The organism is Tateyamaria omphalii (assembly GCF_014651375.1).
In the GTDB taxonomy this organism is placed as follows: domain Bacteria; phylum Pseudomonadota; class Alphaproteobacteria; order Rhodobacterales; family Rhodobacteraceae; genus Tateyamaria; species Tateyamaria omphalii.
In genome coordinates, this window is sequence record NZ_BMWT01000010.1 from 1 (window position 1) to 57671 (window position 57671).

45 protein-coding genes are annotated in these 57671 nt (G+C 58.0%); 19 read left to right on the plus strand and 26 right to left on the minus strand.

Going from position 1 to position 57671, the window contains the following annotated elements; translation table 11 throughout:
• The 5 genes from IE087_RS21905 to IE087_RS21925 all read right to left on the minus strand — a co-directional run.
• The coding region (locus tag IE087_RS21905; RefSeq protein WP_229801530.1) for a M10 family metallopeptidase C-terminal domain-containing protein at positions 1-1935 on the minus strand (1935 nt) is incomplete at its 3' end.
• 30 nt (positions 1936-1965) lie between these two features.
• Positions 1966-2346 carry a hypothetical protein gene (locus IE087_RS21910; protein WP_189371707.1) on the minus strand — a complete coding sequence of 127 codons (381 nt, stop codon included), beginning with the start codon at positions 2344-2346 and terminating at the stop codon, positions 1966-1968.
• Positions 2347-2493: 147 nt separating this feature from the next.
• Entirely contained in the window at positions 2494-3918 is a 1425-nt protein-coding gene (locus tag IE087_RS21915; RefSeq protein ID WP_189371709.1) for a mannose-1-phosphate guanylyltransferase/mannose-6-phosphate isomerase, read from the minus strand.
• Between the two features lie 293 nt (positions 3919-4211).
• Complete coding sequence (locus tag IE087_RS21920) at positions 4212-5294, minus strand: ParB/RepB/Spo0J family partition protein (protein WP_189371710.1); 1083 nt, start codon at positions 5292-5294, stop codon at positions 4212-4214.
• A complete protein-coding gene (locus IE087_RS21925; RefSeq protein WP_189371713.1) occupies positions 5287-6687 on the minus strand; it encodes an AAA family ATPase in 1401 nt (466 codons plus the stop codon). Before IE087_RS21925 ends, IE087_RS21920 begins: the two co-directional genes overlap by 8 nt.
• A gap of 577 nt (positions 6688-7264) precedes the next feature.
• Between IE087_RS21925 and IE087_RS21930 the strand changes: the two genes are divergently transcribed.
• The gene (locus tag IE087_RS21930; protein ID WP_189371715.1) at positions 7265-8545 is read left to right on the plus strand and encodes a replication initiation protein; all 1281 of its coding nucleotides are present in this window, start codon (positions 7265-7267) and stop codon (positions 8543-8545) included.
• Positions 8546-8601: 56 nt separating this feature from the next.
• Here the strand turns inward: IE087_RS21930 and rfbA are convergent, their stop codons facing one another.
• The 7 genes from rfbA to IE087_RS21965 form a co-directional block, all read right to left on the minus strand.
• Positions 8602-9474 (minus strand): glucose-1-phosphate thymidylyltransferase RfbA, encoded by an 873-nt coding sequence (rfbA, locus tag IE087_RS21935; RefSeq protein ID WP_189371717.1) that lies wholly within the window; start codon positions 9472-9474, stop codon positions 8602-8604.
• Positions 9471-10328 (minus strand): dTDP-4-dehydrorhamnose reductase, encoded by an 858-nt coding sequence (rfbD, locus tag IE087_RS21940; protein WP_189371719.1) that lies wholly within the window; start codon positions 10326-10328, stop codon positions 9471-9473. Before rfbD ends, rfbA begins: the two co-directional genes overlap by 4 nt.
• Entirely contained in the window at positions 10319-10990 is a 672-nt protein-coding gene (locus IE087_RS21945; RefSeq protein WP_189371721.1) for a sulfotransferase family 2 domain-containing protein, read from the minus strand. Before IE087_RS21945 ends, rfbD begins: the two co-directional genes overlap by 10 nt.
• A gap of 43 nt (positions 10991-11033) precedes the next feature.
• A complete protein-coding gene (gene rfbB / locus IE087_RS21950) occupies positions 11034-12077 on the minus strand; it encodes a dTDP-glucose 4,6-dehydratase (protein ID WP_189371723.1) in 1044 nt (347 codons plus the stop codon).
• The gene (gene rfbC / locus IE087_RS21955) at positions 12074-12634 is read right to left on the minus strand and encodes a dTDP-4-dehydrorhamnose 3,5-epimerase (RefSeq protein WP_189371724.1); all 561 of its coding nucleotides are present in this window, start codon (positions 12632-12634) and stop codon (positions 12074-12076) included. The genes rfbB and rfbC overlap by 4 nt, the downstream gene beginning before the upstream one ends.
• An 80-nt stretch (positions 12635-12714) precedes the next feature.
• Positions 12715-12885: a hypothetical protein gene (locus IE087_RS21960; RefSeq protein WP_229801531.1), complete on the minus strand. Its 171-nt coding sequence runs from the start codon at positions 12883-12885 to the stop codon at positions 12715-12717.
• Positions 12882-13871, minus strand: coding sequence for a DUF2793 domain-containing protein (locus IE087_RS21965; protein ID WP_189371726.1), 990 nt, complete (start codon positions 13869-13871; stop codon positions 12882-12884). The genes IE087_RS21960 and IE087_RS21965 overlap by 4 nt, the downstream gene beginning before the upstream one ends.
• Before the next feature lie 244 nt (positions 13872-14115).
• On the opposite strand from IE087_RS21965, the gene IE087_RS23740 reads away from it, so the two are divergent.
• Positions 14116-16848 carry a calcium-binding protein gene (locus IE087_RS23740; protein WP_189371727.1) on the plus strand — a complete coding sequence of 911 codons (2733 nt, stop codon included), beginning with the start codon at positions 14116-14118 and terminating at the stop codon, positions 16846-16848.
• A gap of 32 nt (positions 16849-16880) precedes the next feature.
• Here IE087_RS23740 and IE087_RS21975 read toward each other — a convergent pair whose 3' ends face one another.
• The gene (locus tag IE087_RS21975) at positions 16881-26420 is read right to left on the minus strand and encodes an autotransporter outer membrane beta-barrel domain-containing protein (RefSeq protein WP_189371728.1); all 9540 of its coding nucleotides are present in this window, start codon (positions 26418-26420) and stop codon (positions 16881-16883) included.
• Here IE087_RS21975 and IE087_RS21980 point away from each other — a divergent pair.
• Positions 26419-26622 carry a hypothetical protein gene (locus IE087_RS21980; RefSeq protein ID WP_189371729.1) on the plus strand — a complete coding sequence of 68 codons (204 nt, stop codon included), beginning with the start codon at positions 26419-26421 and terminating at the stop codon, positions 26620-26622. The two genes, IE087_RS21975 and IE087_RS21980, sit on opposite strands and share 2 nt — an antisense overlap.
• A gap of 59 nt (positions 26623-26681) precedes the next feature.
• Here the strand turns inward: IE087_RS21980 and IE087_RS21985 are convergent, their stop codons facing one another.
• Positions 26682-29738: an FG-GAP-like repeat-containing protein gene (locus IE087_RS21985; protein WP_189371730.1), complete on the minus strand. Its 3057-nt coding sequence runs from the start codon at positions 29736-29738 to the stop codon at positions 26682-26684.
• 473 nt (positions 29739-30211) lie between these two features.
• Here IE087_RS21985 and IE087_RS23640 point away from each other — a divergent pair, with 473 nt between their 5' ends.
• Together IE087_RS23640 and IE087_RS21995 are read left to right on the plus strand one after the other, a co-directional pair.
• Positions 30212-30571, plus strand: coding sequence for a hypothetical protein (locus tag IE087_RS23640; RefSeq protein WP_229801532.1), 360 nt, complete (start codon positions 30212-30214; stop codon positions 30569-30571).
• Between the two features lies 1 nt (position 30572).
• Entirely contained in the window at positions 30573-31316 is a 744-nt protein-coding gene (locus tag IE087_RS21995) for a sulfotransferase family protein (RefSeq protein WP_189371732.1), read from the plus strand.
• A 70-nt stretch (positions 31317-31386) separates the two neighbouring features.
• Here the strand turns inward: IE087_RS21995 and IE087_RS22000 are convergent, their stop codons facing one another.
• From IE087_RS22000 to IE087_RS22020, 5 genes are all read right to left on the minus strand, one after another.
• On the minus strand, positions 31387-32610 hold the full coding sequence (locus IE087_RS22000; RefSeq protein ID WP_189371733.1) for a tail fiber domain-containing protein: 1224 nt from the start codon (positions 32608-32610) through the stop codon (positions 31387-31389).
• A 51-nt stretch (positions 32611-32661) separates the two neighbouring features.
• On the minus strand, positions 32662-33084 hold the full coding sequence (locus tag IE087_RS22005) for a hypothetical protein (protein ID WP_189371734.1): 423 nt from the start codon (positions 33082-33084) through the stop codon (positions 32662-32664).
• Positions 33085-33223: 139 nt separating this feature from the next.
• Complete coding sequence (locus IE087_RS22010; RefSeq protein ID WP_229801533.1) at positions 33224-34348, minus strand: tetratricopeptide repeat protein; 1125 nt, start codon at positions 34346-34348, stop codon at positions 33224-33226.
• Positions 34345-35880 (minus strand): tetratricopeptide repeat protein, encoded by a 1536-nt coding sequence (locus IE087_RS22015; RefSeq protein WP_189371736.1) that lies wholly within the window; start codon positions 35878-35880, stop codon positions 34345-34347. The genes IE087_RS22010 and IE087_RS22015 overlap by 4 nt, the downstream gene beginning before the upstream one ends.
• Positions 35881-35920: 40 nt before the next feature.
• Positions 35921-36742 (minus strand): prepilin peptidase, encoded by an 822-nt coding sequence (locus tag IE087_RS22020; protein ID WP_189371737.1) that lies wholly within the window; start codon positions 36740-36742, stop codon positions 35921-35923.
• Positions 36743-36773: 31 nt separating this feature from the next.
• Here IE087_RS22020 and gspG point away from each other — a divergent pair, with 31 nt between their 5' ends.
• The 7 genes from gspG to IE087_RS22055 all read left to right on the plus strand — a co-directional run bounded on the left by gspG (position 36774) and on the right by IE087_RS22055 (position 41378).
• On the plus strand, positions 36774-37235 hold the full coding sequence (gspG, locus tag IE087_RS22025; protein WP_373296546.1) for a type II secretion system major pseudopilin GspG: 462 nt from the start codon (positions 36774-36776) through the stop codon (positions 37233-37235).
• Positions 37204-37683, plus strand: a complete 480-nt coding sequence (locus tag IE087_RS22030) for a prepilin-type N-terminal cleavage/methylation domain-containing protein (RefSeq protein ID WP_189371738.1) — start codon at positions 37204-37206, stop codon at positions 37681-37683. Before gspG ends, IE087_RS22030 begins: the two co-directional genes overlap by 32 nt.
• Positions 37674-38039, plus strand: a complete 366-nt coding sequence (locus tag IE087_RS22035) for a type IV pilus modification PilV family protein (protein WP_189371739.1) — start codon at positions 37674-37676, stop codon at positions 38037-38039. The genes IE087_RS22030 and IE087_RS22035 overlap by 10 nt, the downstream gene beginning before the upstream one ends.
• Complete coding sequence (locus IE087_RS22040) at positions 38036-38692, plus strand: type II secretion system protein GspJ (protein WP_189371740.1); 657 nt, start codon at positions 38036-38038, stop codon at positions 38690-38692. The genes IE087_RS22035 and IE087_RS22040 overlap by 4 nt, the downstream gene beginning before the upstream one ends.
• Positions 38689-39597, plus strand: coding sequence for a type II secretion system minor pseudopilin GspK (gene gspK / locus IE087_RS22045; protein WP_189371741.1), 909 nt, complete (start codon positions 38689-38691; stop codon positions 39595-39597). Before IE087_RS22040 ends, gspK begins: the two co-directional genes overlap by 4 nt.
• 87 nt (positions 39598-39684) lie before the next feature.
• Positions 39685-40890 carry a type II secretion system protein GspL gene (gene gspL / locus IE087_RS22050; protein ID WP_189371742.1) on the plus strand — a complete coding sequence of 402 codons (1206 nt, stop codon included), beginning with the start codon at positions 39685-39687 and terminating at the stop codon, positions 40888-40890.
• The gene (locus IE087_RS22055; protein WP_189371743.1) at positions 40890-41378 is read left to right on the plus strand and encodes a type II secretion system protein M; all 489 of its coding nucleotides are present in this window, start codon (positions 40890-40892) and stop codon (positions 41376-41378) included. Before gspL ends, IE087_RS22055 begins: the two co-directional genes overlap by 1 nt.
• Here the strand turns inward: IE087_RS22055 and IE087_RS22060 are convergent.
• On the minus strand, positions 41375-41875 hold the full coding sequence (locus IE087_RS22060) for a tetratricopeptide repeat protein (RefSeq protein ID WP_229801534.1): 501 nt from the start codon (positions 41873-41875) through the stop codon (positions 41375-41377). The genes IE087_RS22055 and IE087_RS22060 overlap by 4 nt on opposite strands.
• A gap of 134 nt (positions 41876-42009) precedes the next feature.
• Between IE087_RS22060 and IE087_RS22065 the strand changes: the two genes are divergently transcribed.
• The 4 genes from IE087_RS22065 (at position 42010) to IE087_RS22080 (ending at position 47264) form a co-directional block, all read left to right on the plus strand.
• Positions 42010-42486 carry a hypothetical protein gene (locus IE087_RS22065; protein WP_189371745.1) on the plus strand — a complete coding sequence of 159 codons (477 nt, stop codon included), beginning with the start codon at positions 42010-42012 and terminating at the stop codon, positions 42484-42486.
• 137 nt (positions 42487-42623) lie between these two features.
• The gene (locus IE087_RS22070) at positions 42624-44585 is read left to right on the plus strand and encodes a secretin GspD/PilQ domain-containing protein (RefSeq protein ID WP_189371746.1); all 1962 of its coding nucleotides are present in this window, start codon (positions 42624-42626) and stop codon (positions 44583-44585) included.
• The gene (locus IE087_RS22075) at positions 44524-46050 is read left to right on the plus strand and encodes a GspE/PulE family protein (RefSeq protein WP_189371747.1); all 1527 of its coding nucleotides are present in this window, start codon (positions 44524-44526) and stop codon (positions 46048-46050) included. The genes IE087_RS22070 and IE087_RS22075 overlap by 62 nt, the downstream gene beginning before the upstream one ends.
• Positions 46047-47264, plus strand: coding sequence for a type II secretion system F family protein (locus tag IE087_RS22080; protein ID WP_189371748.1), 1218 nt, complete (start codon positions 46047-46049; stop codon positions 47262-47264). Before IE087_RS22075 ends, IE087_RS22080 begins: the two co-directional genes overlap by 4 nt.
• Before the next feature lie 3 nt (positions 47265-47267).
• On the opposite strand, the gene IE087_RS22085 is transcribed toward IE087_RS22080, so the two are convergent.
• Together IE087_RS22085 and IE087_RS22090 are read right to left on the minus strand one after the other, a co-directional pair.
• Entirely contained in the window at positions 47268-49103 is a 1836-nt protein-coding gene (locus tag IE087_RS22085; RefSeq protein ID WP_189371749.1) for a tetratricopeptide repeat-containing sulfotransferase family protein, read from the minus strand.
• Positions 49104-49228: 125 nt separating this feature from the next.
• Positions 49229-50284 carry a Hint domain-containing protein gene (locus IE087_RS22090; RefSeq protein ID WP_189371750.1) on the minus strand — a complete coding sequence of 352 codons (1056 nt, stop codon included), beginning with the start codon at positions 50282-50284 and terminating at the stop codon, positions 49229-49231.
• A 164-nt stretch (positions 50285-50448) separates the two neighbouring features.
• Between IE087_RS22090 and IE087_RS22095 the strand changes: the two genes are divergently transcribed.
• The gene (locus IE087_RS22095; RefSeq protein WP_189371751.1) at positions 50449-50769 is read left to right on the plus strand and encodes a DUF6916 family protein; all 321 of its coding nucleotides are present in this window, start codon (positions 50449-50451) and stop codon (positions 50767-50769) included.
• Here the strand turns inward: IE087_RS22095 and IE087_RS22100 are convergent.
• The 3 genes from IE087_RS22100 to IE087_RS22110 are packed head-to-tail and all read right to left on the minus strand — an operon-like array spanning position 50766 to position 52394.
• Positions 50766-51260: a GNAT family N-acetyltransferase gene (locus IE087_RS22100; protein ID WP_189371752.1), complete on the minus strand. Its 495-nt coding sequence runs from the start codon at positions 51258-51260 to the stop codon at positions 50766-50768. The two genes, IE087_RS22095 and IE087_RS22100, sit on opposite strands and share 4 nt — an antisense overlap.
• A 52-nt stretch (positions 51261-51312) precedes the next feature.
• Positions 51313-51777, minus strand: a complete 465-nt coding sequence (locus IE087_RS22105) for a DUF6916 family protein (protein ID WP_189371753.1) — start codon at positions 51775-51777, stop codon at positions 51313-51315.
• 26 nt (positions 51778-51803) lie between these two features.
• Entirely contained in the window at positions 51804-52394 is a 591-nt protein-coding gene (locus tag IE087_RS22110; RefSeq protein WP_189371754.1) for a phage tail protein, read from the minus strand.
• A 200-nt stretch (positions 52395-52594) separates the two neighbouring features.
• On the opposite strand from IE087_RS22110, the gene IE087_RS22115 reads away from it, so the two are divergent.
• Positions 52595-55432: a tetratricopeptide repeat protein gene (locus IE087_RS22115; protein ID WP_189371755.1), complete on the plus strand. Its 2838-nt coding sequence runs from the start codon at positions 52595-52597 to the stop codon at positions 55430-55432.
• A gap of 225 nt (positions 55433-55657) precedes the next feature.
• Entirely contained in the window at positions 55658-56890 is a 1233-nt protein-coding gene (locus IE087_RS22120) for an ATP-binding protein (protein ID WP_189371756.1), read from the plus strand.
• 222 nt (positions 56891-57112) lie between these two features.
• On the opposite strand, the gene IE087_RS22125 is transcribed toward IE087_RS22120, so the two are convergent.
• Positions 57113-57508 (minus strand): hypothetical protein, encoded by a 396-nt coding sequence (locus tag IE087_RS22125; RefSeq protein ID WP_229801535.1) that lies wholly within the window; start codon positions 57506-57508, stop codon positions 57113-57115.
• Positions 57509-57671: the final 163 nt, after the last annotated feature.

Below are 57671 nucleotides of genomic sequence, written 5' to 3' on the forward strand. Positions count from 1 at the left end.
CGTCCCTCCGTTCAGATCGTCGTTGCCCTGCTGGCCGAACAACCCGTCCGTGCCCTGGCCCCCGATCAGCACATCGTTCTCGGCACCGCCAAACAGCCGGTCAAAGCCCTGGCCCCCGATCAGCGTATCCTCGCCCCCGCGACCAAACAGGTTGTCGGCCTGGTTGCCACCGTCCAGGCTGTCATTGCCGTCGCCGCCGTCCAGCAGGTCAAAGCCACCGTCGCCAAAGATCGTGTCATCACCGGCCTCGCCGAACAGGCCATCCACCGTAATGCCCACGTTGGACCCGCCCCGGATCACGTCATTGCCATCGCCGCCAAAAACACGGTCCGCCGTTGCACCTGAGGACAACGTGTCATTCCCGGCGCCGCCGAACAGCTGGTCAAAGCCCACATCGCCAATGATCAGATCGTTGCCATCATCGCCAAACAGCGAATCCGCCCCGTCACCGCCCAGGATCGTGTCGTTGTCAGCACCACCTCGGATCGTGTCAAAACCGATACCACCGTCAATGCTGTCATCTCCGGCACCGCCCTCAGCGCTATCGTTCCCGATCCCCAGGCTCAGCACGTTGTTGGCGGAATTGCCTGTCACCGTGTCGTTGCCGCCCCCCAGGATCGCATTCTCGATCACAGTGCCGCGTGCGATGGCCAGAACGTCGTTGGCCGCGCCGATGTCCGAGAATTGCTCGGCCCTCAAATCCAGCCGCACCGGTGCGTCGGTATAGGTCCCGTCGAACGTATCCGTGCCGCTCACATCATAGATCGTAAAGACCATCGCACTGCCGGTGACATTGGCCGAAGTCTGCCCGGTCGACAGCCACGTGAACAGCTGGTCCATGTAATTGCCCAGGCTCGAATTGACGCCATAGGTCGTGTCGCCTGCAGTGGCCGTGCTGGCACCCGGTGCGCCGTACAGGTTCTGGATCGCGACAATGTCAGCCATCATAGGTCCAGCCGTAAAGGCATAGCCGGCATCGACAGTCGTGTTTTCGTTCTGGTTGAAATACGACATCACCGACATCTGCCAACTGTCATTGGTGAAATAGGTGTCGTTGGGGTAGCTGGCACTGCCGTTGTAGCCCCCTTGGTGCCCCAACCCGATCGCGTGTCCAATCTCGTGCACATAAGTCTGGAAGGAATAGCTATCGATGCTGGTGCCGTAGCTGTTCAGCCAACCGGTGCCCACATTCAGTTCGACGCCGCTGCTTGATCCACCATTCGGACGATAGGCAAATGCACCGCTTTCGTTGTCGTCAAAGGTGATCATTTCGCTGCCGAACGCCACCTCCTGAAAATCAAGGTTGGCCACCATCTCCCAGGCTTCCATTGCCCATCGTGCCAACTGCTGACCAGCTGCGGTCAAGCCCGACAGGTTGACCGTGATGACATTTGATGAGCTGGTGTCGAATGTGTATTGCTGCCCACCCCAATAACCGTTGGTCAGATAACCCGCCAACTCATCCAGCGTTCCTTCAATGCCAGACGGCGGATAAGTGTACGCTTCTGTAACACTGAGCCGGTAATCTCCGAAATTTGTGTTCCAGGCATCTGCGACCAGATAATAGGTTCCACCTGTCGTCACATTAAAGTTGATGAACGAATCCCGTGTTCCGCCGCTGTCATCGTTGGATGTAACAAGCGTGCCATTGGCATCGTAGATATACAGGTAAGGATCCGGGTTTTCCGTTGCCGTACCCGTTCCCGCCAGCGAAATGTCATAGCTTTCGCCAGCAGTCAGGGTAATGCTGACCCAATCCTCGTCGCCACTTCCATTGATTGTGCCCAGAAAACTGTCGCCTACTGCCATCGAATTAGTGGTCGAAATTCCATCCGGCGCGTTTACATCCTCGAAAATGTTTTGCAGCAGCGGATCAGGTCCATTGCCATGACGCATGGGGTCAAAGGTCTGGGTGGCAAAGCAAACTGTACACATTCGTTCGGGTCCGTTCCTAATTGAATAAAACTATTTGGACGCAGCCAAAATAGACTGCAATTCTGGCGATTTTGAGACAAGAGCCTGCGCAAATTCCTGCGCCGCAATGGACGACGTAACGACATTGCCACCCGCAAGCTGGTGCACAGGCCCCTGCCCCATTGCCCCGCCAGGCACGCGCCAGCTCAGGTATCCGGAAAAGAGATCAACGTCCTGCGCGACATGAAAGGTGACGCGCAGGAACTTTGCGCCTGCAGGGGCTGGGTCAAGCCGGATAACGTGATGTGGCACATGCACCGCAATTGAGCGCACAAGCGCCTGACACAGCGCTCCTGTCTCGGTTGGGCACTCGACAAACAAAACAGGCCGTTCAACCTGACGCGCCTCTACACGATCCGTTGTTTGCACCATGATACCTCCCAGCAGCACTGCGCCAAGGGCGCAGATACCTGCAAGGACAGTATTTCGCCAACCACGAACCACTAACTCACGCACCTTCCCCCCGGGTCCAGCGCGTGCAGATTACACGTAAAACAAGTGTACAGACAAGGTCAGGTCTCAGCCCTTGGCGCCCTGCCCTCGTGCATACACGTCCTCGTACCGGATGATGTCATCCTCGCCCAGATACGTGCCCGTCTGAACTTCGATCAGAACCATTGGTACCTGGCCGGGGTTTTCCATCCGGTGCTTGGCACCCAGCGGGATGTAAACGGATTCGTTTTCGGTCACGAGCGTGACACTGTCGTCCACGGTGACACGCGCGGTGCCTTCGACAACGATCCAATGTTCAGCGCGGTGGTGATGCGACTGAAGGCTCAGCGACGCGCCGGGATGCACCACGATCCGCTTGACTTGGAACCGATCGCCAATCACCAGACTCTCGAACCAGCCCCAAGGGCGGTGGTCCTTTGGGAAATGCTCCGCCTGCCCTGCCCCGCGCGCCTTCAGCTTGGCAACAGCGCCCTTTACGTCCTGTGCCCGGCTGGCATCCGCAACCAGAACCGCGTCAGGCATAGCGACGGCAATGACGTTCTCCAGACCAATTCCGACCAGCTCCAAACCGTCGTGCTCGGATCGCAGCAAGGTTTCTGAACAATCAATGGCCGTGGCATTGCCCGAGGTCGCAGTCCCGTCCGAATCCCGGTTACTTGCGCGCAGGACCGCGTCCCAACCGCCCAGGTCGGACCACGCTCCGCTATAGGGCACAACCGACAGGTTGCTGGCACGTTCCATCACAGCATAGTCGACCGAGATGTCCTCGACCTTGCTCCACGGCTCAACTGCCAAACGCAGAAAGCCCAGGTCTGGGATCGCGTTGGCAACCGCGTCGGTCACTGGGGCCACAAGGTTCGGCGCATGTGCCTTGAAGGCATCGATAATATCAGATGCGCGGAACAGGAAAATCCCGGCATTCCACATGTGTCGGCCTGATGCGACCAACTCGGCGGCTGTTTCCGCGTTTGGTTTTTCTACAAAACGCACAAGCGCGGCAGGCGCATCTGTGGCCGGGGCTTCAAGCTCAAGGTACCCGTATCCGGTTTCAGGATAGCTTGGCTGAATGCCGAACGTGACCAGTTGACCGGATTCAGCGGCAGGCACGCCAGCCTCTACAGCAGCACAAAACTCGGCGTCCCCCGGAATCATATGATCCGATGGGCACACCAACATCATCGCATCCGGGTCTTCGGCATGCAGATGCAGGGCTGCCGCCAAAACGGCAGGCGCGGTGTTGCGCCCCTCAGGCTCAATCAGCACCGTTGCCGGATCAATTCCCACGGCTGCCAACTGCTCGACCACAATAAATCTAAAATCGGAAGCGGTGATAATGACAGGCGATTCAAAACCGCCAAGACGACGTGCCGATGCCTGGAAAAGGGTCTCTCCTCCAAGGATAGACGCAAATTGCTTGGGATAACTCTTGCGCGAAAGCGGCCACAACCGCGTGCCGGAACCACCGCACAGCAATACAGGCGTTATGGGCATGGATGGGTCTCCAAATAGAACAATTCAAGAACATTTTTCAATGCTGCGCCGCAACACGCCTGCGGGATACACCGCCCCACAGAATGGGTCGACCCAAGATCGACGCGCGCTCCATCAGCAGCGGAAAACAGTGCGGAACCGCCACAGAACGGATGTTCAAATTAGACTCGATTTTGCTGCCAAAAGCAGTCTCTACATAGCGATTTAGTGCCGGAATCAGTCGGTATTTTTGATCGGCGGCATTTTGCACACGCCCAGGTTTCGCGCGCGAAACCGGCCAGCTTGCCCTTAGTTCAAATCTCTTCCAGCAGGTACTTGATTCGATCCATCACCTGTTCAATCAGCTCTTCGTTGACATGTGGGCCACGCAAGCGAATGGCGTATCCATCCTCGGTCTGGACCCGTTCCATGGTGACTTTGTTGGCAAGCTGCACCGGCGCCGAGCGCTCCACAACTTTGCGCGGCCGGCCGCCCCGACTTGGGTCCGGGGCAATGCCTTCGATGACCTCGATCAAGGGTTCCAGAACAGCCCACTCATCGGCGGCATTGGCGATGGCATGGCTCTCCAAAGCCTGCCGCATGTTTTCGCTCTGCCCTGCCCTCAAACCAGCCGCAACACGCAGGCACTGGCGTTCGCTCAGATCGGGTCCAAAGCGCAGCATATCTCCAAGCTCTTCATGAACGAGGGCAAAAGACCGAATCTTGGATCGTTTGGCCTTTGACGCAGACGAGAACAGCACCCCAACCGCCTCATCCACAGAAGCAAACACCCCTTCATGCACGGCCACCGCAGCCGCCCTGCCCCTCTCATACTGGCTCAATCCAGATCGGATTTCATTCTCTTCGATCATCGCTACGACCGCCGCCGCTAGGCTATCAGGCGACCGGACAAAGGCTGGGATCGTCTGGTGATTTTCACCTCCAGACAGCGCATTCAGTTCCCGCACAGCAGCCAAGCGGCGGAACCCCGAGATCAGCGCATATCTGCCCGCAGCTTCAGGGTTCGAAGGCTCGAACACCTCGATAGGCAAACGCAGCCCGTGATCCGCGATGGACCGTCTCAATTCGGCCATCTCTTCTTCACCCAGCGCCACGCGATCACGGCTCAAGGCGTCTGCGCTAATCTCTCCGATCGGCAACTCAACAGCGACAAGACCTCGCGCCTTGGCATCCTTAAACGCCTCGACTTCGGCAGCGGTGCGCGCCTGCTCTTCGCGGTCGGCAAGGGAGCGTGGATCGGCGTGCAGAGCCGCGTCGGCAGCGACATCCGCTATCGGCGCACGCCGGGCCGGGGGCGGGGTTTCGCGCGCGAAACCCTCCTCGATTTCCTTTAACGCTTCGGCGGATGGAACCTCTAGCTGTCTGCGCTTAGCCATTGGCCACCTCCTGCTCCGTGTGCGTCCGCTCCTGATCATCACGCCACCACGAACCTAGGAGAATCTCTTTGAATTCTGCGTAAGTCCGGTCGAATGTCTCGCGCCCACGGACATAGGTGGCGCGGTTGAAATCGCGGTAATCGGCCTCGTAAATCCCGCTCACGCTCTCGCCTGCCTGCCCAACCATGGACGTGTACTCCTGCCGATAGGCGTTGGTCATATCCCCGAAATATGCCTGGATCACGTTGGCCAGATCGGTCTGCTGGCTAGCGTCAAAACGGGTAATGATAGCCCGAACCACATCCCATTCGAATTTCATCTCCGGCAGCCCGGCCCGTCGTCGCGCAGCATTCTCCCCATCCTCGATCGAAGAGAATGTGGAATAGAGCATATCGAAGAAACGACCGGTGGAATCGAATTCCAGGAACGAGGCACCAAGGGGCACCAGGATGATATCGGCGGCCGCCAGCGCGTTGATCGTCAAGTAACCGAGGGCAGGGGGCGTATCCAGCAGGATGATGTCATACTCATCCAGCGCACCCCCATCGTCGAGCGCATTGGTAAGCGCATCCCAAAGCTGCCAGTTGCGCAGGTTCATACGCCAGACGGGGATCTGGAACTCGGCCCAGTAGAGGTTCAACTGCGCCCCGATCAGGTCGATATTTGGCCAGTGGGTTTTCTGGACCACGTTTCGCAGCGAAACCCCCAGGGCTTCGGTGAGCGTCTCATCTAGCGGAAATTCAGGATCACCCCCCGCAGCGCGGACCCGGTTTTCGGCCTGCAATTGGGTCGCATAATCGCGGGCGAGGAGAGGGAAAACCGTTTGCCATTCATCCTCGACCGTTCCGCCCATGATCGAGGTCATGGAGCCCTGACTGTCGAGATCGACCACCAGCACCTTGTATCCATCAAGGGCTGCCGACATGGCCAGATGCGCGGCGCTACTGGTTTTGCCCACGCCGCCTTTGAAATTGGCGACAGCGACGACCTTGGCTGGCAGACCTTCGGGGCGGTAGGGGCGGTATTCCTTGGTGCTGACCCCTTCGGTTGCGAAGTGATCGCGGAGGGTCAGGATTTCTTCGAGGCTGAACCACTTGGCGCTGCCTTGACCTTCGCCCTGGGGCAGGTCGGGATTCTTGTTCAGTACCCGCCGCAGGTGGGCTGGGGCCACGGGGATCAGATAACGGCACACCTCCCAAGTCGAAAACTTGCGCAGCTTCTTGCGCCCATCGGGGGCATAGCCACGCTTGGCCAGATCATCCCGTCCGCGCCCGGCAAAAGCGGCGGCCTTCGCGAATCGGGCCGTATCAACAGGGTCACTCAGCTTGCCTGCCGCGGTCTGCGGATCGAGATTGAAGTATGGGGGGAGGGGGGTGTCAGACTTGCGGTCCATGTGCTGCTGCCTTGCCTAGATCATCTTTTTTCGATGTTATCGGGCAAATCATCGCACATCTTGCGCAACAAGTGAATCGCAAAGAAGGAGCGTATCTTTTTGAGTGGAGCTGAGGTTTCGCAAGCGAAACCATGTCTTTCATCACTCTATCATACAAGAAAAAGGACAACATATACTTGTTGACCTTTGATCAGGTTTAGAATCTTTGCGACATGAATAGTTATTTTTAACAAACACTTATTGGTGTGTAGGTACCTTAATGCGGTCTAAAAGGAACCCGTATGCAGGATCATAGGCACCCATGTACGGGACAAGAGGGTCCGATTCGCAGGGGGAGAGGAACCCAAACGCGGTGCCCCTTGATTAGAGATGCTTTTTCCGGGGTGTTTGCGACTCACTGCGCGAGGTTATCCCCAGACTTGCCCACCGTTTCGGCTTTGGGTACCCGTTTGCGGGATAGCCTGATCCCGTATTTGGGTCCCCAAAGAAATGTTGGGCGCGGGCACCTTTATATGTCATACTGCACGGCAACACCGCCACAAGAGCGGAAGATGAGGCAGTGACAGCAGAGGCCCCTATGGATGCTTCCATTCCCCATGACACCCTGACCGGTGCACTGCGCCGTCAGTCTGTCAAAAAGAACGTGGCGGCGATCCACGTGTCAGGCAAGCTGACGCTGTTGCAGCGTAAGCTGAGCAACGTCCTGTTGCTTAACGCCTATGACGGGTTGGTGACAAAGACGAAGCACCAGATTGATGCGCGCACCTTGTGTATGATGGTGGGGTACAATTCCAATGACATGGATACGCTGAAACAGTCTCTGCGCAGCCTTGCAGAGACGACGGCCGAGTGGGACATGCTGGATGCCAACGGACGGCAGGAGTGGGGTGTGTCGGCGCTGTTGTCTTATGCCAAGCTGTCGGGTGGTGTTTGCGAATATGCTTATTCACCGGCCTTGGCCGAGAAGCTGCACGACCCCAAGGTCTTTGCCCTGATCAATCTGAACATTCAGCGGCGGTTCACATCGGGTCATGCCCTAGCCTTGTATGAAAACTGCTATCGTTTCGTGCGCACGGGGTCGACGGGTTGGTGGCCGCTGGACCTCTTTCGTCGTTTGATGGGGGTGGATGGCAGTGCCTATTACGAGAGTTTCAAGCATCTGAACGCCAAGATCATCAAGCCGGCGGTGGCCGAGGTGAACAAGACGTCGAACATCCTGATTACGCCTGAGCTGCACAAGATGGGACGGCAAGTGTCCGAGATCAGGTTCCTGATCAAGGAAAACCCGCAGCTTGCCATGTTGGACATTGATGATGGGGCAGGGGTGCGGCAGGGGGCGGTCTATGCCGCGTTGATTGATCTGGGTGTGAGTGACCGTCTGGCCCGTCAGTGGATTTCTGAACATGGCGAAGACTATGTATCGGAGAAGATCGTCTATCTGAAGGGCAGGGGGAGTGTTGAAAGCCCCGTGCGCTATCTGAGCGCCGCTTTGCGCGACGATTATTCTGCGCCCAAAGCCCCGGAACCCAGTGCGGAAGCTGTGGCGGCTGCCGAGGCACGCAATGCGGCCCAGTCGGTGCAATCAGAAGCCGATGCAAAGCGGGAGGCAGCAGTGGCGCAGGAGCGTCGAGCCCGCGCCGCCACGATGGCCCGTGTGCAGGAGCTGGTCGAGGCCCGGACCCCGACCCAGCGGGATGCGGACCGCCGGTTGTTCCTGAATTGGCTGGATGATGAATTGATGCGCAGCGAATTTGCGCGTCTTGGCTGGGCGTCCGCCCTATGCGCGCCGCGTATGGTGGAGTTTTGGGAAGATCTAGTGCCCGGCGCCTTTCACGAAGTCACCGAGGCAAGCGCTTAGATCACCCAACGCCGCTCAAATATAGGCTCTGAAAAGGGCGTTGGGTGTGTTTTGGCTTAGCCCAGCAGCCCCTTGAGGTATGCTCCGTAGCCGTTCTTGGAGAACATGCGCGCCCGTTCAAGCAGCTGTTCGTCGGTGATCCAGCCGTGTTCGTGTGCGATTTCTTCGAGGCAGCCTGTTTGCAACCCTTGCCGGTTGGTGAGCGTCCGCACGAAATTCCCTGCATCCAGAAGGCTGCCATGGGTGCCGGTATCAAGCCATGCATAGCCGCGCCCCATCCGGTTCACTCGCAGGGCACCGTCGTGCAGGTACATTTCCAGCAGCGAGGTGATTTCAAGTTCGCCCCGATCAGACGGTTTCACGTCCGCGGCCCGGTTCGGCGCGTCGCCATCTAGGAAATACAGGCCCGTCACTGCGTAGTTGGAGGGCGGGTTGGTTGGTTTTTCGATGATCTCGCGCGCTATTCCGTCCGCGTCGAAACCCACCACACCGTAGCGTTCGGGATCGGCTACGTGGTAGCCAAAGACCGTGCCGCCGCTGGTCTGCTTGTCCGCCTCGGCCAGCAGGTCGGGCAGGCCGTGCCCGAAGAAGATGTTGTCGCCCAGCACCATGGCCGAGGGCGCCCCATTCAGGAAATCCTTGGCCAGCAGATACGCCTGTGCCAGCCCGTCCGGTGACGGCTGTGTGATGTATGTCAGCGAGATGCCCCATTGGCTGCCGTCTCCCAGTGTGCGCTGAAACTGGTCCTGGTCCTGCGGTGTGGTGATCATGGCGATGTCGCGGATGCCTGCCAGCATCAGCACCGAGATCGGGTAGTAGATCATCGGCTTGTCGTAGATCGGCAGGAGCTGTTTCGAGACGCCCATGGTGATCGGGTAGAGCCGTGTGCCGGAGCCGCCGGCGAGGATAATGCCCTTGCGCTGTGTCATGTGGTTTTTTCCAAATTGTTAAGTATGTCTTTGAGGCCTTGGCCCCAATCGGGCCGGGCGATGCCGAACGTGTCGGTCAGGGTGGAGCAGTCGAGCCGGGAATTGGCAGGACGTGCGGCCGGGGTTGGGTAATCGCTGGAGGGGATGTCGGTAACGGCGCAGCTGATCCCTGCCGCGTCGAAGATCCCGCGTGCGAAATCCGCCCAAGAGCAGTCGGGGGCACCGGAGAAGTGGTAGGTGCCGGACTTGTCCGGGTCCTTGATCAGCTGCAGCGCCATGGCGTGGCAGGCGGCGGCGATGGCGCGTGCCGGTGTGGGGCCGCCGATCTGGTCAGCGACGATGGTCAGTGCATCGCGTTCTTTCCCGAGCCGCAGCATGGTTTTGACAAAGTTGTTGCCGTGCGCTGACACCACCCAAGATGTGCGCAGGATCGCGTGGGTGGCACCACTGGACCTCACAGCCTCTTCCCCGACCAGTTTGGACCGCCCGTAGGCGCCTAGAGGGCCTGTAGGGGCTTCTGTGGGCCATGGAGCGGTCCCGGAGCCATCAAACACGTAATCGGTCGAAATGTGCACCAGGGGGACGCTGAGGGCCGCGCAGGCCTGTGCCATGGCGCCGGGGGCGTGCCCATTGATGGTGGTCGCCAGCACCTCTTCCTCTTCCGCCTTGTCGACAGCCGTATAGGCCGCTGCGTTGATGACTGCGGTTGGTGCATGTTTGCGAATCGCGTCGGCGCAGGCCTGTGGATCGCCCAGATCGGCTTCGGCCCGGCCCAGACACAGGGTGTCAGGCAAAGCGGCCAGTTCGGTGGCGACCTGCCCTGATTGTCCAAAGACGAGAATCTTCAATTGCATGTCTCCGTTTGTGGTTCCGGCACTGTGCCATAGCCGAAGCGCCTGTAGTCGTTGCCGTAGAGCTGAGCGATGCGGTCAAAATCCTGTGGTGTGAGCGTCAGTGACACCGGAGGTTTTTTCATCCGGATCAGCCGGTTTGCAAGCACGTTGATCGCCTTGATCTGGCGCGGTCCGTCGGTATCTTCCGACAGCTCATCCAGCCAAGCGATCAGCGGATCAAGTCCGTCTTCAAGGTGAAAGACCGTCGCGTCTTTGGGCACCGTGTCTGTCATCGGGCGCAGGTGCCCGTCATAGGCAAAGGGGTCGTTCATGTCGTCGGTCACCTGATCCAACCACGGTGCAAAGTCGGTCTCCGGGTCGATCCGCCCCTCGATGTCGCGCTGAAACAGGAAAACGCTGCGCAAGCGCAGGGCAGGGTGGCGCACCACGGAAAAGGAGGCGTCCACAAAGCCATCGGGGACATAGTCCTGCCGGATTGCTTCTGGCATGTGTTGCGGCGATGTGCGCGACCAGCGTTCTGGTTCAGGCGATTGCCCATACTTATTGTGCAGCAAGGCCAGAGGCCCGAAACGGCCCGCCAGATAGTTCTCGATCGACATGCCAGCGCATTTCGGAACATGGGCAAAATACACAAGCTTGGACCCGACACGTGCCAGTGGCATCACGCACCCTTTCGGTTGCGCCGCAAAGGGGCAACCAGGCGTGTCACGCCTTGGTGCCCAGACGTTGGCCCACGCCGCTGCGATCCTGCAGCGGGCGCCACCACGCCTCGTTGTTAAGATACCATTCGACGGTGCGCCGCAGACCTTCCTCGACGGTGACGGATGGGCGCCAGCCCAGTTCATCCCGAATGCGGGCCGGATCGATGGCGTAGCGCGCGTCGTGACCGGGACGATCCGTCACGAATGTGATCTGATCCGCGTAAGACCCAGAGGATTTTGGCCGCATTTCATCCAGGATTCCGCACAGGGTCTGCACCAGCTCAAGGTTCGTCCGCTCGTTTTCGCCGCCGATGTTGTAAGAACGGCCAACTTCGCCCTTCTGAACCACCAGAAGCAGCGCGTCCGCGTGATCCTCGACATAGAGCCAGTCGCGCACGTTCGATCCGTCGCCATAGATTGGCAAATCCTTGCCCGCCAACGCGTTCAGAATGATCACGGGGATCAGTTTTTCGGGGAAGTGATAAGGGCCGTAATTGTTCGAGCAGTTGGTCAGGACAACCGGGAGACCGTAGGTTTCGGCCCAGGCCCGGACCAGGTGGTCGGACGATGCCTTGGAGGCCGAATAGGGGCTACGCGGGTCGTAAGGTGTTGTTTCCGTGAACATTCCTGTTTCGCCAAGCGAGCCGAAGACTTCGTCCGTCGAGATATGGTGGAAACGGAAACTGTCGGGGCGGCCCTCCCGGTCCCAATGCGCGCGCGCCGCTTCCAGCATCTGGAACGTGCCCATGACATTGGTTTCGATGAAGTCGCCGGGACCGTCGATGGACCGGTCCACATGGCTTTCAGCCGCGAGGTGCATGACCGCGTCCGGGGCGTGTTCCTTGAAGATCTCATCCAGGGCCGCGCGATCACGTATGTCGGCCTGCACAAAGGTGTAGTTTGGGGCGTTTGCCACCGGTGTCAGATTTTCAAGGCAGGCTGCATAGGTCAGAGCGTCGAGGTTGATTACCTCGTGACCGTCCCGCACGGCCTGTCGCACGACGGCGGACCCGATAAAACCGGCACCGCCGGTTACAAGCAATTTCATTCTTTGGCCTCGTAAACAAATGGACTGTCAAAATCATCGAGTGCAGGCGCGGCTTCGTCCTTGGTGGACAGCACCGGCGTACCTTCAAAATTCCAATCGATACCGCAGCTGTTCCATGCTACTGCGCCATCCGCTTCGGAGTCGTAATAGTCCGAGCATTTGTAAATGATTTCGGTGTCGGGCGTGCGGGTGACAAACCCGTGCAGGAACCCTTCGGGGATCAAAAGCTGGAGACCGTTTTCAAAGGTCAGATCGTATCCAACCCACTGTCCGTAGGTGGGCGAGCCGCGGCGGATGTCCACGGCCACGTCAAAAAGGGCGCCACGTCCGCAACGGACGAGTTTTGCCTGTGCAGAAGGGGGGGCTTGGAAATGCAGGCCACGCAGTGTGCCTGTGGCGCTGGACATCGAATGGTTGTCCTGCACGAATTCAGTGTCGATCCCATGCTGCGACAGGGTCCGACGGTTCCAGCTTTCGCTGAAGAATCCCCGATCATCGCCAAAGCGCCGCGGCTCGAGCAGTAAAACACCGGGAAGGGCAGTTTTGGTAACGTTCACGAGGTACCCCTTTGCTATACAGGGATCGCATAGCAAAGGGACTGACGGGTGTCACGGGTGCAAGCAGGGTCCGGTGGGGATTACCGCTTATCGTTTTGGGCCTTGCCTGTCTCGCCGTCATCATCGGTGTGCAGTTCTGCCAACAACTGTTCTTCTGTCATATGGGCTGGTGCGGTTACACGCCCGAGGCCAGGCAGTTCAAAGGTGCGATATTCGGTTGGTGGCTTTTGTATCATGGTCTGTCCAATCATTTTCCGAGGGTTGCGAGCGTGAAAAAGCGGTTCGAGCCAAGGCGGTTTTCAATATACATGCGTCTGGTGCTGCTGCTGTTGTCGATGGACACGTTGATTGTGCCATCCGGGCCGGTGGTGCCGTCGAGCGCGCCGGACAGGAAATTCAATGTGCCAGGTGGGTTGATGAACAATCCCCCGAAATTCGACGCGCCGGACAGGGATCCGGTGATGGAGAACAGGTAGTAGCGCCCTGCGATGTTGACAGACATCCACATCAGGATGCGGGCCGGGTTCGAGAACGGAATATCGAAACCGTAGGCGTCATCATTTGTGATGAACACGTCTTCGAAATAGGTTTTGCCCTGGGGAAATTGCACGGCCCCATTGCCTGCATCCGCAACAAGCGCGGTTTTGAAGGCTGTGCCATCAGCAGACACCTTGATTGCGAAATCATCATTGCCTGCCGTGCCCATTTCCGCGCGACCCTCAAATCCCGTTTGAAACAGCAGGCTGGCTGTGTCGTTCGGGTTGGCCTTGTTCAGCTTAAGCTGGTGTCCGCCGCCAGCATGGTTGAGCAGCGTGGCGTCGGATGAAACGCTGAGGCGGTTCGTGGTGTCGGCGGTGGTATTGATGCCTGCAAAGGGCGCGTTTTGCAGTGGCTCGGCCGCTGGTGTCACCCACGTGGTGCCGTCAAAACGCACCGTTCCGCCCGTTGCCAAAACATCGGCGCGCCACCCGCTGTTGGGCGCGTGAAAAATCCATGCGGCATCCGTCCAAACCGCGACGTTGTGATCGCGGCCTGCCCAGGCACCTGATCCACCGGGTGCCACGATATAGCGCGCGCCTTCGCCTGGTTGCGGGGGAGGTGCGTTCAGGTCAGTTGAGATCACGGCCAATTGCACGATGGCATCGAGCTGCCTTAGCGCCTCGTTGTGGGTCACGTGTTTTTGCGCCTGTGAAGGCTGGATATAGGGCATGGACAAGATCGACGAGCGGTCTGGCATGGGGGTGGTCCTTTCGAAAGGTTATAGCGCGGTTAACGCGCGCAACCCTGTGACCGGCGCGGTTAACATGCCGAAAAAAGGCCGTTCGAGAAGGTGTATGCTGACGCAACACCTTGGTTAGCGAAGACTTGCCAGGACCACTAAAATCAAGCGCATAGGTCGCGCCTGTGCCGCATTCGTGCCCGCAAGCCAACCGATAGGCGCACCATGTTTGCCCCGTGGTGAGTAATCCTTGGGGTGTGATATGTCGGTGACGTTCACGACATACGGGGCGGTAACGGTATCGAATGGTGAGGCGCTGGTCGGCGTCATGGACCTTGAGTTGGTTGAGACCGCGCAAGGCGCATTTTTGTTTACGGCCACCCGTGGGGATGGCTGGCTAACGGCTTTTGATCTTGGGACAAACGCCGGAGACACGCGGGAGACCGGCAGCTGGTCGATCCCGGCGCAGTATTTGCAACTTGAGAGCACCGATATCGAGGTGCGCGCAACGGGCGGAAACGGGTATGATCTGTTTCTGGCTGGCCTCGACAGTACTGCGTTGCGCGGCGTGGATGTCACGGTCGGCCAGGGCAACACACAGTTGCGCGGAGGCTTCGATTCATCATCGTCCGGTTTCGATGCAGGCAACATCGCCGAAATGGCCCTTTTGGGAGGTGGCGGCAGTGCATTTGCCGCGCTGCGGTCTGGCGGGTTGGCTCAGATCACCTTCACACCGGACGGAGACATGCAAACCCGCAGCATCGCGCAAGGTGGTCCGATGTCGAGAGAGACAGCCACCGACATTGTGACCACGACCCACAACGGGCAGACCTTTGCCGTTGTGTCTTACGGGTCCGAAGACACCCTGTCGCTGTTTCGAACGTCCGGAACGGGCACGATGCAGCATGTCGTAGACATCGACGCCTCGGATGGTTTCTGGGGGGACCGGCCTGGTGAGATGGTTGTCGTTCAGGGCACTGACGGTGGTTTGTACATTGTGGTGACGTCTTCGGGCAGCAGCACGCTGACCGTTCTGGCCATCGATCCCGATGGCGGTGGAATGGAGGTCGTGGATCATATTATCGACAGTCAGAACACGCGGTTTGACGATGCCTCTTATATCACGTCCGTCATGGTCAACGGCCAGACATTCGTGTTGGCGGCAGGTACGGATTCCGGGTTGAGCTTGTTTGCCTTGATGGCGGGTGGGCGTTTGCAACATGTTGAAACGGTGGCGGGTACCGTTGACGCGCCGCTGCGCGGTATTTCGGGCCTGACGGCAACCGCCACTGACACCGGTGCGCGCATCTTTGTCACGACGCAGGCAGCTCCTTACCTTGTCGAGTTTTCGTTTCATTTGGACAATCCCGGCTTGACCCGCCATGTCGCCGACACAGGCGGCGGGGTGGCTGGTGGCCACGGCGATGACTACCTAAATGGTGGCACCGGTGACGATGTTCTGACCGGCAACGCTGGTGACGATGTGCTGTTTGACGGGGCAGGGGCCGACACGCTGAGCGGCGGGGCAGGGGCTGACCTGTTCATCCTGGCGGATGACGCAGATACGGATGTGATCCTTGATTTTCAAAGGGGTGTCGACCGTATCGACATTTCTGCAATTGGTCTGGTGGGCGGCATCGACAACCTTTTGGTTTTGTCCCGCAGTTGGGGGGCCGAGCTGCGCTATGGTACGGCTGTCATCGAGGTGCGGTCTGCGGATGGATCGAGCCTGACCGCCGGTGATTTCGGAGCCGGGACCATCATTGCCGATGGACGTCCCTCGGTTGATCCCGATGACTACACCGGTGAAGGACCGGCTCCGCCAGATCCGGATCCAGATCCGAACCCCGGCCTTCCTGTCACAAGGCGGGCCGGACCCCAACCGGACGCGCCCGATGTCTTGCAGCAACCGGAATTTGATATGCCGTCAAATCCGCAAGCAAACCGGGGATCAGCAGCAAATGATATGCTGGAATTTGGCACCGGGAATGACATTGTTTTTGGCAATTCGGGCAACGATACGATCATGGCCGGAGACGGCCGTGACAGCGTGAGCGGGGACGGTGGGCAGGACTGGATCGATGGCGGCACCAGCAATGACCTCATTTTTGGCGGTGCCGGGTTCGACACGTTGTTCGGCGACACCGGCAACGACACCCTTGTCGGCGGCGCCCACGCGGATTCTCTTTTTGGCGGCCGCGGGCGGGATATCCTGATCGGCGGGGACGGGTATGACCAGCTTTTTGGGGGCTCCGGCAACGACCGGATGTGGTCTGGCGCAACCGCCGACCGGCTTTATGGAGGAGATGGTGACGACTGGATGAGTGCTGGTATCAACTTTGGGTTGACGACCGATGGTCTTTGGGGGGAGGCGGGCAACGATACGATGTTCGGCGATGCCGGTTTTGATTTTCTGGACGGCGGCGATGGCATGGACCTGATGGATGGCGGCGCGCAGGCTGACAACCTTTATGGCGGCGCCGACAACGATACCCTGTTTGGCGGTCAGGGTCTGGATCGTCTGTTTGGAGGCACCGGCGATGACCAGCTTTTGGGCGGCACCGAGAACGACGGCCACTTTGGCGAGGCGGGCAACGACACTGCATGGGGTGGGTCGGGCAACGACCGATTTTTCGGTGGTACCGGTGATGACATCCTGATGGGGGAGGGGGATCAGGACACGCTGTATGGCGGTGCCGGATTCGATACGATTGTCGGCGGGGCGGGCAATGATCTTTTGTTCGGAAACTTCAACGCTGACCGCTTTGTGTTCGAGGCAGGCCATGGCCATGACACGATCGGTGATTTCAATGCCGCAAACTCACTCGAGTTGATGGATTTTTCGGATTTCGATGGGCTGAATAGCGTTTCCGATGTTCTGTCCAATGCGGTTCAGGTTGGCCGTGACATCGTTTTGACCACCAGCGCGACCAGTTCGATCCGGTTGATCAACGTCAGCCTGTCCGACCTTGGTGCCGATGATTTCATCTTTTGACCGCCCCCCCAAGGAGGGAGCGGTCACAGCCGTCACCGGAGCGGGATCGAGACTTGCACTCTTGCGCCATAGCTTTCGAAATCATCTGCGCCGATGCCGTCGTAGTTCGCGCCAAACTCGAACTTGGCACCATAACGGTTCGTGATCCGCACTGCCGCTTCGATCCGCGCGCGCAAACCATCTGACTCGTTCGAACGGCCGTTGACGATGGTTACACCATCCGTATCGCCGAAATTGTAGATGCCATTGACGGCGAAGGAAGGTTCGATGATCGAATGGTTCCGCCCCTGCATCGTGGTCGAGAAGGTTGGGCCAAAGCGGATTTGTCCCAGTGAAACGGTTTGGCCCGGGATCACCACGTTCAGTGAATCGGTGTAGCTTTCCGCGCGATCCTCGATATAAGACAGGCTCAGGTTCGGCGTTACAACCCAGTTTTCCCAATTGTAGCTGCCCGATAGAGATGCATCGATCAGCAGGCGATCTGTATCAAACTCGTCCGCATAGGTTCCGAAGGGGCTGATCGTGTTGGTCGACTGACCATAGGCCAACCGTCCGTCAAAGATCAGGTTCGGTGCGATCCGCGCGGTGATGTAAGGCCCAAACATCCAGCCGTCGCCTTCAATCGTGGCGCCACCGTCATCGCCGTCATCCAGGCTGTCGACAGACAACATCAATCCGACAAGCAGGTTTTCGTTCACCAGGTAGTCGCTGCCCAGATGTGCGATACCGAAATGCCCGTCTGATCCCTGGCTGGCCTCATATCGGTTATAGGACGCTTCGAACCAGACGTCCCAGCGGCTGGGTGTCCAGCGCTGCGTGTTCCCATCCTCTCCGTCGAAGGCGAGGCGGAACATATGTGCCGAGCGCTGAATGTCGTTCAGTGATGTCGAGATCGAGTAGGACCCGGACCCGATGGATAAAAGGTTGAAGCCCAGCGGGTTCATCGAGGCAAGGTTGCCTTGTTGGAATTGCAACACCTGGGTGCGGCCAATGCCTTGGTTCAACCGTGCCATACGTCGAGAAGAAGATGGTCCGTTGCTAAGCAGCAGATTGTTGCGGCGGTTCAGGAACGCGTTGATCTGGTCAACCGTTTCCTGACGTGTGCTCAGGCTTGAGAAGGTGCAGGTCAGGCTTTCCAGCGGATCAAGCACGATTGTCACTGTGCCGGTACTTGCCACCGCGACACTGTCCGCATCGGAGCACACAACCGAGGTGTTGCCTACTCCCTCGGGGCGGTTCTGAACGACAGTGTAGGTGTTGGCGGGAAGGTCAATCGGACCAAAGCTGCCAGTGCCGCCTGCCGTACTGATCGCAAAGTTCAGCGCCGATGTTGCCGACGTAAAGGAGAATGTATCGTCGGCGCTGCTGTTCTGTATGAACGTGATTGATCCGTTGGGGTTGTTCACCACGACAAGCGGTGCATCTGGGGTTGAAACGCCTGTATCACCCAGCGAAGAGGTCAGGTTGCCCGTGGGTGCACCCGTTGTGCCTTCGGTCAGCGACGTCACATCGGCAGAGACCGAGCATTGCGATCCGGCGCTTATGCTCCCCCCGGCGAGGGATATTGTTGATCCGTTAGGGGATGCAGTGACCGCACCGCCACAGGTATTGCTGGCGTCAGGTGTTCCCGTCAGTGTCAGACCGGCAGGTAGGGTGATGTTGAACCCGAGCCTGCTGGCGCCAATGCGGTTCGCGCTGTTGTCGATAGCAAATGTGACCCGTGTCGTTCCGCCCTGGGCAATCGTGGTGGGCGAGAAGCTGCTGGCAAAACCAGGGGCAGGAGCCGCTGTTATGCTGAGGGTGGCAGAGGTCGCGGCCGTCGATCCCAGAGAGGTTTCCAGCGTCGTTGTCGATGCGCTGAATGTGCCGACGCTGGTTCCCGTGATATCCACGGACACGGTACATGTGTTGCCTGCATCAATTGCGCCGGATGCCAGCGAAACGGATGTTGTGCCAGCGGGCGCAGACACTGAGCCTGTTCCGCAGCTTGTCGACGCATTGGCCGGTGTTGCAATCGCCAGTCCGCTGTCGAGTGTTGTCGTGAAGGCCGCGTTCGTGGCGTTGACCAGTTGGGCGCTGTTGTCGATCTCGAATGTCAGCGTGCTGACCCGACCCTGATCGATGCTGGATGGGGTGAAGCTGGCGGCGAGGGTCGGCGTATTGGCCGGGGTCACAGTCAGTGTCTGGGATACAGTACCGCTGTCGCCGAGGCTGCTGGTCACGGTCGCGGAAACAGACGGTGATCCATCGAGGACTGCACGCAAGCTGACATCGACAGTGCAGGTACCTCCGGACGGAACAGTGCCGCCAGAAAGCTCAAAGCTGGCTCCACCGCCGGTGGTCGTGATCATGCCACTGCCACATGTCGTGCTCGCGCTGGGTGTGGGTGCGATTGTCAGCTCGGACGGCAAAGTGAGGCTGACAAAAAGGTCAGAGGCACCAACAAGCGCCGTCGAGTTGTCTATGGTCAAGGTCAGGGCGGAGACATCGCCCCGAACAATGCTTGACGGATTGAGAGCGGCGCTCAGTGTCGGTACCGGCGCGGCGGTTACCTCGAATGCCGCGGTCATCTGGCTGCTGTTGCCTTGGGAGGAGCTTGCCGAGAAGACACCTGTGCCGTTGCCAACCGTTGCCGACGTGGCGGTCACAGAGACCGTGCAGCTCGCGCCGACGGCAATCGTACCAGATTGCAACTGGACTGAATTGGATCCTGCGGTTGCAGCCGTCGTTCCGCCACAGCTGTTGTTCAGGTTGGCGGGATCTGCAATCGTCAATCCAGTTGGCAGGCTGTGGGTAAAGGCAACATCTGTCACTTCGACCGATGCGACGTTTACTATGTCAAAACTGACCGTCGTCAGGCCACCCTGCACAACGGTCGAGGGAGCGTAAGCCAAGCCCAATGTCGGCACGGGACCTGTGCTAACGGTCAGATTGGCCGAGGCAGGGCCGCTGTTACCAAGGGTCGACGTCAAATCACCGGTCGTGGCCGTCGATGCGGCGGCAGTTGCCGAGGTGACATCCACCGAAATCTCGCACGTCGCACTCGCTAGCAACGTGCCACCCGAGACAGTCAGGGTGTTGGATGCCGTTGTCGCACTGATGGTGGCCCCACAGGTGTTGGCGATGTTTGGTGTATCCGCGATGACAATTCCGTTCGGGAAGTTGGCGGCGAAGGCCAGATCATCGGCGGCCAGCAAGGCAGTGCTGTTGTCGATCTGATAGGTTACGGTCGAAACTTCACCCTGCAGGATAGAATCCGGGGTAAAGGAGGCGGTGAAACCCGGCACTGGAGCGGCTTGCAATGTCAGTGTCGCGTTTGCACCCGCAGCCGTGTCCCCCAGCGAGGTTTCCAGCACGGATGTTGTCACAGTTTGCGACGCTGCCAAGGCGGTGGAAATCACGTCAAAGCTAAGCGTGCAGGTGCTTCCCGGCGCCACGAACCCACCAGCATATGTTGCCGACGATGCGCCTGCAGTCGCAGTGAGTGTGCCCGCAGAACACGTGGTGGCTGCGTTGGGTGTGGCTGCCACCGCCATATCGGTTGGCAGCGGGACCGACAGCCTCAGGCTCTGCGCTGCGACAAGCGCACTCGTGTTGTCGATGGATACTGTCAGCGTCGACGTGCTGCCCTGCACCACGGTATCAGGCGTGAAACTCGCGTTCAGGGTCGGAATTGGTGCCGCATTGACTGTTAGCACCGCTGCAGCGGTGCCGCTGTCGCCCAGCGATGTCACGAGGGCGCTGGTTGTGCTTGTGAAGCTGCCGGATTGCAGGGTCTGTACGTCCACGGCGTAGGTACACACCTGCCCGGCGGCCACGGTGATGCCGGACACAGACACGGTATCGCTTGTCAGTGTCGTGCTCCCCGGCACCGATGGGGTGCCCGATGTAGGTGTGCCGCAGGACGCGGAGAGGTTGGGTGTGCGTGCGATGGTAATGCCGGTAGGCAGTGTATCGGTGAAGCTTCCACCCGTTGCGGCAATCAGGTTTGCGCTGTTGTCGATGGTGATCTCCATTCGTGACAACGCACCCTGAATGACCGTGTCAGGGGTGAATGACTTGGCGAATGTCGGCACGTCTGCAGCCGTCACGGTGAGGACAGCGTTGGCATTTGCCGAGCTTCCCAGAGACGATGTCACATTCTGGGTGCTGAAGGTCTGTCCACCAACCCCCAACCCAACAACATCGACTGACGTGGTGCATGAGGCACCAGCGGCCAGTGATGTTGCAGTCACCTGCAATCCGCCTGCAGTTGCAGAGATGTTGTTGCCGGTACAGTCCGAACTTGCATTCAGCGTCGATGCCGCGATGGCTCCGGCAGGAAAGACGAGGTCGAGCGCAATGGTATCCGCGGATATCAAGGCGCCCGTATTGTCCAGTTCAAGCGTCAGGCGTGATGTGCCACCTTGCGCAACGGTCGTCGGCGCGACGCTCAATGCGACCAGAGGGGCAGGGGCGTCCGTGACTGTCACAGAGGAGGCTGCGATGCCGCTTTGTACGCCTGTGGGGGTGTCGAACGTATCCAATGTGTTGGCGTAGGTCGCGGCCACGGCGCTGCTGATGTCGACCGATATGGTACATGTGCCACCCAAGGGGATTGCGCCGCCCATGTAGCTGAGTGTGCTACCGCTCGCCGTTACCGTGCCGCCTGTGCATGTGGTCGCTGCATTGGGTGTGTCCGCGATGACCAGGTTGGCAGGCAGCGCGTCTGTCAGTGTTGTGACCACGGCGTCGATCGCTGCGCCTGTGTTGTCGAGCGTGTAGGTCAGGGTGGCCGTTGCGCCTTCGACAAAGCTGTTTGGTGCTATTGCCGCCGTCACTGTCGGGGCAGGGGCTGCTTGCACCGTCAGGGTGGCTGTCGGTGAGCTTGGGCTGGACACGGTGCCGAAATCAGACCCGAAGCTGTCGGGTGTTGTTGCGAAGGCCCCGATTTGGGCCGAAACCACGTCGACATTGACCGTACAGCTTGCGCCTGCCGTCAAAGTTCCGCCTGACAGCGCGACGGATGTGCCACCCGCCGTGGCCGAAACGCTGCCGCCCGTGCAGGTGGTGCTGGCGTTGGGTGTTGCCGCCACGGTCACACCCGATGGCAAGGTCTGGCTGAGTGCGATGCCGGTTGTATCGACTGCTGCCGCAGCACTGGTGAGTGTAACCTGATAGGTCGACACTTCACCCTGACGCACTGTTGTCGGTGTGTAGGACGACGCAGCCGTGACCGTGGGTGGGGTGGTGGTCGTGACGCCCGCGGATGCGCTGCTGCTGGTGCCGAGGCTGGAGGTCAGGTCGCTCGTTGTGTTCGTTTGGGTACCAACCTCGGTTTGTAGGACGTCAACTTGAATGGTGCAGCTTGCACCGGCAGCTACGGACCCACCGGTATAGGCAAAGCCGTTCGTGTCTGCTGTTGCGGTCAGAGTGCCGCCTGAACAGGTCGTGCTTGCATTCGGCGTCGCAGCAACGACGATCCCCGTTGGCAGTGGGTCGCTCACGCTCAGCCCGGTTGCTGCGATTGCAGCCGCAGTGTTGTCGATGGTGAGTGTGACGGTGTTTGTCAGACCCTGTTCGACAGATGCCTGTGCAAATGCTTTGGCGAGCGTCGGCGGCGTTGCCGGTGTGACGATTAGCGTGGCAGAAGGGCCGCTTGCCGTTCCCAGCGAGCTTGAGAGATCGCCACTGGTGTTGACGAAGTTGCCATCGGTGACTGCACGCACGTTTATTGCGACGGTGCAGGTTGCCCCGGCCGCGACAGACCCGCTGGTGAGGCTGATTGTGCTCGTCCCGGCCACGGCTGTCGCCGTTCCACCTGAACAGCTTGTCGTTGCGTTTGGTGTTGCAGCCACAACCAGTCCGACAGGCAATGTGTTGGTAAAGGCCAAATCGTTCGCCGGTATCAGGGCGCCGGTGTTGCTGATCGCGAAGGTCACGCGCGATGTTTCGCCTTCGACAATCGTGTCGGGTGCGAAGGCTTGCGCAAAGCCGGGTGCGGGTGCGGGCGTCACGGTGAGCGTGAACGTCTCGGCCGTCACAGGCCCCAGTGCTGTTGTGACCGTTGGGGTTGCCGGTGTCTGGGCACCAGTTGTCACCGACGTGATGTCAACTGCAATGCTGCAACTGCCTCCGGCAGCAACAGTGCCGGATACGACACCGAATACGGTGCCGGTGAGGGGCGTGCCGCCACAGGTGTTGGACAGGTTCGGGGTCGCGGCAATCTCTACGGTTCCGAGTGCTTGGGAGATATTGAGGCCGGTAAGCGCGTCACCGCTGGCTGCATTGCTGACGGTGTAGGTCAAACGTGCCGTCCCGCCCTGTGCGATCGTCGCTGGCGCCACTGCTGCCGTGAAACTGGGAGGTGCCGCAACGACGTTGAGTGTGGCGGCTGTGCCGTCTGCAACTGTCAAACCGTTGTCTGTCACGTCGCTGGTCGTGCCTGTGAAGCTGCCTGCGGCCAGCACGGGCAGGGTGACTGTTGCAGTCACTGTGCAGCTCTCGCCTGCCAAGACCGTGCCGCCCGCAAGTGACAGTGAAGATGTCCCGGACAGGGTCGCGCCGCTGCCGCAGGTGGTTGTCGCGCCGGACACCGTCGCGCCGGGGATATCGGTGCCGATATCATCAGAGAAGCTGAACCTGTTCAGATCGCCGCCCCCGACTGGGTTGTTGACCGTGTATGTGACTGTTGTGCTGCCTGACGATGGCACTGTGTTGGGAGAGAATGCCTTGGCAATGGCTGGCGCACTGGCGCTGAATACCCTGACTTCCGCCGACACGGCGTCGATGAAAACTGGGGTGCCGCTGAACATCGCGGTGATGGCTGACGTCGTGTTGGTATAGGTTCCGTCGCTTGTCGCTGCTGGAATCGAGACCGAGAACGCGATTTGACAGCTGCCGTTGCCTGTGACCTGCCCGCTCGAAACGCTCAAGGTGCCAGAGCCAACCCCAGATACGGTGGCGCCGCACGTGTTTGTGTCGATTGATGCAATTGTGGCACCCGTGACAAAGCTTGTTACGTCATCCGTTAGGCTGATGTCGGTCACATCAGTTGAGGTCTCGGCGGTGAAATCCAGTACGGCTTGAACGGTGCCGCCTGCGACGATGGTCGTGCTGTCAAACGACTTTCGTGCAAAAAACCCGGTGCGCGTGACCGCTATGTTGGCAGATGCAGTGTTGAGAACACTTGCTGTCCCACCCACAGTCATTGTCAAAGCGCTTGTCGTGGTCGTGACGTCCGAGATTGGCAAGGTGGTGGGCGCAACCAAAGTCACCTGGAAAGAGCAGCTTGATCCCGCAGGGACGTTCAGGCCGGTCGCGATCAGGAATGTTGTCCCTGAAATCGCGGACCCGGTGCCGCATGGCTCAGCCGGGAGCCCAGTTGCCGACAACCCGCTGATTGCACTTGGCAGGTTATGCGTGAAAAACCCGCCGGTTGCGCTGGATGAGGCGCTGTTGTTGGCGATGGTGTACGTGGCTGTTACCGTGCCGCCCGGCACCAGCGGGCCGCCTGTTATGTCCAGATCAAAGGTCAAGGATTGCGTGGCGAGTATGCCTGCCACGGACCCAAAACGCAGTGTGTTTGTGGGCGCGGATGTGGGTGTTGCTGTGATATCTGACGTGGTGATTGTCGCCGATGTGTTTTCTGGTGCTGAGGCGGGCACGTTCACGGTCAGCGTGATATCACAGGATGCACCTGCACCAAGCGTGCCGCTGGAATAGCTATAGCTTGATCCGCTATTTGCTACCGAACCACCGCAGGTGTTGGAGTCGACCGAGGCAACAGTCAGACCGGACAATCCAGCACCCAGATCATGCGAAAAGGCGATGTTTGAAAGCGCTTCGGCATTCTCGGCACTTGCTGTTAGGGTCGTAACAAGCGTGCTGGTCGCGCCGGGCAAAACGGGTCCGGAGAAGGTTTGAATCGCTGTCAGATCCAAGCCGCCAGACACTTGGATCGTGTTGGAAAAGCTTGGCAGCAGAAAGGTTGTGCCGACAACGGCCGAAACTTGATTTGTGGTGACTTGGTAAGTGCTGCTTGGTGCGTCACCGCTGATGTTTTGCACGATGTCAAAAGTGCAGCTTCCGCCAGGCGCCAGTTCGAGGTCGGACGCTTGAACAGCGACCATGTCGATCCCGGTGGAAACGACCGCAAACGTACTGGATGTTCCGCAAGATCCGGCAGAGGGCAGAGTGAACTGCGCGGCACTCGACGCGCCTTCGGCAAAGGTTGCGCGGAACTGACCGTCCGTCATCGCTGTGCTGCTGTTCTGGTTCTGAACGGTGTAACGCACCGTTGCTGTGCCACCTGCCGTGGACGTGCCAATTACCCGTGCCGAAAACAGGGGCAGACCACCGGAAACAAAAAGATCATCCGTGGTGGAATTGCCTGTGACCGTCCCGCCGCCAAACTGACCGCTCACTGAGCCGGTCGGCAACGCAAAGGTGCCTTCGCTGGTGCCCGCATCCAAAGTGTAGCGCGCGACAATCCTGCAATCGCGATCCGTGGTTGTGACCAAGCCGCCGCTATACGTGATGTTGTTTCCACTTGAGGCAGCAAAGCTCCCGCCGCAATTGTCGGATAGGACCGATGAAAGCGTCATCGCGGGCAAACCGGTTGTTCCGATGGTGTCTGTAAAACTGACATTGGTCAGGTCAGACGAACGATTGCGGTTCGCGATGCCATATTGGATGTCGACTGTTCCACCGGGCACGGCACTTTCAGTGATCCGTTTCGTCAGGAAAGGCGCATCTGTGACAGGCCCTTGTACCGTGACAGCCGTCGAGGAGACGGATGTGAAAAACTGGTTGAAGAAGAAGGTGGAGAAGGCGTTGTACAGTGCGGTATACGAGTTCACCGCAACCACATGTGTTCCGACTTCCACGCCACGGGCGCCGATGGAAACGGTACATGACGAACCTGCTGCCAGGACAGGAACACCCGTTGGTGCGACGGTTGAATTGTCGAGTGAGAACGTGTTGCTTGCCGTATCGACCGTGATGCCCTGATCCGACGGCAAAGCGCAGGTTGTTGAATACTCATCCCCATTCAGTTCCAGCCCCGCAGGCAGTACGGCGTCGAAATCAAATGCGCCGAATTCGCGTGTTGCAGCTGCGTCTGTAGCGAACGTGAAATTTAGCGTGACACGCTCACCCAAGTTGATGGTGGATGGTGTCGCGGACAGTTGCAGCCCGAGACTTGATGTTGCGCCGTCAACGTTCAACATCGCTGTGCCGCTCATCGCGCTGCCCGTACTGGAGGTCAGGTTCAAGACCGGGAACGTGAAACTGGCTGCGGTGGCGCTTGGCATCACCTCAACATCGATCTGACAGCTACCTGAAGGTGGAAGTGTTCCGTCAGCGAAGGTGAGTGTGTTGCCGCCGCTCAGGGTTGCGGTTGCGGACAGGCCGCAGTTTTGCGTGACCTGCGATTGGAACGTGACACCTGCGGGCAAGGCGTATGTGAATGCCAAATCGCGGACCGGGGTGGGGTCGGGGTTTGCAATGGTGATGTTGAGGTCCGCTCCGCTGCCAGGACCAATTGTGGTCGGCGCCACTGACAATCCAACGGTGGGTTGTGCGGTGGCCATGGCAGCAAGCCCCAGCAGAAAAACGAAAGCTGCGCAAAAGCGAGTAAACACCATCGAAGAAATGGATTTAAGCATAACCAAAACCTTGTTGTCCCGTGCCCACCGCGCTCGCGCGGCGCGCGTGCGTACCCAAATGACAATGGGCGGATTAATGCCACTCTTTGCGCTGAAATCCGCGCAGTCAAAACCTGTGGTTGTTTGACGGACAATTTCTTTGGTGTGCTGCGATAATGGCACACGAAAACGTGTGTTTTCGTTAGGTCAAGGAAGGCGGCTTACAGAATAGGTGAAACCGGCGTCCAGCGGGCCAGAAATGGTTGTCTGTCCGCCCCCGAGCCAGTCCACGATGATTTTGTCTGCAGCTGGTGCCGCCCCCAATCCGAAATGAACAAGGGGCGCATCATAGGACATGAACCCGCCACCCAGCTGAATTTCCCGACTTTGGGTCAGGCCATCGGGTGTGATCAGCCGAACAATTGCACCAATCCCGTCGCGATTGCCCTTTTGGTCGTCGAGCCGAATGACCAATCCGCGTGCTTGGGTGTTGTTACGAAACACGGTGATCGGGCCGTTGACCGGATGGGTGACCATATCCAGATCTCCGTCGCCATCCATATCGAATTTGGTTGCCGCAGCGGTCATGAGGTAGTCCTCAAGCCCAAACGGTTCGGATGCTTCAGCAAAAGTACCATCAGCCTGATTGTGAAAGAACAGGTTGGAGGGCGAAACCTCGTTTGGGACCCATGTGCCGTTGACGATATAGACATCCTGCCAGCCATCATGGTCGAAATCAGCGATCTTTGTGTCCCAGCTCCATCCGCCAACATCCAGGCCAATCTCTTCGGCCACATCGGCAAACTGCGCGCCGTTCCATTGCAGCAGGACATTTGAACGCAGGATTTGCGGGTGCGTGACATCAACCTCGGCCTGAGTGGGCTGGCGTGCGGGTTTGAAGTGAATGTCGCAATACGCACGTGGGATCGGCTGATTTACAGGGATCAGTGCGCAAATACTGGGATCGCGGCGTTGGATGGCAAGGTCCTTGACCAGCATGGCGCGGCACTCATCAGCCAGCCGTCCCGACAGGCTTTGGCACCGGTTGGCATAGCTGGCGTCAAAGCTGTTTCCCGACCGATACCATTCCTTGATTTCCATGTTTGTCTGGCAGATTTGCTTGGCGTCCGCATCGGCAATACTGCTGCAATAGGCATCAAGGTCCTGCATTTTTAGCGTTTCTGACACCCCCGAAGAACGGCCGGCAATCTGCGCAAGGTAAATGTCAGGGTGACCGGTATTCATCAGGTCACCTGTCTTGATTGCCATCGTTGTCGTGGTGGTGTGCGGGATCATGTTTGATGCGGCTTCGATCATCTCGAACCCACCGCTGCCATTGCCGCGATAGAAATAGTCGGGGATGTCGAAATCATTGCCAACGAGTAGATCAATCGCTCCGTCGGCATCTATATCGGAAAACAGAATACTGAGGGTTTCACCCGGAATGCCGGGCAAGTCGGAATAGGTTTGACCTGATAGCTGACCCTCGTCGTTCCAGATCAGGCGGTTCCGGGATTCCTCGCCGGGAATGCGGCGATACCATCCGGCAGCCCAGTTCCCAACGGCCATGTCCAGATCGCCATCACCGTCCGCATCTCCAAAGCTGAGCGCCATGGCCAAGATAGCATCTTGCCTGTTCTGGATCGGGCGCAGTGCGGAAACATCGAACTGACCACGGTTGTTTGGAACCACAAACATACCGTTTAAGTAGGTGGCGATCACCAGATCGGGCCATGTGTCATTGTCCAAGTCCACCATCGCTGCATGAAAGACCGGCAAGTTGGCCAGGGGACCGAGATCAAGCGGCACTCTCGCAAACTGTCCGGTGCCGTCATTTGAATAGAGATACAGCCCCACCTCGGTCGAAGCGATGGCAAGGTCGATGTCCCCATCCCGGTCGAAATCAGCGGATGACAGGCTGCGTCCTTCCCAAAAAGGGGGCCACATATCGCGCATCGAGAATTCAACGGGTTTGTCGATCCCGATTGTATTTGCCTCGAGCCGGGTGAAAGTCTGGTTTGCTGCAGGGGATGGTGGTGCAAGCGGGGTCTTGGATACTTCAACCGTATCGCCGGTTGTTGTGACCGGCATTTCACTTGCAGCGGCGGCCCACATCATCGGGCGTGTCTGGGCATCGCTTTGCAATAGCAGATCAAGGGCGCGGTCAGATTGCCAAGTATAGTAGCGCTGCGCGCCTATGCCGCCCAGAACCCCAAGCACGACGACTGCGGTGGCCATGCCAACCGCGGCGCGGCGGCCCAAGGACTGCCAAACGATAAAGAAAGAGTAGATCGAAAAAGTACCCAACGTGAACAGTAGGGCCATGACGTAGCCATGGGCGAGTCCGGCGGCCAACATGGCTGCGGTGACAACCACATCGAATGCGATGGGAACGGGCAGGAACACCCCGATGATGGCGATGATCAGCAGGGCGACCAGCGAGTATGGTAGTCCGACCACCAGATCTTGCGGCAGTAGGGTCGCGACCGAAGCCCCCAACGCGCCTGCCAGCAACATCAGCGGCACCGTCATCTTTATGATGTACCAAAGGTTCTGTCCAAAGGCCTGCACGATGGCGAGAACAGCCGAGAGTAGACTTTCTTGCTGTCTGTGAATGCTGACAGGGTCAGGGAGGGGGCAAATGATTTCGTCTTGCGGAAGTTCGCGTTGGGGCAGGGTGCGCGCAATTAGGGGAACCAAAACCAAGATCATGACAAGGCTGAGCGCGATCTTGGTCACGGCCAGATAGAACGGCAGGAGGGAAAACAACATCGTCAGGACAATCACGTTCAGTGTCGGTGATGCGATCATTGCGGCAAGGGTTGTTTCGGCACGCAGCCCGGCGGAATACATGCCGCGTGCAATAGGGGCCGCACAGTTCACGCAGACCCCAAGCGGCGTGCCGATCACAAGGCCAAGGGCCGCATTGGAAAACCCGCCCGAAAAACTTCGACGTTGCACGTATGGCATGAAGGTCAGGAAGCCAGCTGCGAACAGGATGCCAAAGGTCATCCCCTTCTTGTTGGTGTCGATCCAGTTGATCGTGCTCCAGAACATGCGTTCGAGCACGGACATATCCGGTGTCAAAGGAACGAGTGCTTCGAAACTGAGCGAATCCTCAAGCTGGATCGCGCCAGACATCATCGCCTTTTCATCAAGGGCTGGATAGCGGGAGCCAGTCCAGAACAGAACTGCAAGCACGATCAGAATGCAGAATGCCAACAACATCCGCGTATGGCGATCCGGGTCTGCAATCGTGCTCATGTCAGGTCCCCCAGTGGTCTCGTATTCTACTGACCGGTTTGCTCTTTGCTAGGGCGTCTGTACAAGACACATTGCAAAGTGTGGAGACAGCGTTGGGCACTTATGACAGCCGGTCCGGGATGAGGCGTTTTCAGCCTGAAGCGCCCTTGTATTTCAGCCATATTCCAAAGTGTGCGGGTTCGTCTGTCCTGTCCGCGCTGCAGCACTGGTTTGAACCCAACTTTCATACCTTGCAACGTTACCTGCGCAGGCCGGACGTTTCGGATTGTTTGCCCGAACTGCAAGCACGGCAGTGGACAGGATTGGTTGCTGGACATTTCAACCGAGCGCGCGGATTTGGGCTGGAAGGCTTCTGGCCGCAAGACAAGCAGATTATCACCTTTGTACGTGATCCATGGGATAGAGTCGTGTCCGGATACTTTTTCCGCAAGCACAGGGTACACAAAAACCCCAGATTCAAGGCCGTAGCGGCAATGGATGTTGATACTTATCTGGCCGGTTGGCCTTATGAGGACCCAATCATGGGGCCCCCGATGTCGAATTTCCTGCCGCCGATACATGACGCAAGCGAAGTGGCCGACGTGTTGGACGCAAGCTGTGTTGCTGTGGGTGTGGTGGACCAGTTCGAGACATCCATGCGGATCTTTTCCCATGTCTTGAACCGACCCCTCCCAGAGACATGGAGCGTCAAGAAAAACACGGCGCCGCGCACGTTCGAAGTGTCCAACGACCTGCGCGATGCGTTCCGTGACCGCAATCCATTGGAATATGCAATCTATGACTGGGCGGGCGCACGCGTAAAGCAAATGGCGACGGCGGCTTTGGGGAAGTGACATGAGCGGGTATGTCGATTTCATAGTGGCCGGGGCACAGAAATCCGGAACAACCGCGATGCGGCATTTTTTGTCTGCACATCCACAAATTGGCATGCCGCGCGCAGACATAACCGAGCCGCATTATTTTTCGAGGCGATACAAGACAGCGCAGCCCGGCAACTACGCCCCGTATCACGCGCTGTACGATGATGTCGGATTGGCCAAGGTGACATGCGATGTCACACCGATCTACGTGTACCTGCGCGGGTGCCTTGAACGGGCGCACGCATACAACCCGGATATGAAGGTAGTTGTGATCCTGAGAAACCCGGTTGATCGCGCCTACTCCCAGTGGAACATGGAGCGTCGCCGCGGCAAGGAAACCAGATCATTCCTGAGTGCTTTGGCCCATGAGCTTTGGGTGTGGGGTCGGGAAGGACAGCATCCGGTGTATTCCTACCTGCAACGGGGGTTGTACGCACGCCAGATACGTCATTTGACGTCCGTTTTCCCAGAGGATCAGTGCAAGTTCATCAAGCACGAAGACTTCAAATCCAATTACGCGGAGACGTTGAAAGGTGTTTTCGCGTTTTTGGGGGTCAACGTGAATGTGCCCATCCCCGCATGGCAAAGCATCCACACGCAAGACTACAAGGCAATGCCGAAGGCAACTCGGCTCCTGCTAAGGCAGTTTTTTTCTGCTGACATCCGACAAACAGAAGCCCTGTTGGGGTGGGATTGTACAGATTGGCGTCGGTCCTAACCTGAGGCAAAGAAAAGGCCCGGAACAAACACTGCTCCGGGCCTTGCTTCAGATAGGGTTTGGAACCGCCTTAGTTTTCGATCTGGCGTTCCAGCTCGGACAAGCGCGCTTTCAACTCAGTGTTTTCGCTGGCAAGCGCCTGAATGGCCGCCAGAGCAACACCGCTGGAGTCGAGATTGGAGATACCCAGATCTGTCGCACCCGTGCCAAATGCAGCATAGAAATCCTGCGCCATCGGGCCAATGTGACGGATGCCTTTGTCGGCATCCTGTTTGTATGTCCAATACGACACGGGCAGTGCGCGCACTTTTTGCAGGATGTCATTTTGATCGACAGGCTCGATCCCGGTTTTGCGGTTTCGGTCGGACCCTTCGGTTAATGTGCCAAGGATGGTCAGGTTGCCAGACTGATCAAGGATCAGTTCATTGTCGCCGTTGGTGCGATCCTGGAAAACAAAAGTGCTGCCGCCCGACATGGACCAGTTCCCCGTCTGCGCTGCGTTGCCGGCGCCCAGAAGCTCAATCCGTGGACGGCCTTGGGTGTTTTCCACCTTAAGCATGGTTTGGTTGCCAGAGGCAGCGTTGTTGCGCACATGCAAAACTGTGTCTGCGCCAACTCCGCTATCCGTGTCCGAGATCAACAAAGAGCCAATCGTATGCAGATCAGCATCTGGTGAAATTGTGCCAAGACCGATATTGTTGTTGGCCGCAATAACCAGAGAGTTGGTATCGGCACCGGGGACGATCTTAAAGGGCAGTTGGCTGCCGTTTGTTACGTCCCGCACGAAGAAGTTGCTTTCGTTGGCCGCGATATCGAAGGTCTGTGGCGTGAAGCCTGATGATCCGTTCTGCTCAAGGCGCAGGGTCGGGCTGTCGCCGTTGACGACATGCGCTTCGACAACGGGTGTGGCAGTGCCCATACCGACGCGCCCGCCGTCGTCAACATAGAGTGAATTGGACGGCGCGCTGGCTTCGATGGTGAAAGGTGTTCTGTTGTTATCGATGTCATCGATAGAGAACTTGTTTGCACCGCCGTTCGACGTTTCATTGAACGTGATCTGCCAATCGACCGTCGGGAAACTCGCGGAATTTGACGTATCCTGTGCCCTGATCCGCAGGTTGTTTTCCTTCAGTCGGATTGTGTCAAAGCCAAAGCTTTCGCCATTTGAACAGTCGATGCCGACGCAAAGCGATCCTTGAACGATCACATCCGACGTAAAGTTCTGCGCGTATAGGGGGGTCGATAGCGCGCCGATCCCCAATGCAGCAGCGACCTTGAAAATTGGATTCTTCATTTTGCTTTTCTGTCCTTTTCCGTTGGAACTGCCCTGCTTCTTTGGCTTGGGTCAGTTGTCTTCTTTCAGATCGTCCGGTGTCACGATAACACCCCGCGATACAACGAACTGCCCGGACATTGAAAACGGCACAGCGCGCTCGTTTGATGCGGCGGCACCACGTCCATTGTCTATCGGGTTCTTGATCGTTTGTTTTTCGTTCGTGGCAGCCGTCAACTCGTACCGGTAGATGCCATCAACCACTTCGGCTCCCGTCAATTGAAACACAGGCGTGCCGGTTTTCGCAAAGACCGTCTCCAGCGTCCCATCGGGGTAGCTGATTGTCATTTGGGTGTTGCTGAGGCCGATGAAGTTTTCGAACCAAACCGCGTTTGAATTGTGCTGCTGAACCGGTTGTGGTGTCTCACTGGCCAAGACTGGGCTCGACATTACGCTTGCCACAACAAGGCTGAGTATCAGGGATTTTCTTGTCATAAACGTACCATAGACAACACCAGCACAGCGGGAAACACTGGAAATTAACTAAAATCAGCTCTGAACAACATTATCCACAGAAGCGCACAATCTGTCGAATACAAAAGAGTTCCTCATATCACCCGCTTAGAGAGAAAGATCAGCGCAGGGTCTTTGCATAAGCCTGTGCCACGTTGATTTGCTCTGGTGTAAGTGTCGCGGCCATTTGGTCCAGAACTGTCTTTGCTGCGGGTACGCCGCTGGCATCTGCAAGCAACATCCAGCTGTATGCCAGCACGTAATCCTGTGGCAAGGCAACACCGCGTTGATACATGAGCGCCAGATTGAACATGGATGGGCCGTGGCCAAGTTCTGATAAACCCGACAGGTAAGCAGAGGAGGTTGTCAAATCCTGAAAAGACCCATCGGGGTTGTTAAGCCGTGCCAATGCGAATTGGAACTGGGCGATTGGATCACCGGTTTTGGCTTGTGCCTCTACCCTTGCGACGGACTCGGGGTCGGTGGCAGGTGTGGAGATGCGTGGATCAGACACGTAATCCGATGCATCGGGGAGGTTGGTCGCGGCCGCTGCCCGAAACAGATCCTGCGCCCTTTCCTCGTCCAGTGGAACGCCAAAACCATTTTCGTACAATGTCGCCAGGTTGCGCAGCGCGGGTTGCAGCCCTGACTCTGCCGCCTTGGCAAAAAGCTGGGCCGCCCGTGCGTAGTCCTGTTCCACTCCATCAGCCTGAGCATAGAGCAAACCAAGGTTGTTCAATGCGCGGGGCAGTCCGACCGCCGCCGCATCTTCATAGAGTGCGCGGGCGCGCACCGCGTCCCGGGTCACCCCTTTGCCTTCCTGATACATGACACCCAGGTTTACTGTCGCCTCAACAAGTCCACCTGCAGCTGCTTGTGCATAGAGTTGCGCTGCCCGTGCTTGCGTTTCGGGTGCCAATTCCAGAATCTGCGCCAGATCGAAAAGGAACTTGGGATCGCCATCTTTTGCAGCTTCTTCTAGAAGTGCAATCGCGGTGCCAAGATCCGCTGTGACCCCTCTGCCTTCAAAGTAATAAAGGCCAAGATGGTTCTGTGCAGGCGCATATCCCTGTGTCGCCGCTTGCTGCAAAAGCTGAGCGGCCTTTTTGTAGTCCTGCAGCACGCCGTCCCCTTCGTGATACCGCAAGGCTTGATCATAAGTGACAGCGGGTTCGGATTGCGCTGATACCGTCCCGACAAGGCCAACAAGGACAACCAAAGAATACGCGAATTGCCGGATCATCATTTGAGCGGCAACGGAGCGGCCCGCACGTCATCAAAGAACGCACGGGTACGGCTATGGGCATCGGCGATTTGCTCTGCCGTCATAAGGTCTGTCACAGCGGCGCGCGTTTTGATGGCGTCGGCATGACCACTTGTTGCAGCAATATTCAGCCACTTGTGGGCCAGAACATAGTCTATCACGCCAATCCCAGCTCCGTTTGTCAGTGCGATTCCAAGTTTGAACTGAGAGGGTACATGCCCTGCAGCTGCTGCGGCTTCCAGAAGCGCCATGGCCCTTTCGCCCTTTTCGGGCTGCTCCAGGTACCATGCCCCGAGTGCGGCCTGTGCCGGGCGAATGCCCTTCGAAGCGTGTTCTTCCATCCAGATGATGGCATCTGCCCGCTCGTCTGTTTCTGCAAGTGCCATTACCCATGGAACAGCAGTATGGGGGGCAAGGGAGCCGGGGAAATCACCTGACAACACCAGTTCGCCCAAATGGATGCGTGCCGGGGTCGAGCCCTGATCCACGGCAATGCGATACAGACGCATAGCTTTTTGGCTTTCAGGGGCAACGCCTGCGCCCTTGTCGTATACCTGTGCCAACGTGAAGGTTGCCCGCGCCAAACCTGCATCTGACGCTCGTTCAAGCAAAGTGATCGCGGTGGGGATGTCCTGGTTCAAGACCGCACCGGACAGATAGGCGCTGCCCAGATTGTTGATTGCCGACAGATTTCCGGCCATTGCCGCGGCGCGCAGCCACCGCTCTGCGCGTTCAGCATCAACCGGCTGACCCGGAACGCCCGTCAGATACAAGGTGCCAAGTGTGCTTTGCGCTGGCGCGAACCCGCGTTCTGCGGCGGATGCCAACATCTCAATAGCGGCTGTTGCCTTGGCGTCCGGATCGGACAGCAGTTCATTTCCCTTGGCGAATTGCGCTTCCGGCACCGCCGACGCTGCGGCTTCGTTCAGCCAGTGGCGGGCAGCTTGCGTGTCGGGAGCAGTGCCGACGCCGTTTGCATAAAAGCGGCTCAGCTCAAACTGGGCCGGTCCATGCCCGCCTTCTCCGGCGCCCAACATCCATGAAAACGCTTTTTCAGTATCTTGTTCGACGCCCACACCGTCTTTGTACAAAAGCCCAAGGTAGTATTTCGCTTCCGCATCTCCGCGTGTGGCTGCGTTACGCAAAAGACCTGCGGCACGTTTAGGATCACGCGTCTCGCCCGCTGTAAGATAGACACGTGCCATGAGTGTGATGGCTGGCAAATGATGGTTTTCGGCGGCGTATGTCAGCAGTTGCAAACCCGTATCGCGATCGATCGGGCCACCCAAACCTTCCACCAACATGCGTCCCAGACGCATTGCAGTCAGAGCCGAGTCATCCGTCTTGATACGCTCTGTCAGGGCTGCCCTTACGGATTGGAGATCTCCTTTGGCCCAGGCCGTCTCGATGTCCTCAATCGTCGGCGCGGTTTGTCCAAAGGAGGCGGTGCCGCCCAGCAGGACGAGTGACGTTGCAATGCTGAGGTGTTTGAGAAAGGCGCGCATGTGGGTCATGGGTGCATATGACCCGGTGGTCTGGTTCAATTCAACTGCTTCATGCAACGCCACAGGCCCACAAGACGGCAGCGCTCACGCATAAGGCTGCGCCGAAGGGCAGTGGACGTTGCCGGATAGCCATGTCGTGACGATCCCTTGTCATCCATGCGCCAAACAAGGCCAGCAGGGCAGCAAGCAGAACAAGTGTTGGAACCCCTGCTGGGCCAACGGCAGCTCCAAGTCCGACCATCAGTTTCACATCCCCCAACCCCAGGCCTTCGCGTTTCCGGATCAGGAAATAGGCATAGCGAAGCAGCGCAAATGATCCGGCTCCGATGGCTGCACCCCACATGGCCTGCAATGGATCGGGCGCCCGCAGGAAAACGGTTGCGGCCAGCGCAACCGTGAAGGCGTCGGGCAGACGGAAAGCCACAAGGTCAATCACACAAAGGGCGAGCAGCAGCCACAGCATCAGTGCCGTGAGCAAGACGTGTAGCGGCTCGCCTCCGGCCAACACGGCAAAAAGGCCCAAGCCACACGCGATAATTTCAATGTACAACAGGTGTGGCGGGATGGCCGCGTGACATGTATTGCAACGGCCTTTGGTCAGAGCAAAAGACAATATGGGCATCAAGTCGCGCGCCCGCAGTCGGGTTTTGCAGGTGCCGCAATACGAGGGTTTTGCAATGACATCTTCGCCCATGGGAATGCGATCTGCGCACAATGCGATGAAGGACCCAACACTTGGTCCGGCAAGTACAACAAACACGGTAAGAGGCAATGAGGTCGACATTGCCCGCACCGTATCCGGCAGGGTCGGGCGGGGGAAGTGCACGTGCCGGTAGAATGGCGTGGACAACCCAACAGCGCCCCCTATCATGGGCTGCGGACCTGGGTCGGAGCAGCAATCAATGATGTCGAAATGCACATCGCACCAACAAGAAAAGCAAGGGCGCGATGCCGGGTTTTCCCTTTTGGAGTTGATGGTTGTCGTGGTGATCCTGTCCATTCTGGCGCTGGTGATTGTGCCGCGCGTGATCGATCGACCGGATCAGGCGCGCGCCGCGCGCGCGCAGTCGGACATTGCGGCTCTGGCCAATGCAGTTCAGCTCTATCGCCTGGACAACTTCAAGTACCCGACAACGGAACAAGGGTTGCAGGCGCTGGTAAGCCGACCGGTCACAGACCCTGTACCGGACAATTGGGCCGTATCCGGCTATATTGACCGGGTGCCCACGGACCCGTGGGGGCAACCTTACCAATACCTGTCTCCGGGGGTGCATGGTGACTTTGATGTGTTCACCTTTGGGGCGGACGGTGTGTCCGGAGGAACAGGCGCAGATGCAGATATCGGAACCTGGACGGGCGGCTAAGGCTCGGGCCGATGCCGGGATGACCCTTATTGAGCTACTGGTCGTGGTAACCGTCCTCGCCGTGCTGAGCGTTGGGGCCACACTGACTGTCGGACGCGTCAAAGGCGACGATGTAGCACAAGATGCGACACGCTTTCTGAACACCTGGCGTTTGCACGCCGACCTCGCGCGGGAGACGCGGACACCGCAGGGCTTGTTGCTTGATACGAACGGGATGCAGCCGATGCAGCTTGGCGAAACGGGATGGCGCGAGACGGGTGGCAAGGTCTCTTGGGGCAGTCGCGTTGCGCTGGTTGCCGGGCAGGGCGGGCGGCGCGGCGATGTCCCAGACCTGGTTCTTCTTCCTTCAGGTCAATCCACGGCGTTCACGGTGACATTTGCCAGCGCACAGTCTGAAACGCTGCGGCGGTGCACCGGCGGCGGATGGACGGTGGCGACATGCGACTGAGATCAGAGCGTGGTTTTACCTTGATAGAGCTCGCGGTCGCCATACTGGTTCTGTCCATAGGCAGCATTGCGGCATTGCGCGGTCTTGATCAGGCGCGTGTATCCGGGGAAGGCGCCGAAGACCGCGCCCTGGCTCAAATCGTGGTGCGCAACCGGGCCGAGGAAATGCGACTGTTCGGGCCATATGCGTCTTTGCCTGCCGCCGTGACGATGGCAGACCGTGATTTCGTCTTGGTGGTGGATCGAGAGACTACCGCCGCCGGGCTGGTCAAGACGATTGTGTCCGCGCATGTCCCGGAGCGTTCGGGTGCGGGCGCGTCCCTGGTAGTCTACCTGCCAAGCGGAGGGTACCAGTGATCCGGCGTGACGATGGCATGTCTTTGATCGAACTTGTTGCAGCCATGGCTGTGTTTGGGCTCATTTCTGTCATGGCTGTGCAAGCACTGAGCGGGACACTGCGCGCCCGTGACAGTTTATCTGCCTTGCAAATTGAAACGGCAGCGCTGACCCGCCCCTTGGGATTGTTGCGCAACGATTTGGCTTCGGTTGTTCCTCTAGCGTTCTACCCGCCGGAACGCGCTGCACCACGTTCTGCTTTGGGTTTGGCAGCCGGTGGCAACAGGCTTGAAATGACTGTTGCAGGTCAACTGGAGTTAACCCATGGAAACACGGTTCAGTCGAATGAAATTTCGCGGGTCGAATGGCGTTTGGACCCAGTGACGGGAGTGCTCTATCGACGGGTTTGGCGTGCGTTGACACCGCTGAATGCCGCGGCAGCGGGGCCGGAAGTCTCTGTCATGTCGGGTGTGCGACAATTGACCGTGCGCAGTTTTTGGCCCAACGGGATCGGATGGCGACCGGGTGTCAGCACCTTTGGCAGGTCAACCGGCCCTTTGGATGAAGACAATGCCGCGTATGCCGGCTTTTCCACCTGGCTGCCGGATGCGGTTGAGGTCACTCTGACAACAGTCACACATGGCGACATCCGACTGATGGAGACGTTCCAATGATCAAGGACAGGGGATTTGTCCTGCTGAACGCTCTGGTCATTGTCGCAGCGATGTCGGCGGCTGCAGTATTTGTAGTGGCGCAATCCGAGGCCGGTCGCGTGCGGCTGAGCGCGGCTCAGACATCCGATCAACTTGATCAATACCTGGATGGCTTCGAAGCCTATGCAATGACGGTGTTGATGGTGGATCGGACTGCTGTCACAACCGACGATGGCGACTGGCGCATCGACACCCAATCCCTTGATATGGACCGGGGCACCGTGTCTGGAACGCTGATCGACGTCGAACGCAGGTTCAACCTCAACTGGCTGGCGGCCGGGAATGCTCCGGGTATGGTTGATGTGCTGTCACGCGCACTGGCTGCAGTCAAAGCGCGTCCTCAGGTTGTTGACCTGGTGGCCGCCGCGATGTCGCCCGGGGTGCCGTCCAACGCGCGGGCGTATCTGGCATTCGATCCGCCGCTGGACCCCATCGGTGGTCAGCGCACTTTGTCAGCTGAACTGCACGACATTGCCGGTTTGACCCCCTCCGATCTCGACAAACTGGGTCAGGTGGCCACGCTCGCTCCACCCGATAGCCAGCTGAACATCAACACGGCGTCGATTGATGTCGTTGCGGCATTCCTGCCTGACTTGACCCGCTTGCAGGTTGCGTCGGTTCTGTCTGAGCGCGAGGAAGAGCCCTTTGTTTCGATCGATGCGTTTTTGGGACGTGTCGAAGAGATTCAGGGCAGTGGGTTGGGTAACGAATTGGATTTGTCTCGGTTTTCTGTACGTGGTGCTTGGTTCAAGCTGCGCGCGAGCGCCACACTGGAAGGGTATTCGGCGCGCCGTGAGACATTGTTTGAACGTCGCGGCAACGGGTCCTTGCCACGTATCGCCTGGCGGGTCACACAGTACCCCTGACACAATGCAAGAGGTTCCATTCCAATTGAACAAGGTTGCGGACTTGGGCATCGTGTGGACGAGATCTGCCAACGAAAGGGCCGTATCGTGAGGCGAAACCGCCATTTGGGCCAAAAAACTGCTTCGCATGGGTTTGGGCGGCAGTTTGTACAGATTGCCGAAGCCAGCGATGTCGACCGGCGGCAGATTGTTCTTGTGCCTGGGGCAGCCGTTCCACTGTTGGCGCTTGATCTGCCCGAGAAATTGCGCGGCATTGCGCGAGAGCAGGTGGCGCGACGTCAGTTGCAGGATCGGCTGAGCCTTGGGGCAGACGACATAGAAATGCGGCCCTTCCATGGTCTGAATGGCAAGGGATGGCATCAGGTTCTGGTGGCGGATACCGAATTGTTGCAGACATGGCGGTCGCAAATTCCGCGTGGTCGGAATGTTGTTTTGCCAGACTATCTTGCGTTGCCAACCGCCAACGGGGTTTGGGCTGTTCACGCGGACAACACCGGTGTGTCCGTACGGCTTGGTCCCGACGATGGATTCGGTGGACAAGCAGATGCAGCTCTGGCGGCGCTCTCCGAGGGTATGGCTGATCCCGATCAGAAGCCAAAATGCGTATTGATGGTCGGGGAGCCCTGGCCAGAGCTTGTGGCTCTGGCACAGGACAACAATGTGACGGTGGTGGAAAACGCGGCCGATGTTGCCAAGATCGAAGGTCTGGAGGTTCCCACGGTTCTGACGCACGGAGAGCTGGCCTGTAATCTCAGCCGTGATCCTGCATTGGTCAGAGGAAGGTTGCGCAACCAGATCAAGCCATGGCGCTGGCCGGTTGCGCTCCTTATGATTGCAATTGCTCTTTGGACCGCCAGTGACCTGCTCGAGATACAACGGCTGCGGGCGGAACGGATTGCAATCCAGACCGCAACTGAACAGGTTGTGCGGGATGTGTTTGTGCCGAATGGGCCAATTCTTGATGTCCGCAGCCAGGTGCAGCAGGCCGAAGCTGCGATGCGCCAGTCATCGGTAACGGACAATGAGGTCCCGAATGCGCTGGCCCTGTTCGAAAGGGTTGGTGTGACGATCCATGGCAGCGGAGCACGTATGTTGCGTGCAAGCAGCCTGGACGGTACGCGGCTTGATTTGCTGGTCGAAACCTCAGGATTTGCCGCAGCGGATGCGCTTACCTCGGCATTGGCTGGCAACGGGCTTGAGATTCTGGTCGTTGGCTCTCGCCGGACACAAGATGGTGCGGGCGTGCGAACGGAACTACAGCTTATCAGTACCGGGCAAGGAGGTCAGCTGTGATGGACGGCGTCATTGATTGGCTGGTCGCGCGGTCCGTGCGGGAACGTTTCCTGATGGCGGTGTGTTTTCTTTTCTTGGTGCCAGTTTGTGTCGTGTTCACGGTATTGTTGCCCCTATCCGAAAGTCGTGCGGCAGCGCTTGACGCACGTGATGACGCCTTGGCGCTTGAAGCTTGGGTCAGTGATCGCGCCCGGCAAACCGTTGGGCTAAGTGATCTGACAGAGGTTGCGCGGCCAAATCCGATAGGTTCAACTGGGTTAGAAAAGACATTGGTGGATGCCAATCTGTGGCAGCAGGTGTCCGATCTGGGTGTGCAAGAAGGTGGTTTGATCGAACTGACCTTTGAAAAGGTTGTGTTCACCGCCCTGGCAAACTGGCTGTCAGGCCAATCACCGATATGGGGCTACGACATTGGCAGTTTCAGGATCGAAGCACTGGACGACCCCGGCCGTGTGTCGGCCCGGATCGTGTTGCGTCCACCGACTTAAAGCGTCTTAAGGCGAACGGCGATGCTCGCGCGTCTGCCGGCAAGTGCGCCCAACGGGTCCAGCTCGGCATTTGACTCCAATACGGTTTTCATCGCCGTGTCTGCTTGTGTCAGGAAGGACCGGCCTTTTGCCGTGTCGCCGGTTTTCAGAGCGGCCAGACCCAATTCATGGTCCGCTGTTCCCTGTACCGCCAATGCTGCAAACTTCGCGTCGCCGGTTTCTGCATTTGCCACACGGCGTGCAGTTTTCGAGGCTGCAGCATACTGTCCGTCCCGCAGATAGCTGTGTGCAAGCTCAAGTTCGATACGTGATGTGAGCGGACCGGCTTGCTCAACAATCCGCGAATAGGCCTGAATGGCGCGCGCATATCGCCCTGACTCGAGCGCTGTTCGTGCTGTTGCGTACTGTTTTTGGAACGATGAAACACCAGTTCCCAAGTCGGGTGCGCACCCAACAAGAGTCAAAAGCATCGCCAAGACCGCGAAACTTCGCGCCATGCGTGAAACCTGCATCTTATCCACTCGATTTTTATGTTTTTTGTTGTCTTTGCATAGCATAGACAGGCAAATTCCCGCCAAAAAGCAAGAATTATTGCATCGGGGGGCGCACAATGCGGCTTGTTGCGTTCGGAATGACACTTATAGCGCTCGGAGGGGCGGGCATTGCTGGCGAGCGTTTGCGCGTTGCTTGGCAGTCTATGCAGGACGGCCCGATAGATACGCAACTGCTGGTCAAGGAAGTATCGTCAGAGCCCAATCAAAGCGCTTTGCAGCAACCGGAAAAGGCGCCGTTTCGCTGGACACCGCTGTTTGGCGAATTGCAACCCCCAACCGTGGCAGTTGCACCGACGGTCGTTGAACAGGTGGCGGCACCTGAACCGCCAAAACCACCCCTACCGCCACTCGACAGCTTGGGCTTCAGCCTCAAAGGCGTAGTACGCTCCGGGGATGCGGTTTGGGGAATGGTATCTCACCCTTCCGGTGATCGCATCCTGAAAGTCGGAGAAGAGTTGGCTGCTGGCATACGCATTGACCGAATTGATGCGGCCGGCCTGTGGGTCGATCGGGGTGAAAGCAATCCTGAATTGCTCGGATTTCCGGAACAATAGGTCATGGCGTTCGCGCCACAGCCGTACGAAATAGAACTTCGAGGCTGTGAATAGAGCCAAATTCGAGTAAGATAGACTAAACAAGTGCAAGATGTCGGCATCAGATCGACACAGAAGCATCAAGGCAGAGAGCAGTCATGTCCTATCTTCACCCTTTGAGGGTCTGTATTCTTGCGCTGTGCATGTATTGTGCAGGTCTATCGGGGTCCGTGAATGCCCAGTCTGGCGCAGATGTAGAGCTTGATCTGCGAGATGCGGACCTGCGCAGTTTTGTCGAAATCGTATCCGAAGCCACCGGTAGCAACTTTGTCCTTGATCCGGCAGTGCGTGGCACCGTTACGGTTCTTGCGCCGAACCCATTGTCCGCCGATGCGTTGTATGAAGTTTTCCTGACCGTCCTTGAACTCAACCGGCTGACCGTGATCGAAAACGGCGCGGTCTCACGGGTGGTTCCAATGAACGTCGCCCGCGAACAGTCTACCGGCCCCATCGACATTACCCGCGCCGGATTTGAAACCCGCGTGATTGAGGTTCGTAATGTGCCCCTGAGTGAAGTGGTCGAAGTGATCCGTCCGCTTTTGCCGGCCGAAGCGGTTCTGACGCCGGTGCCCCGAGCCCGGTTGCTGCTGTTGTCGGATCGCGCGCAGAATATCTCTCGGATCGAAGCGCTGGTGGCCCGCTTGGATCAGCCACGCGAGGATCCGATTGAACTGATCCGCTTGCGCAATGCAAACGCCTCGGAAGTGTTGCAGGTGGTTGAGGCGATGGGGATCGTGCCTGAAGGGGCCGCCGTTTCGGTCGATCGTCGATCAAACGCGCTTGTTGTGTCTGGTGATGAAGAGCTGCGCAAACAGCTGCGTGTTCTGGCCTCGCGACTGGACAAGCAACGCGACAGTGTCGTGTCTCATGCCATTGAACTGAACTATGCAGATGCCGCGACATTGGCTGATGTGGTGCTGCGCGCGGTGCAGACCGAGAACCCCCAACCCGATGCGGCGCAGGCGCGTATCGTGGCGGACCCGCAAACAAACACCCTGCTGATCAATGCACCCGAAGATCAACTGCACAACATCGTTTCCATGGTGCATTTCCTGGATCGTCGACCGACCCAGGTGTTGGTTGAAGCTGTCATTTTCGAAATGTCCGTGGAAGGGTTCTCGGACCTGTCAGCCCAGTTTGGGGCCGTGTTGAATAACGCTGTTGTTGGCGGCGTCGAATTCTCTTTGCCCGGTCGCCCCAGCTTGTCCAGCCTGGTGACGTCGATACTGGATGACACCAACACAAGCACTGTAACCGCCGGATCAGGTGGCGTGATCGGTGGCGCTGCGGGTAACAACTCTGATGGCATTGCGGGGCTGTTGACCGCCATTGCATCCACAAATTCGACGCGGTTGCTGTCCACGCCGTCCATCATGACGCTCAACAACGAAGAGGCGGAAATCGTCGTAGCACAGAATGTGCCCTTTGTGACCGGGTCCTTCAGCCAGGTCGGTGAAAGCAATTCGCCCGACAATCCATTTCAAACTATTGAACGTCAGGATGTGGGTCTAACGCTGAATGTCACACCGCAAATCAACGCGGACCGTACCGTGCGGATGGTCATCAATCAGGAAGTGTCCAGCCTGACCAACGCAAATGCGGCGGCAGGGGGGGAGATCACGGCACGCAGATCGCTGTCCACAACCGTTCTGGTTCGTGATGGCAATGTCATCATGTTGGGCGGCCTGCTCGAAGATGGATCAGGGGCCGTGTCACAACGGGTGCCGGGGATCAGCAAATTGCCTATCGTCGGTGGCTTGTTTCGTGGCAAAAGCGTTGAAGACAATCAACGTGTACTCTTGGTCATGCTGCGGCCACGCGTGGTCAAGAATGACGCCGAGGCGAAAGCTCTCACAAAACAACTTGCCCGCAAGGCCAAGGCGACAAGCCTTGCCATCCAACCCATTGATGACGGACAATACCCGCGCACGTCGCAACGGACCTTGCCGTTTGATGGTGCTGACTTGAACCAACCCTTTGACGCGGGTTACGTGGACGATGTTGCCCAAAGCCGAAACTTCCCACCCCTCCCAACCCGTCTCCGCTTTGGAGGAGGATGAAGCCAGAGCAGGCGTCGTGCTGCCATTTGCATTGGCGCGGGACACGCGGGTCATTCTGGATGGCGACACACTTGTTCTGGGCCCAAAGCCGCTTGCGCTTGGATTGCGCGAGGCACAGCGGCGCGTGGCGACGGCCGGACAGGAGAACATGCGTGTCACGCATTTGGACGCCGCTGCCTTCGACGCCGCGCTGGCCCGCGTCTATGATCAGGTGGACACGCAAGAGCAGGACGGCGTGCTCTTTGAACTGGCCGACGGAACGACAGGTGCGGGTCGCCAACGCGACTTGCTTGATGCTGAAAGTGATGCCCCCGTCATCCAGTTGGTGAACCAGCTTCTGCGTCGGGCCGTGACCTCCGGCGCATCGGACCTGCATATCGAACCCTACGAGGATGGCCTGCGGGCGCGGATGCGCATCGATGGTTTCCTGCAAAAGATCATGGACCGGTCTGATGTTCCGACCCGCCGGGTCGTTTCGCGCCTCAAAGTAATGGCTGGCCTTGATATTGCGGAAACACGTCTGCCGCAGGATGGGCGCATTCCGTTGACCTTTGGGGGCCGTACCATTGATACGCGCGTCAGCTCGCTGCCCGGCAACTACGGCGAACGGATCGTTCTGCGGATTCTTGATCGTTCTTCGGGTCTGATGCCGTTGTCTCAGCTGGGTCTCAGCAACGCACAGGTCGCGCTGCTGCATCGTCTGTCGGCCTTGCCCAACGGGATCATCCTTGCCACTGGTCCAACCGGGGCAGGCAAAACAACGACCCTGTATTCGCTGCTGCAGCTCGCCAATCGTGACGAACGCAACATTGTCACTGTCGAAGACCCCATCGAGTATGATCTGCCAGGCATCAGCCAATCCCAGATCAATGCAGAGATTGGCATGACTTTTGCCAATGGTTTGCGGGCTACCTTGCGTCAGGACCCCGATGTCATTCTGGTGGGCGAAATCCGGGATGGAGAGACAGCAAGCGTCGCGGCCCAGGCGGCTTTGACGGGCCACCTCGTTTTCTCGTCCCTGCACGCCAATGGATCGGTTGGGGCTGTTGTGCGCCTACGCGATCTTGGCCTTGATGACTTTCTGATCGCTGCAACGCTTCGCGGGGTGATCGCGCAACGGCTACTGCGCCGTCTCTGCGATACATGCAGCACAACCCGGGCCGTGACCGCCGCCGAGACGGCGCATTTCGAACGGCACCAGATTGAGCCGCCAGCATATGTAAAGGATGCCGTCGGGTGTGATGAATGCGGCGGCATCGGCTATTCCGGTCGCGTCGGTGTCTTCGAGATGATCGAAGTGGGCGAAACCCTGCGTGCGGCCATTGATCGGGGCGAAAATGAAACGGCGTTGCGCGCCATCGCCATGCAGGAACGCGAAAGCCTGTTTGGTCAGGGCCTGTTGGAAGTTGCTGCCGGACAGACAACTTTGGCAGAAACCTTGCGCGTGGTCGGAGACGTCGCGTGAAAGCCTATTCGTATACCGCGTTCACGGCAGATGGGGCACAACGCAAGGGGCTTGTCGTCGCCGAGACAGAAACTGACGCGGCAAGTCAGCTCAGTGCACAAGGTCTGTATGTGGCCGACCTTGCCTTCAAGGAAAACGCAAAAACCGAAAAACTGGGATTGGGTCGTCGCGCCATATTGAATGATGACCTTCGGGCTGTGTTTACACGGCAGATGGCCGTTCTACTGGGCGCGGAAATGCCGGTTGAAGCCGCGTTGGATGCTGTGCGGCAAGGAGGACACAAGTCACTGGATACGGTTGCGGCTCGGGCAAGGGCGCGCTTGATGGATGGGGCGACCCTTTCCGAAAGCTTGGCGGGCAGCGGCGGGGGGTTCGCGGCGTATTATCTGGCCTCGGTCCAAGCCGGCGAGAATGCAGGCCACCTTGGGGCAGTCTTCAACGAACTGGCCACGCATCTTGAAACGCAGGGGCAAGAACGCGCACAGATTTCGACGGCGCTTTTGTATCCGGCCTTTGTCGCGGCGGTTTCGCTTCTGGTCTGCGGTGTTCTGATGGTAAATGTCGCGCCGGAGATCGTGGATATGTTTGCAATGTCCGACCGGCCGCTGCCGCAAATTACGCAGGTGGTCATCGCAATTTCCGACTTGATACAGTCAAACTTTCTGTTGATAGGACTTGGCATTCTTGGCCTTGTGGTTTTGAGCATCGCAAGCGCGCGCATCCCGGCACTTCGACACCGCCGGGATCGGTTGGCTTGTGCACTGCCGATGATCGGCCGGTTCATGCGATTGGACGCGTCCGTGCAGTATCTGCGCACCCTGTCGCTCGTTCTTGCCAGTAAAAGCACGGTTCCAAATGCCGTCGAAAACGCCACAAACGTTCTTACGGTTGATCAGTTCCACCGTCAGGGCGAAGCGGTATCTGAAGCCGTACGACGGGGAGAAAGTTTAAGTCAGGCCTTGTTGCACCTGAAGATCATCCCACCCGTTGCCCGGCAATTGATTCAAGCGGGCGAGGCTTCCGTCCGTCTCGCCCCGATGACAGACCGCGCGGCCCAGATGGTCGAAAATGGCCTTGCGACGGAACGCAAACGCATTGCCGCGGTTTTGGAACCACTGCTGATGATGCTGATTGGGGCCTTTGTTCTGGTAATTGTGTTGGCCGTCCTGCTTCCCATATTTGACCTGCAATCGGTGGTCAGCGACGGGCTGTAGAAGCTAGCCCTCCAAGCCACAGATTTTTCGATCCTCTGGCGACAGATGATCGCCCAACTGTTCCGCCATATCCTGCAGCAACGGGCCGTACCGTTTCCACTTGGCCACGGACGAAGAGTAGATTGGCTGCCGCACCTGGCTGACGGACGCCGTATTCACCGCACGCAATGACTTGGTGTGGTCCAGCATGGATTCATCAAAATCCAGCCCAACAAAGCGAGTTACATCGCGCATCTGCCCTTCGGGGTCCGCCACAACCTGTTCATACTCAACAAATCGCGCCTGCTTGGGCAGGGTGGAAACGTAGTGGTTCGCAGTCCTGTCAAACTGCTTGTAGATCGAAACCAGCGTGTCGATCCGCGTCGAATAGGGCTGGTGAGCACCAAAATTCTGCATCAGGTTTGACAGCAGGTTGTCCATTGGATGCCTGCGCATGATCAGGATCTTGGCGCGCGGAAAGGCAAGCGCGAGGATACCCGCGTACAGATAGTTGTTTGGCATCTTGTCAGACACGTATTCTGACTTCAGCCCCTCGCCATGCAGGAAGGTCTGGTAGTGTTCCGCAAAGGCCGTCAGCATGTCATCGGTGACAGAACTGTCCTTTGCCTCTTTCTCCAGGACTTTCAAAAGTCCGGGGCTTCTTTGGAAAGCAAAAGTGGTCGCCATCAGCTCTCCACCTGCCTGAACCTGCGGGTGACGCGAGAACATTTGATCCATCAAGGTCGTGCCTGAACGGGGCATGCCACAGATAAAGATCGGTGCGACATCGTGGAGGCCTGCATCGCGATGCTGTTCAACGAAGGCAGGCGTGACAAGCGATCGCATCCGCTCGTGCCGCGCATCATGAGTGTCCTGATCAAAAGGATGTATCTCAGCCGTCAGGGCGTTTGCCCTGCGGAAGTCGGCAATGGCCGTTTCTTCGTCGCGCAGGTCGTCTGCCGCTTTGCCCATAGCAAAAAGAAGGTTGATCTTCTGCTCGTTTGGCAGGTCATCCAGTCTTTGTGCGTATTGCTTCATCAACTGGTATTCTGGGCTGTCTTCCTTGGTTTTGCGCAGGTTGATCAGCAGACACAACGCCGGAAGGCCAGCACCACGCATCTTGGTCACATTCAAAAGGGCCGTCGCCGCTTCATCCATGCGGCCAAGTGCAGCCAGTATTCTTCCCAGATACGTCCAAGCCTCAGCCGCATCTGGTGCCAGTTCAATGGCGCGGCGGGCATGGTGCTCTGCCGCTTCATGCCGCTCGGCACGGAACAGGGCATGGGCCAGATTGACATGAGCGGCAATGGATTGCGGATCCAGCGCCAGCGCGCGAAACAGAGGATCAATGGCGCGCTGAAACCGGCGGCTGCGAATGAACGCTTGCGCCAGGTTCAGGTGCACGTCCAACATATCACCATCCAGTGCCGCGGCGCGGCTCAGCGTCCCGATCGCCTCATCATACTGTTCCTTGACGACCAGTGCCGCTCCAAGGTTCGCATGGGCAAGGGCAAGGTTCGGGGCCATCTCGGTCGCTGACCGGAACTTTGGGATCGCCTCGTCGATCTTCCCATCCCGCGCAAGGAAGCTGCCGTGGTCGAGCAATGCCAGAACGTTGCCGCTGTCGTTGTCAGCCACCAACTCCAACAACTCCATCCCCATGTCCTTCTCACCCTGGTGCAACAGGTTCAACCCCTTGAGATGCAACAGCTGCGGATGGTTTTCGAATTCAGCGAGAAGGGTATCAAGCGATTGCCCGGCCTCGTCATAGCGGCCAGCGTTTTGGTGGCGCTGGATGCGCGCAACGTCTTCGTTCAGTTGCTTGAGCCTGTCGGCGTCGGGAAGTGTTGGCGAAGTCATAAAAAGCTCTTTTGCGCTGTCAAACCGGGCTTGCCACATACTGCGTTATGGTAACGGCACCAGCAAGCCGGATAACGAAAAAGGGCCCGCAGAAGCGAGCCCTTAATCATGTAAATTCTACTGGTTCAGGCGACCTTGCGTCCTGCGGTCAGACCAAGTGCATCGGCGCGGTCAGACAGGGCGCGTACGACATCCTGTGGCACCATGCGGCTTGCAACAATCCGTGGTACCGACATCTCGGGGATGATCGGCGCATCTGCCTGTTCGTGGCCATTGATGAATGCGTCGCGACCAACGGCATCCAGATAGGTTTCCGATGCCGCATCCTCGGCCAGCACCAGTTCGTGCGCGCCGGTGTCGATATGATAGTAGGTGAACCCGTCCATCGGCATCTGTGCAACCTGATAGATCGAACGCCCATTCACCAGCGCCGTTGCGTTGTACAGAATGCCGTCGATCTCCATGGCGTGGTCGGGCGACACAAACAGGTCGCGTGACGGAACATTTGGAGCGATAGAACCAGTCGCAAAGCAGATAGGATTTGCCTTGGCCGGTGTCGCAGTGCTGGTGTCGATGGGCTGGATGCCGAGCCAGCGCACGGTCGTCGTGCCGCCATCTGCGGTCAGGATCTCGTCGCCGGGTTGCAGCGTTTCAACAGCAACGCGGCCTGCCGGTGTCGCAATGCCGGTGCCCTCAAGGTAGCAGGTGATCGCTGCTGTAACGCTGTCGATTGTGATGGCATTCGATCCAGCTCCGGTCGCTGTAAAGCGAACTTCGCTGTAGTTTTCCGTCGTCGGAACGCTGATCGCCGCGCCTGCCGCGCCCGCAGAGACCGTCGTGACAAGGTTCAGGGCGGTATTCGTTTCATGTACAAGGGTGACGTTCCACGTGCCTGAAACATAGGTCCCAAGGTTGAGGGTCACGCTTCCCATACCCGTTGGACCGATGTTATTCAGTGCCTGCGTCGGATTCAGTGCCAGAACAAACGCACCGCCCGCCACGGTGTCCGTGATCGAGATTTGGTTAACCACCGAAAACTGTGCGTTCAAAACCCCGCTGTTGCCGCTTGTGCTCAGCGTGAAATTGACCGGGCTTCCCGATGACGTGTCAGTGAAGTTGATCGAGAAAGTTGATCCAGTTCCAGCAACTGCCGAACCAGTGATAAAATCGAAGGTGGGCATTGCGCGTCCCTACTGTTACAAATTGTTAACGCAGCCTTAAGGCAAGATAAGTGATTACGCCAACGAAAAACTGTGATTTTCAACCACGTGTTGTGTGATACGGCGGGAAACTGTCAAAACAAGTGCCTTGTGCGCCCTGCGCGCAACTGTTGGCTGAACCGAATATGAGCGACATCTTGAAACTGACTTCAGACCTTTTCGAACCCCATGTTGGCGCAGACCTGATTGTCCACTTAGATGATGGAGCACCTTTTCCCATAACCCTGACCAAGGTCACGGGAGCTGGCAATCCGGTGTCCGAAGATGAAAAAAGCGGGGGCGCGGCTCACACTGCGTTCGTTCTGGATTTGAAGGGTCCGGTCGAACCGGTTCTGCCATCCCTGACCTTTCCAGTGTCAGCTGAAAACATACCGCCCACTCCTGTCTTCATCAGTGCGCATGCGCAGGATGAGGGTGGCACATACTATTCCATAGTCATCAGCTAGGATCCGGACCAAACCATCGAAGCAAACGGTACGTTTCGGTCGGTGACTTCAAAACCAAACCGCGCATAGAGCTTTTCGGCACGTTGCCCGCTCAGGACTTTGAGCGACAGGCGAACACTCCGATTTTGAGCAGCTTCACACAGAGACTGTAGCACGTTGCTGCCAATGCCCTTCGACTGCATGCTTGGCACAATCGCGAAGTCGATCATGTGCACCGGATCGCTTGAGAAGTCGACATAAAGCCGCCCAACCGGCTGACCATCTTTCAACAGGATCATGTTGACCGCCAGTGGAAAAGCCCGCTTGTACTCTTGGACCTGGGCATTGTGTTGCTGTTCAAGCATCTGCAGCAGGGCAGGTTCAGGTAAGGGCAAAGACCCCATGGCTTGTCGCTGCACCTGCATGAACAGGTCGCGCAGGAAAGGTGCATACTGCGATGATGCAAGTGTCACATCACAATCAGCAACGGACAAATGCCAAGCATCAGCCATCAAGTATCCCGTGTAAGGGTAGGGGACCCGCCCGTGCGAATCCCCGATTGCGTCAGTTTAAAACCATTTCGATCTCAAACCCTCCACCGCTCTGCGGAAGCGTCTTGAGATAAGCTTGAATTGTTCCGATCTTGGGGTGCGATACCGTGCGGACGGAATCCTCAGATGCGGCCAGTAGCTGGGCGTCAGGTCCATCAAAGGTCGCGAGCACACCAGTCCGGCGTTTAAGATGCGCGGGACGGGCCGGATCTGCTTCTGGTGAAACAACCTCAACCAGTCTTAGAGCCAGTGTTCCGTGTTCCTCTGTTCGCACGCGAAAGCGTTGACCAACAAAGGGTTCCAGTTCATCTGCTGTTGCCGTGGGCCAACGCGCCGGCGCAACAGGCCGCTGTGGTGCAGCACGAGGTGACACTGCTGCCGCACCAACCGAGGCCGACACTGGCAAGGCCAATCCACCAACGATGGCGGTCTTTGCTGCCAGCACCATTCGACGCGTCCATCCGAAAATCTCTACCATGTCGCTCTCCTATACCAGCCTGCACATCAGCTGCGCGATGGGAAGATGCCGAACAAGCAAATGATGTAATTGACGCATTGGAAAGGCTGCACGTTCGTATGTGACAGGTTTCCTCCAACATTCTGTTCGGTAACCGCCACGTTAACATCGACTTGAACGTCGACCATTGCGGGATCCATGACCACGTCTTCTGCCGGTGCATTGGCCCGGAAAATGTTGGTTCCGCCGGCCAGCATGTTTCCAGCGGGTGTCGAGACGTTGCCGGCACGGCTCTCTGCCCGCATTTGAGATGTCGTGTTCGTTGTCGCTGTTGCTGATGGAAAATGGTTGTGTGACGGAATCTGCGTCGTATTGAGCGTGACGTTCTCAACACCTCCGCGTTGTCCAAGGCTTCGGCTCGTCAGTCCCGGACCATGCCCAGGGTGCATAGCGACACGTCCGCGCAGGTCAGGCAATGCAAATGTCGTACGTCCATCACCACCATAAGTTGTGCCAATAATTGAAAAAAGTGCGGTATTTGAAGAGATCGCCAGAAGCTGACCATCGCAAAAGGCCCACGCACGCGGCGCAAAGTTCCCGCCGAACATCATAATTTGTGCAATATATGCATCTGACATAGAATTTTTCCCCAGAAAACTAAAAGTGGTGGGTCAACGGTAAAGATCGCAATGCCGATCTGTAAAGAACTATTCCTGGTTGTGAGGAGTTATGTTTTGTTTTTCTGTGATCCTTGCAGCAGCGGCGGCGGCGTGCATAAACAGGCTTTTATCGCTCAATCGGGCATCTCACCCTATTCAGACAATGCAGTTGGGCAATTATGACGTCACAACCAGAACCCGGCGCGTTGATGACAGAACTGCGCCGCATGCACCAAAACGGCGACCATGCAGCGGCGGCGGACATACTTGAACGCATCCTGGTCAATCATCCGACGTTCATGCCCGCGCGCCGGTGGCAAATTGATCAGCTTTTGATCGAAGGCAAAGCCGAACAGGCGCTTGTTCAGGCGCGCGAAACGCTGTTCCACTTTCCAGAAATGCGCGCCATGGCGACAACACGGCAAGCAACGGCGCTGGACCGTTTGGGTCAGCCGGGCGCAGCCGTCAAGGTGCTGATGAAGCTGCACGAGGACGGAGTGCAAGACGTGCCCGCGACGGCGCTGTTGGGATCACTCTTGCTGCGCGGCGGGTCTCTCAATCGCGCGGAACGTTTGTTCAACGAAATACGCGGCAACGAACCCGCGCACCCGGGGGCAATGCGCGGGCTGATTGATATCGCAATCAAAAGGTCCAAGGCACAAACTGGGCTGATGCTGTGTCAGGATGCGGAAAAACTGGACTGCCTGCCTGCATCTGTCCTGCAAACACGCCGCGCCAAATGCCTTGGGCTGATGGGCAAGAACGACGAAGCGATCGCAGTTCTGGCGGAACATGTGAAAAGCGGCACAGCAGACGCGGAAAGTCGGATGGCACTGGCCCGACTGTACCAGAGCGCCGGGGATATTGACGCAGCACGCAAGACTTTTGACGACTTGCTCGCCGAAGCGCCCGATCATGTTCCGGCCGTACAAGCCCAGGTGGCGCTTCTGCATCAATTGGGCGCGTACCAGCAGGCCATCGATGTTTGCGACAAAGCAATCGAGCGCGCCAATCCCGTGCCCGAAGTGTTTTGCCTCAGACGGGCACAGATGTTGATCGCCGCGGAACGCGCCACCGACGCGATTGCTGCACTTGAGCTCGCCATCGCGGACAGTGATGCACCGTGCAAACTGCTGTTGGAACTTGCACGGGCCCATACTCAAGCAGGCGATCTGGCCAAGGCGGGCTCGGTCTTTGAAGCAAGTCAGCAATACGACGAGACCTATGTGTCTGCCACTCTGGGCCGCGTGGAGCTTGCTGAAAGGGCGGGGCAGCATGAACAGGCGGTGACGCTTTTGCAGGACGCGCACGAGTCGGGGTGCGATCCCGATCCAGAGCTGACGCTGGCCCTTTGCGATACCTTGGTCCGCAGCACTCAGACCAAAGACATCGCGGAATTGCTGAGCAAATTGGCAAGCAAACCAGCCAGGCTAAACGATGCACAAATTGAGCATGTTCTGAGTCTGGCTGAACGACAGACCCTGCCGGATATCACTCCAAAACTGATCGGCGACCTGACGCGACGTGAAACCATTTCGCTGGGTCTGGCAAACTGGCTGCTGAAACTCGCGCACGTCACCGCGGACAAAGAGGTTTTGTACGATGTGAGTGAAGCCCTATCCGCCAAGCTCGCGCCCGCGCTGCGGGACGAATTCAGAATTGACGCTGTGGGCATAACCGAAGGACCCGAGGCTGCTGTGGCACACGCACGCCGCATCCTGTCCGGTCGCGCAACACCGCGCAACGCCATTCTTGTCGGTCGATATCTTGCAGATTCCGGACAAACCATTCTCGCCAAACGCTACCTCAGACGTGCTGCGCGGAAGTGGCCGGGGCATCGTGCTTTGAATGCACTGTATGTTCATGTGTGTGGCGTAGCCCGGGACTACATGGCCGGACATGCGCATCTTGACTACTTGACGGCCCGAAATCCCGGCCTTGATGTCGAACGTGAGCGGCTCATGCTGATGCATGCGCAGGGGGCAACACCCGACGTTCTGGAACGTGCAACACGCCGCCAAGACAGTGGCAAGCCGGGCCTCCATCAACGCCAATACCTCGACCTTTGCCTTGCGTGCGGTGATCTGGACCTTGCCCTGGCGACACAGCGCAAAATTCGCAACGATCCGAAAAGCACAAGCCGGGTCGCCGCCCACTTCACAACCGGTCTGCATGGTCGCATGCTTACGGATCTCCAAGTCTATCGCACACTTGAAGCACGCGACTCTGGGCCAGCGAAAACCATCGAAAACAAGCTTGCAGAACAATACTATTTTCCGGCCAAACAGCTTGTAGACAGGTGGGCCGACACGCTTTGGGGTGCTGACAGTAAGAGGGACGCGCCAATTCCAAAACGCATCTTTCAATACTGGGACACCGACACCGTGCCCAAAGACGTTGCAGCACTGATCGAGGGTTGGAAGAAAACCCCGGATTTCGAACACGTGCTGTTGAACAGAACCAGCGCGATGACCCTGTTGCGCAGTCAGTTCGGACAGCGCGCCATCATTGCTTTTCAACGGGCACGGCATGTCACCGAGGAAAGCGATTTGCTGCGACTGTGCCTGATCTTCAAATTCGGAGGGATCTACAGTGATGCAGACGACAGCGCGGTTGGTGACATCAACGCACTGGCGCGCATTGGGTCAGGTTTGGTCGTTACGCGTGAACCCATCGGCGCAATCGCCAACAACACGTTGATCGCCCCGCCGGGCAACCCGATTCTACGTATCGCACTTCAGATGACAATCCGCGCGCTGATCGCGCGGGATGCAGATGGCGCGTGGTTCAAGTCCGGCCCGGGAATGCTGACACGCGCCGCCGCAGTCTACCTGCGTGACGCTGACCCGGACGAGGCGCGCAGAAACCTGACACTTTTGGACGGAACGCTGCTCCGGAAATTCATCCAGCCGCATATTCGTTTGCCCTACAAGAAGACGGTCAAATACTGGAACGCGCAGGACAAGGAGGTGAGCCAGAAAGTGCTTGCCAGTTTGTCGGAGTTTTCAAAGACGTGAAATGGCCGAACCCGTTGGACAGATGACGCTGTGTTCAACATGATTGGTCACCGATCATACAGCGTGTCTTTGATAGTGAAATCGTTGAGCACGAGGCCGACATGAACCCCTTTGCTCACATGATCCGATTTCATCTGGTCAGGCATCAACTTGCAGGTCGCCGAATGTTGACTTTCAATTGGTCGGCACATTACTTTCAATTGGTCGGTCATGGAAAGGCACTGCATGTACCCAAGATTCGCGCGCGATCGGATTAGCGAAGCGTTGGCAGACACCCGCGTCGTGATGATCGCCGGGCCGCGGCAATCTGGCAAGACGACGCTTGCGATGAAATTCGCCAACAATGAAATCCCTTATCTGACGCTTGATGATGCCACCGTTCTGAGGGCAGCCCAAGACGACCCTGTAGGCTTCGTCCGTGGCTTGGACCGCGCCGTGATCGACGAGGTTCAGCGTGCGCCCGATCTGTTGCTGGCGATCAAGGCGTCCGTTGATGATGACCCGTCACCGGGTCGCTTTCTACTAACCGGCTCGGCCAACCTGATGACCCTACCGAAGGTGGCGGATTCACTGGCGGGGCGAATGGAGGTGGTGCGCCTACTGCCGTTGTCACAAGCCGAAATCCTCGATCAGCGGTCAGGCGTCATCGACACCGCTTTTTCTGGCGAGGCTCCGCAAGCTGGGACATCCTTGGTGGGGCAGGCGCTCGTTGACCGGGTTCTGGCCGGGGGATACCCCGAAGCACTGGGGCGCGCACGGTGGCCCCGTCGACAGGATTGGTATCACGACTATCTCGATGCCATCGTGCAGCGCGACGTCCGGGACGTTGCACAAATCGAGCAACTGGCACTGATGCCCCGCCTCTTGTCGGTGCTGGCCGAACATTCGGGGCAATTGGTAAATTACTCGCGCATCGGTGCCGCGCTTGGGCTGAACCATGTGACGACACAGAAATACATGCGCGTGTTCGAGGCTCTCTACCTGACCCACAGTCTGCAGCCATGGTTCAGCAACCGTATCAAGCGGATCACGAAGTCCCCAAAACTGCATTTTCTGGATGCCGGCCTGCTCGCGGCGATGCGGGATGTTTCCCCAGACCGGGTTGCGCGGGACCGAACGGTGTTCGGGTCAATCCTTGAAACCTTCGTGTTCGGCGAACTGCGTAAAATCGCGTCCTGGAGCAACCAGCGCTGCACATTCTCGCACTTTCGCGACAAGGATAAGAACGAGGTCGACATCGTCCTTGAAAACCGCAAGGGCGAGGTGGTTGGGATCGAAATCAAGGCATCCGCCACGGTCAAACCCGCCGATTTCTCCGGCCTACGTAAATTGGCAGGCGCGTGTGGATCCAGCTTTGTCCAAGGCCTTGTCCTGTATGACCACGACAAGGTGGTGCCGTTTGGCGAAAACCTGTTTGCCACGCCGATATCGAGCCTTTGGCAGGGTGGCCAGACCTAGCCATCAGCGTCAGAAACTACGATGCAGTTCAGTTCCGACCGTTATGAAAGCCCTTTAATTTTGGAAACTGGTAGGTCAACGGTGTCACTGTGCCAAATCTTCATTTGATGAGACGAAGAAAGGGATCGCCGCCGTCCCGGTCGCCAACGCATGCTTCGCGGATTTTGCTGCCGTTGTGCGTTTTGCCAGACTGAATCTTTCAATAGAAATTGGAAATCTGAACTACGCCGTCACTGCGGGCTGCACCCATTCCAAATAGATTGCACGTAACGCCTGTGAAAATGCCTCTTCCGATTGAGAAAACCCTTCGAGCGCGGACCTAAAGTGTGGGATTTTTTCAGCTAAATTCTGATTGGCTAGCCTAGTTGCAAATTTCCCCTCTCTTGAAGTCACAACATCTGCATGGGTAGAATTATCTATTGCTGACATGAGGTTGACGAGTATGGCGACAATCACGCCTCGCCGTTCGAACTCTGACAGGTGGTTGTGCTCGAGGTAGCTCCAAGGATCAAACGAAAACGATGCGGCGATTGGGTCCCCGAAGTCGCCATCGTATGAAGCAATCTCACGGTACATTGCGTGAATTTCAGTTTCCAAAGACACAACGTTGAATCCCATTCATAGTCAGCGGGCTGTGCTGCTTCGGAAGTCTCGGATAAACTCATCGAATGTTCAACATGGGCTCAAACTGGACCTTCTCCGCACACACACAACGGCCGATGGTGTGGCATGATGCGTTGGCTGCGAAAAAGCCTCTGTCTGCAGCAGCGTTCCGCCACCA

What these genes read in the sequence shown, in the direction of transcription:
- IE087_RS22095 (WP_189371751.1), top strand. Translation starts at nt 50,449, where the DNA reads ATGAGCGACATCTTGAAACTGACTTCAGACCTTTTCGAACCCCATGTT.
- IE087_RS22105 (WP_189371753.1), bottom strand. Translation starts at nt 51,777, where the DNA reads ATGGTAGAGATTTTCGGATGGACGCGTCGAATGGTGCTGGCAGCAAAG.
- rfbB (WP_189371723.1), bottom strand. Translation starts at nt 12,077, where the DNA reads ATGAAATTGCTTGTAACCGGCGGTGCCGGTTTTATCGGGTCCGCCGTC.
- IE087_RS21985 (WP_189371730.1), bottom strand. Translation starts at nt 29,738, where the DNA reads ATGAGCACGATTGCAGACCCGGATCGCCATACGCGGATGTTGTTGGCA.
- IE087_RS21995 (WP_189371732.1), top strand. Translation starts at nt 30,573, where the DNA reads ATGAGCGGGTATGTCGATTTCATAGTGGCCGGGGCACAGAAATCCGGA.
- IE087_RS21915 (WP_189371709.1), bottom strand. Translation starts at nt 3,918, where the DNA reads ATGCCCATAACGCCTGTATTGCTGTGCGGTGGTTCCGGCACGCGGTTG.
- IE087_RS22035 (WP_189371739.1), top strand. Translation starts at nt 37,674, where the DNA reads ATGCGACTGAGATCAGAGCGTGGTTTTACCTTGATAGAGCTCGCGGTC.
- rfbD (WP_189371719.1), bottom strand. Translation starts at nt 10,328, where the DNA reads ATGCAATTGAAGATTCTCGTCTTTGGACAATCAGGGCAGGTCGCCACC.
- IE087_RS21925 (WP_189371713.1), bottom strand. Translation starts at nt 6,687, where the DNA reads ATGGACCGCAAGTCTGACACCCCCCTCCCCCCATACTTCAATCTCGAT.
- IE087_RS21965 (WP_189371726.1), bottom strand. Translation starts at nt 13,871, where the DNA reads ATGCCAGACCGCTCGTCGATCTTGTCCATGCCCTATATCCAGCCTTCA.
- IE087_RS22100 (WP_189371752.1), bottom strand. Translation starts at nt 51,260, where the DNA reads ATGGCTGATGCTTGGCATTTGTCCGTTGCTGATTGTGATGTGACACTT.
- IE087_RS23640 (WP_229801532.1), top strand. Translation starts at nt 30,212, where the DNA reads ATGGATGTTGATACTTATCTGGCCGGTTGGCCTTATGAGGACCCAATC.
- IE087_RS21960 (WP_229801531.1), bottom strand. Translation starts at nt 12,885, where the DNA reads ATGATTGGACAGACCATGATACAAAAGCCACCAACCGAATATCGCACC.
- IE087_RS22070 (WP_189371746.1), top strand. Translation starts at nt 42,624, where the DNA reads ATGTCCTATCTTCACCCTTTGAGGGTCTGTATTCTTGCGCTGTGCATG.
- IE087_RS22010 (WP_229801533.1), bottom strand. Translation starts at nt 34,348, where the DNA reads ATGATGATCCGGCAATTCGCGTATTCTTTGGTTGTCCTTGTTGGCCTT.
- IE087_RS23740 (WP_189371727.1), top strand. Translation starts at nt 14,116, where the DNA reads ATGTCGGTGACGTTCACGACATACGGGGCGGTAACGGTATCGAATGGT.
- IE087_RS22030 (WP_189371738.1), top strand. Translation starts at nt 37,204, where the DNA reads ATGCAGATATCGGAACCTGGACGGGCGGCTAAGGCTCGGGCCGATGCC.
- gspK (WP_189371741.1), top strand. Translation starts at nt 38,689, where the DNA reads ATGATCAAGGACAGGGGATTTGTCCTGCTGAACGCTCTGGTCATTGTC.
- IE087_RS22065 (WP_189371745.1), top strand. Translation starts at nt 42,010, where the DNA reads ATGACACTTATAGCGCTCGGAGGGGCGGGCATTGCTGGCGAGCGTTTG.
- IE087_RS22090 (WP_189371750.1), bottom strand. Translation starts at nt 50,284, where the DNA reads ATGCCCACCTTCGATTTTATCACTGGTTCGGCAGTTGCTGGAACTGGA.
- IE087_RS21945 (WP_189371721.1), bottom strand. Translation starts at nt 10,990, where the DNA reads ATGCCACTGGCACGTGTCGGGTCCAAGCTTGTGTATTTTGCCCATGTT.
- IE087_RS21980 (WP_189371729.1), top strand. Translation starts at nt 26,419, where the DNA reads ATGGCAGCAAGCCCCAGCAGAAAAACGAAAGCTGCGCAAAAGCGAGTA.
- IE087_RS21975 (WP_189371728.1), bottom strand. Translation starts at nt 26,420, where the DNA reads ATGGCCACCGCACAACCCACCGTTGGATTGTCAGTGGCGCCGACCACA.
- IE087_RS21930 (WP_189371715.1), top strand. Translation starts at nt 7,265, where the DNA reads ATGGATGCTTCCATTCCCCATGACACCCTGACCGGTGCACTGCGCCGT.
- IE087_RS22120 (WP_189371756.1), top strand. Translation starts at nt 55,658, where the DNA reads ATGTACCCAAGATTCGCGCGCGATCGGATTAGCGAAGCGTTGGCAGAC.
- IE087_RS22115 (WP_189371755.1), top strand. Translation starts at nt 52,595, where the DNA reads ATGACGTCACAACCAGAACCCGGCGCGTTGATGACAGAACTGCGCCGC.
- IE087_RS22020 (WP_189371737.1), bottom strand. Translation starts at nt 36,742, where the DNA reads ATGATAGGGGGCGCTGTTGGGTTGTCCACGCCATTCTACCGGCACGTG.
- gspG (WP_373296546.1), top strand. Translation starts at nt 36,774, where the DNA reads ATGATGTCGAAATGCACATCGCACCAACAAGAAAAGCAAGGGCGCGAT.
- IE087_RS22125 (WP_229801535.1), bottom strand. Translation starts at nt 57,508, where the DNA reads ATGGGATTCAACGTTGTGTCTTTGGAAACTGAAATTCACGCAATGTAC.
- IE087_RS22110 (WP_189371754.1), bottom strand. Translation starts at nt 52,394, where the DNA reads ATGTCAGATGCATATATTGCACAAATTATGATGTTCGGCGGGAACTTT.
- IE087_RS22015 (WP_189371736.1), bottom strand. Translation starts at nt 35,880, where the DNA reads ATGACCCACATGCGCGCCTTTCTCAAACACCTCAGCATTGCAACGTCA.
- IE087_RS22075 (WP_189371747.1), top strand. Translation starts at nt 44,524, where the DNA reads ATGTTGCCCAAAGCCGAAACTTCCCACCCCTCCCAACCCGTCTCCGCT.
- IE087_RS22060 (WP_229801534.1), bottom strand. Translation starts at nt 41,875, where the DNA reads ATGGCGCGAAGTTTCGCGGTCTTGGCGATGCTTTTGACTCTTGTTGGG.
- rfbA (WP_189371717.1), bottom strand. Translation starts at nt 9,474, where the DNA reads ATGACACAGCGCAAGGGCATTATCCTCGCCGGCGGCTCCGGCACACGG.
- IE087_RS22085 (WP_189371749.1), bottom strand. Translation starts at nt 49,103, where the DNA reads ATGACTTCGCCAACACTTCCCGACGCCGACAGGCTCAAGCAACTGAAC.
- IE087_RS21920 (WP_189371710.1), bottom strand. Translation starts at nt 5,294, where the DNA reads ATGGCTAAGCGCAGACAGCTAGAGGTTCCATCCGCCGAAGCGTTAAAG.
- IE087_RS22055 (WP_189371743.1), top strand. Translation starts at nt 40,890, where the DNA reads ATGGACGGCGTCATTGATTGGCTGGTCGCGCGGTCCGTGCGGGAACGT.
- IE087_RS22005 (WP_189371734.1), bottom strand. Translation starts at nt 33,084, where the DNA reads ATGACAAGAAAATCCCTGATACTCAGCCTTGTTGTGGCAAGCGTAATG.
- IE087_RS22000 (WP_189371733.1), bottom strand. Translation starts at nt 32,610, where the DNA reads ATGAAGAATCCAATTTTCAAGGTCGCTGCTGCATTGGGGATCGGCGCG.
- IE087_RS21910 (WP_189371707.1), bottom strand. Translation starts at nt 2,346, where the DNA reads ATGGTGCAAACAACGGATCGTGTAGAGGCGCGTCAGGTTGAACGGCCT.